A 57,671-nucleotide genomic window follows, 5' to 3' on the forward strand; every position below is an offset into this window, starting at 1 on the left:
CCACACCCTACAACTGCCAACGAACTACCGACTCAGGACACTAGTGACCTGAAGCGGTGGGCGTCGATGCGTTCTGGTGGGACATCAAATCGTAACCCGTCGCGGGCATTCCTCCGGAATTCCCCATGGAGCATCATTGTTCGCCTCAAAGGGAAAAAGGCCGTCGCCGGCGGCTCACGACGCGGTCCTTCCGATCATGGCGGGCGTGGCCGACTGACCTTATCTCGATCGGGGACGCGGGCCCCGACTCCGGTGGCGACTGCGGTCTGCTGCCCAAATCCACCCCGGACCGGTCAGGTCCCTCCGGAAAGTCGTGCGAGGACACCCACCTCCGGTGTTGTCGACACCGGGACGATCCAAAGTCACCGGTCGAACCGTCATAGTCGGTCGTGCGGATCCAGGTGATGGTTCCCGAGTCTCCCATGGTCTGACCTAGTTTCGACAAGCCGAGCCGTGGTGGACGCCGTTCTGCCCGGCGCTGCGGCGACATCATCGAGAGCCGGCGCCTTCGACCTCGTCGGTTAGTGCGGCCTCCGGCGAAAGGGAGCGGTAGTCGACGTCATGGGTCTACGGAGCCAGGTTGACCTGCGCGACGGCCGCCGTCGCTGAGGCCTGTCGGTACGTTACGTCGGGTTACACACCGTGAAGCGCCCGTATGGCGGATTGTCCGGCCTTCCCAGGGTGGACGAGTGTCATGGGTGGATCTTGTCCGGGTGGCGTGGTGTCGGGGGACGCGCGCTGACCGTTCGGGGGTTGTTCGTCAATGCGTCGCGTCTCGGCGCGTGGGCTTCGCTCACGCGTCTGGTCTGTCCTGCCCAGATTCACGACTGCTGTGGTCCTGCTGGCGTTGTTGGGGTCGATGGTGGTGGCCGGGGCGCCCTGGCGCGCGCCGGCTCCACCTCGGGTGACGACTGAGGCGCCGGACGAGGCGTCCGCGTCGCTTGCCGCGCGGGCGCAGGGCCGTCGGGTGGAGGTGGTGAGCCTACGGTCCGAGATGTCCACCACCTACGCGAATCCGGACGGCTCGTGGACGGTGGATAAGTCGTTCGGTCCCGTTCGGGTTCGTCGGGGCGCGAGGTGGGTCGCGGTCGATGCCGACCTGGCCAGGACTCCGTCCGGAACATATGCGACCAGGGCGACTACCGCGACCGTCGAGGTGTCCAGCGGTGGCCGTGTGCCGTTGGTGCAGGTCTACGACGGTAGGCGGAGGTTGACGCTGTCCTGGCCGACGCCGTTACCTGCACCGACGGTCGACGGTTCGGTGGCAACGTACGCCGAGGTCCTGCCCGGTGTCGATCTGAAGGTCCGGGCCACCGATGCCGGTTTCGGTCACGACGTGGTGGTGAAGACCGAGGAGGCTGCGGCGAATCCGGCGTTGGCGCGGATCCGCCTGGCCCTGTCGGCAACCGGGTTGAAGGTGTCCACGGACTCGGCAGGCAACCTGTCCGCCGTGGATTCCGCCGGCACGGAGGTCTTCCACGCTCCCGCCCCGCTGATGTGGGACGACGCCAAACCGCGGGTTGAGCGCTCGGTGGGCGTCGAGGTCTCCGAGGACGCGATGACCCTCGTGCCGGACGTCGCGATGCTGCGGGACCCGAAGACTCGCTTCCCGGTGACGATCGACCCGACCTACAGCCACTACACGCCGGGCGCGCAGAACAAGTGGACCCTGGTGCGTCGCTCGCACCCGACGGCGTCGCACTGGAACCTGCAACCCCGTGACCAGGACGAACGCAACCTCGGCGTGGCCCGCGTGGGCCACGCCCCGGGCTGGCCGGCGGAGTACCTGGACCGTTCCCTCTTCGCGTTCGACACCCAACGCCTGGCGGGATCGACGATCCAGAGCGCGACGTTCCGGATCTGGCAGGTGTGGAAGTACTCGAACTCCTGTGATCCCGCCGCCGTCGACGCTCTGCAGTTATGGCACACCAGCGGGATCGCCTCGAACACCACCTGGAACAACCAACCGCCCTGGTACACCCACCTCTCCTCGGCGAACTCCGTTCCGAAGGCCGGTTCCTGCGATCCGAACTGGGTGGGTCTGGACGCTAAGTCGGCCGTGCAGACGGCCGCAACCAACGGCTCCCCCAATCTCGTGCTGGGCCTGCGAGCCGCCTCCGAAGGCAACGACACCGGCTGGAAACGGTTCTACGTCCAGAGCGGCACCTACCCGATGCTCTCGATCACCTACAACCGCAAGCCCGCCGCCCCCACCGCAGTGGACACCGAACCCAAACTCGCCGCCTGCACCTGGTGCGGGGGTACGCCCTATGTCGGGGCGACCAGGCTGAACCTGAAGGGCGCCATCACCGACCCCGACGGCGGCCAGGTCACCGGACGGTGGAACATCCGCAAGCCCGGCCTGGAAACACGCTCGCAGACCCTCGCCTCGGGTTCGAAGTTCGCCACTCCCCTCGACACGACCGGGATCGCCAACGGCACCACGGTGACCTGGGACCTCACCGGCACCGACGGCGCACTGACCGGCCCGACGGTCACCGGCCCGAAGTTCGTCATCGACAAGACGGCTCCTGCTACGGAACCGGCCGTGAACGGGGTCATCTACAAGCCGGACAACCAGTGGCACGGCGGTGTGAACGTGGCCGACACGTTCACGTTCGGCCCCGGGGCTGAGACCGACATCGATCACTACCTGTGGGGATGGCAGTCTCCACCCTCGAACAAGGTACCCGCCACGGGTGGCCTGAACGGAACCGCGAAGGTCGCGATCTCCCCCGAAGGGGACGGCCCCCGGACCCTGTACGTGCAGAGCGTCGACCGGGCCGGTAACCGCAGCCTCAGGACCAAGGAGTACCGGATCTACGTGCGGTCCGGGAACGGTCCGTACACGCAGTATTCCTTCGAAGGCAACGCGCAGGACACCGCGTATCTCGGGGACAACCACGGCACGCTCAACGGCACCGCCGCCTTCGGAGCCGGTGCGGTCGGCACCGCGGTGCACTTCGACGGCCACCACGGCTCCGACATGACCGCTCCTCGCGCCGTGGCCACCAACGGGAGTTTCTCCGTGATGGCCTGGGTGAAACTGACCAACGCCGACTACGCACGGGCGGCGGTCAGCCAGGACGGCGCCAACTTTCCCGGCTACGCCCTCTGGTACAGACCGGACACCGGTAAATGGGCGTTCGGCATGGCGAACTCCGACTCGACCTACGCCGGTACCGACCAGGTCCTGTCGACCGAGCCAGCGCAGGTGAACACCTGGACCCACCTCGCCGGTGTGTACGACGTGTCGACGAAGAAGCTCACCTTGTACGTGAACGGGCAGAAGACCGGCCCGACTCAGACCCTGAGAACCGTGACCTCATGGGACGCGACCGGTCCGCTGCGGATCGGGCGTGTCAAGTGGCAGGGTGCCCTGGCCGACCCCTGGGCCGGATCTGTCGACGAGGTCCGGGTTTATGACCGCGCGGTGACGTCCACCGAGGTCAGTGCTGCTGTGAGTGGGACCAATGTGCAGGTGGCACAGTGGCCATTCGATGAGGCGTTGAACTCCACCACTCCTGGACAAACCGCGGCCAACACGGTTACCGGCGGAGACGCGGCCATCCTGTTCGCGGACGGCGCGGAGTTCGGTCGCGACAACGAGGGCGAGCGGGGCTGGGTCGAACTCGACGGCACAACCGGATTCGTGACCACCAACCGCGCGACGCTGCGCACCGACCAGAGCTTCTCGGTGGCCGCGACGGTGAGTGCTCACGACTTCACCCGGGACTTCACCGTGGTCTGCCAGCACGGCAGCAAGGTGAGCGGGTTCTGCCTCGAATACGACCACGACGTCGACCGGTGGGCGTTCACCCTGCCCCACAACGATTCGGCCACCCCTTCTGGTCGTGACTCGGTTTCGTCGGATCAGGCTCCCGCGAAGCCACTGGCGGACGCCGTGTCGCAGGTCCAGCCGACCCACTTGACCGGCACTTTCGACACCACGACCGGCAGGGCACGGCTGTTCGTGAACGGAGTGGAGCAGAAAGCGCCTGCCGGTACCGCGCCTGGCGTCCCGCACACGTCCCTATGGCACGCCACAGGACCGCTGGAGATCGGCCGAGGTCTGGTCGCCGGTACCCCGGCGAACCACCTCGACGGAACCGTGGACGAGGTCAGACTCTACAGCCGCGCCATCTCCCCGGAGGAAATCCAGGGGTTGGTCAGCCAGAGTGACATCACCGCGGGCACCTGGACGTTCGACGGCGACGCCAGGGACTCCTCGGCTCGCGGTCTACACGGCCAGCTGCACGGTGGTCCCAGCTGGACCGCGGGCCAGACCACGGCTCCGGATCCCGGCGATCTGGCCGTGCGACTGGACGGCGTCGACGATCACGTCAGTGCCCGGAAAGCGGTCGCCACGAACCAGAGCTTCTCGGTCACCGGATGGGTCCGGCTCGACCGCGCGGGTCAGCAGGGTGCGGTCGTTTCCCAGGACGCGAGCGCGGTCAACGCCTTCTCGCTGCGTGTGAACGCGACCGGGCGATGGACATTCGCCATGCCGCGCTCGGACAGCGCGACCGCCGTCGTTGACGAGGTGGTCGACTCGGCGGCCCAGGTCGGTGTCTGGACGCACCTCGCCGCCGTGTACAGCAGAGAGCGTGGGCAGATCGAGCTCTACGTCAACGGCGTTCTCGCCGGAACCGTCGCCCACACGAACACATTCGACACCGGAGGCGGATTACGGATCGGGGGCGGGACGAAGAACGGTTCCGTCGTGGATCTGTTCCCCGGTGCCGTGGACGACCTGTCCGTCTACAACAGACCACTCCTTCTCACCGAGATCAGGACCATGTCCGGTCGTGATCTGAGCCTGGCCCACCACTGGACTCTCGACGAGGGTTCCGGCACCAGCGCGGCGGACTCGACCGGTGCGCGTCCGGCTGTGTCGACCGGCGGCGTGACTCGCGAAGCAGGTCGGGTGAGCAACTCGGTTCGCACGAACGGGGTGGATGGCGCGCTGTCGACAACGGGTATCGACGTGCGGAACGATCAGAGCTTCACCGTCGCGGCCTGGGTCAACCTGGACAACTACGCGTGCGACTACCGGTGCACCGTGGACGCGGTCAGCGTCGACGGTCCGCAGTCCAGCAAGTTCAGGCTTGGACACCGGGTTGACATGGACCAGAACCCACTAGGCAGCTGGGTGTTCGAGATGCCGTCATCGGACGGCACGAGCTACGAGGCAGCGGTGTCGTTCGATCCAGCTGACGTGGGCCAGTGGGTTCACCTGGTCGGCGTCTACGATGCGCCCAGCAGGACGCTGTGGCTCTACGTCAACGGGAACCGGATCGACAACGGCACGCTCCTCAGTCCGTGGCAGGCGACCGGCGGTGTGCTGATCGGCAGAGGAAAGGTGAACGGAGCCGCAGCCGAGTTCTGGCCGGGGGGTATCGACGACGTCCGCATGTACTCGGGTGCGTTGGACAGAGCCCGGATAGGCGCGTTGTACAGGTCCTTTCCAGCTGCCGCAGCGCCAGGGGCCTCGCCCGATCCGGACGCGGGCCACTGGGCGTTCGACGAGGGCACTGGGACGACGGCTGTCGACGCCGGTTCGCAAGGACTCGACGCCACGCTCGTGGGAAGCACCAGCTGGTCAGGAGACGGACGGATCAAATCGGCCGCTTCGTTCGACGGCACCACCGGCTATGCGAAAACCGTCGGCAGAGCGCTGGACACCGGCGCCAGTTTCAGTTCGGCCGCCTGGGTCCGGCTGTCCGGTTCCGGTAGCCAGGACAGGGTTGTCCTCGGCCAGGACGGGACACAGCTCAGCGCCTTCCAGCTCAAGTACGAGTCGGCGTCGGGCAAATGGGCCATCCAGGTTCCCTCTGCCGACGCGACGAACTCGACGAAGACAGTGGTACGCTCGACCGAGCCGGCGACGGGAGAGTGGACTCATCTCGCACTCGTCTATGACAAGAACGTCCGCCAGGTCAGGCTCTATGTCAACGGTGTTCCTTCAGCGACGGAGCCAGGTGTGGTGGTTCCGCCGTCGACCGGCTCGTTCGTCATAGGCCGCGGAAAGACCAACGGTGCCGATGCCGACTTCTTCTCCGGCAGCGTGGACGACGTGCGTCTGTTCACCACCGCCTTGGAGGACGGCCAGGTCCGGTCGGTGCACGACGACGCGCCATGGTTCGGACTCGGCATGTGGCGATTCAACGAGAGCAACACCGACGACTACCACTGGCGGCAGGTCGACGCCACTCGCTCCACTTCTGGAACGTCGTTCGGACCGGGGATCAACGGCCTCGGGTTGCAGTTGGACGGCACAGCGGGGGCGGCCACGACCCCGACACGCGCCGTGACGATGTGGGACAGCTTCACCGTGTCCGCATGGACGCGCCTCACGCAGGGCGACAAGATCGCGACGGTATTGAGCCAGGACGGCGCGCGGACGAGCGGGTTCGCGTTGCAGTACCGCCCGGAGTCGGGGAGATGGTTGTTCGGTGCGTCCAGCCAGGATGCCGATGGGGCGCCGCTCGTCGGCGCGCTGTCGTCCCAGCCGGCGGTGCTGAACCAGTGGGTCCACTTGGCCGGTGTATACGACCATTCGGCGCAACAGGTCCGTCTTTACGTGAACGGGCAGCTGGCCGGGACCCGCAACCAGAATCCGATGTGGCCGGCGACAGGCGCGTTCACCATCGGACGCGGCAAGCTGAACGGCGCAGCGGCGCACTTCCTGCCCGGCGCGGTGGACGAGGTCCGGGTGGACCAGGGCATGGTTTCCGATGCCGAGATCGCGGTGCGAGCAGGCTGGCCGGCTCCCGCGCCACAGGCACTCGGCAGCTTCGTCAACGCCGCCGGCGACAGGTACACCGCGATGACCGACTCGACCATACCTCCGGGCTATCACTACGAGAGCGCACTCGGCCTGGCCGTCGCTGACCAGCCCGACACCCATCTGCTGTACGGGTGCATTTCCGGCACCGACCGGTTCACTTCGGCCGATCCCGCCTGTGCCGGCGAGACCGTCACCGGTGAGGTGGCGCGGGTCTACTCGGCGCCGTCGGCGGACAACCCGACGATTCCGATTTACAGCTGTCGTCTTGGGGCGGACCGGCACGAGTCCCGCCACCAGAGTTGTGCCGGTGGGGTGAACGAGGGCGTGTTGGGTTACTCGATCGCGTTCGCTCCGCTGGTCCGATACAACAGCCGCAGCGGGGCCGACCACTGGACATCGATCGACGGCACCGCGCCCTCCTATTACCAGGAAGGCTGGTACGGCTGGGTCGCGATCGCTCCACAGCCAGGTACCCAGCCGGTCATGAGCTGTCGAAACGACATCGACGAGTTCACCTCGCTCGAGCTGTCCTGCGAGGGCGAGCAGGTGATCGACGGCACCGGTTACGTGTACACGACACCGCCTGCCGAGCTGGAGTCGATCCCGTTGTACCGGTGCCTGCACCAAACAGATCGGTTCGTGTCCGCCAGCGCCACCTGCGAGGGTCAGACACTCGACCGGCCACTGGGCCATGCCCTGGACACCCTTCCGATTCACACGCCCGTCGATGACGCGGTAACTGCCCTGACTCCTGACCTTCCTCGGTTTTGAAAGAGGAGACCTCGTGCGTACTCGGTTCGTGCTACGCGGCTGCGGTGTGTTCCTGGCCGCGACTCTGACGGCGACGTTGGTGCAGGCAACTGTGTGGCCGTCGGTTGCGGCGGCGACCGGTGGCCCGTCGGTGCCGTCACCGACCGTGCCGTCGGTTCCGGTGACCCAGCAGGGCCATCAGACCCCTGCGTCGAAGGACGAAACGACGCCGCGCGCGTTGCAGGGTGATCAGACCGCGAGCGGGAACTCGTTGCCCGGTGCCGGTGACTTCACGCAGACGTCGTTGAATCCGTCTGCGTCGTGGCAGGTGTCTGGCCAATCGGGTGATTTCTCGTGGTCCTATCCGATCACGACGTCGCCTGCGCCGGGTGGGTTGCAGCCGAACATCGCGTTGTCGTATTCGTCGGGTGCGGTGGACGGGTTGACCAGCGCGACGAACAACCAGGCGTCGTGGGTCGGGGACGGGTGGAGTTTGTGGCCGGGGTTCGTTGAGCGCAGTTATCGCGGTTGCGCGGATGATCTGGAAGGTGGGGGTGAGGAGCCGGGGGATCTGTGCTGGCATACCGACAACGCCACGCTTTCGCTGAACGGATCGGCCTCGGAGCTGATCCGCGATGATGTGACGGGCGTGTGGAAGCCCAAGGATGACGACGGGTCGCGTGTCGAGCGGATGACCACCGTCGGTAACGGGGATGACACCGGTGAGTCATGGAAGATCACCACGGTCGACGGGACGCAGTACTTCTTCGGGTCGACGCCTGCGGCGAAGTCGACCTGGACGGTGCCGGTGTACGGCGACGACGTCAACGAGCCCTGCCACGGGAACACTTTTGATGCGTCGTGGTGTACGCAAGCGTATCGGTGGAACCTGGACAAGGTCGTGGACCGGTTCGGGAACATGATGCGCTACGTCTACCAGACGGAGACGAACTTCTACGGGCGCAACAAGAACAGCGCCGCCACCGAGTACGTGCGCGGCGGCTGGCTGGACCGCATCGACTACGGCCTCCGAGCGGACAACACCGCGATCACCGCATCCGCCCAGGTCACCTTCGACGTGGCCGATCGGTGCGTGCCGGGGTCGAACTGCGTGTTGACCAAGCCGGACAACTTCCCCGACGTGCCCCTCAACCTCAAGTGCGACGGCGGCACCTGCACGAACAAGTGGTCTCCGACCTTCTGGACCACCAAACGCCTCGCCAAGATCACCAGCAGGATCCGCAACGGCAGCGCGTACGACCCCGTCGACTCCTGGGCCCTGCGCCACGAACTACCTGACCCCGGCGACGGCGACAAGGCGGCACTGTGGTTGAAGGGCATCACCCACACCGGCCACACGGGTACCGCGATCACCCTGCCGGAGGTGACCTTCGACGGCGCCCGAAAGCCGAACCGCGTGTACGGCACCGACGGATACTCGGCGCTGATCCGGTTCCGGATGAACGCGATCACTTCCGAGTCAGGCGGGATCACGTCGATCAACTACGCCGATCCGGAGTGCGTGCACGGCTCCCACATGCCGGCGAACCCGGAGACCAACGTCATGCGCTGTTATCCCCAGCGTTGGGTTCCGCCGATGTCTCCAGAACGTACCGACTACTTCCACAAGTACGTGGTCGCCTCCGTTGCCGCCTATGATGGCCTGGCGGGAACACTGGCGGTGGAGACCAGCTACGAGTACCTCGGTGGCGCGGCCTGGCACTTCGATACCTCCGAGTTCACCCCGGAGGACAAGAAAACCTGGAATGAGTTCCGCGGCTTCGGCCGGGTCCGCATCCGCAACGGCTCGGGTCACGACGCGCCGAAGACGATGACCGAACAACGCTTCTATCGGGGCATGGACGGCGACAAACTGCCCTCCGGCACCCGCCAGGTGACGGTCACCGACAGCAAGAACGGCAAACGCACCGACGCCGACTGGCTACACGGCATCCAGTTCGAGAACGCGACCTTCGAGCGCGAAGGCCCGTCCAACCAGGCTGATCCGCCCCGGCTCTCGCGGACGATCAGCACCCCTGTCGTGCACGGCCCCACCGCCACCCGAGGCACCCGGTCCGCCCGCATCGTCCGCACCGGACAGGAACGCACCTTCACCCTGCTCGAGAACGACACCGAACGCGAAACCATGGTCGAGACGACCTACGACCAGCATTACGGCCTCGCCACCCAGGTCAACGACCTCGGCGACGTCACCACCGCCGCCGACGACCTCTGCACCAGGACCACCCGCGTGCCCAACACCGGCGCCCCGTGGCTGATCGACTTCCCCTCGACGAAGGAAACCGTTTCCGTTCGCTGTGGCCAGACACCCAGCTACCCCGATCACGCGGTCAGCGCCGCCCGCACTTCGTACGACGGCCAGAGCGCAGGCGTCGCACCGGCCATTGGCAACATCACCAGAACCGAAGCCGCCTCGGCACGACCCGCGAGCAACCCGGTATACGTCACCCAGGGCACCTTCACCTATGACAAGCACGGCCGTCCGAGAACATCCACCGACATCCTCGGACACACCACCACAACCACCTACACGCCTGCCGAGGGCGGGCCGCTGACCCAGACGGTGTCCACCACACCGCCAACACCGGGTGTCACGGCCGGTTTGGTGACCACTACAACCATCGACCCGAGACGCGGGCAGCCGACGGTGGTCGTGGACCCGAACAACCGGCGCACCGAAGTCGCCTACGACGCTCTGGGCAGGTCGACCGAGGTGTGGCTGGCCAATCGACGGCGGGTCGACTACGCCAACGGCAGCGTCAAGTTCGCCTATCAGGTGCGCAACAACGCGCCCAACGTGGTGACCACGACGACACTCGGCCCCAACGGCGTGTACACCAGCGTCAACCAGATCTATGACGGCCTGCTTCGGCCGCGGCAGACCCAGTCGTCAGCCGTGGGCACGGGTCGGCTGATCACTGATGTTCGCTACGACTCCCACGGCCGGGCCTACCGCACCACCCAACCGTACTTCAACAGCGCCGCCGTCGACTCGAACCTGTGGCTGACCACCGACCAAAACATCCATTCGCTGACCGAGACGGAATACGACGGCGCCGGTCGCCCCGTCGCTCAGGTCTTCAAGGGTGGCGGTATCGAGAAGTGGCGTACCACCACCGCGTACGGCGGCGACCGCGTCCACGTCACCCCGCCCGAGGGGGGCACCGCCACCACCACGATCACCGACGCTCGTGGCCGCACCACCGAACTGCGCACCTACCAGGCCCCCACGCCGACCGGGGACTACGACACAACCACTTACGCCTACACCCCCGCCGGCCAGCTGAAAACCGTCGAGGACCCGGCCGAAAACACGTGGAGCTACACCTACGACCTGCGCGGTCGGCACACCACATCGGTGGACCCCGACCGGGGCACCACCCGCATGACCTACAACGACGCCAATCAACTGACCACCACCGAGGATGCTCGGGGGGTCAAGCTCGCGTACTCCTACGACTCGCTCGGTCGCATGACCCACACCTACCGCGACCAGGTCGGTGGAACGAAGCTCGCGGAATGGGTCTACGACACGGCGCTGTTGGGAAAGGGATACCTCAAATCGTCGACCAGGTGGGTGGGAAACAGCGCGTACACCACCAGTGTGTACTCATACACCACGTTCTACAAACCGACTCAGACCACCGTCACTATCCCCGCGGCCGAGCAGGAACTGGCCGGCGAGTACACCGCCAACTTCGGCTACGACTGGGACGGCAGCCTGTCCGGCGAGGTCTATCCGGCGGCCGGTGAGCTCCCCCGCGAGTCGGTCAACTACGTCCAGGACGACTGGGGGCGTCCCCTGTCCAGTTCCGGCGCGCACAACGGGACTGTCGAGCTGGTGACGAGCACCGGCTACACCCGCTACGGCGAGCCCGAGCGCATACAGATCGGGGAGGGGACCAAACGCGTCTGGCTGTCCTACTACTACGAAGACCAGACCCGTCGACTCAAGCGCACCGTGGTGGACGCCGAGCTGCCCTCGCCCATGCAGGCGGATACCCACTACGCCTACGACGACGCCGGCAACGTCACCTCGGTCGCGGACAAGACCGCAGGTCAGACGGCAGACACCCAGTGTTTCCGCTACGATCACCTGCGCCGGTTGACCGAGGCTTGGACCCCCGCCGCGGACTGCGCGGGAGATCCTTCCGCGACCGCGCTGGGCGGTCCGGCGCCGTACTGGCGCTCGTACGGCTATGACGTGGTCGGCAACCGCACCGCCGAGACCGAGCACGCCATCGGTGGGGACGTCACGCGCACCTACGACTACACAGGCCACGCCCTCGATTCGGTGGTCACCGAGCACGCCGGTGGGACGAATCTGAAGGAGTTCGAGTACGACCCGGTCGGCAACACCACCACCCGCACGGACTCCGGCGAGGACCAGACTCTCGAGTGGGACGCCGAGGGCCACCTCGCGAAGGTTACGGAGGCCTCAGGCGCTGAAACCTCGTTCCTCTACACCGCCGAAGGATCCCGCCTCATCCGCCGTGACGCCCAAGCGGTCACCCTGTACCTGGGCAACCAGGAGATCCGTCTCGACCGCCAAACCAAGGCCAGAACCGCCACCCGGTACTACCAACACGGCAGCCTGCAGATCGCTGTGCGCACCGGTTCTGGACTGACCTGGCTCGCCACCGACCACCAGGGCACCGGCTCGCTGGCGCTCAAGAGCACCACGCTCGAGGTGTTCCGTCGCCGACAGCTGCCGTTCGGCGAATCCCGCGGCGACAACCCGGTCTTCTGGCCCGACCAGCGGGGCTTCGTGGGAGGCGTGAAGGACGAGCTCACCGGCTTGACCCACCTCGGTGCCAGGGAGTACGACCCCGCGCTGGGCCGCTTCGTCTCGGTGGACCCGATCATGGACCTGGCCAATCCCCAGCAGATGCACGGCTACACCTACAGCAACAACAACCCCGTCACATCCTCGGACCCGTCGGGCCTGTACTGCGATTCGTGTGACTATTACAAACACACGAAGGGTGAAGGCAGCGGAAGCAACAAGGCTGGCTGTCAGGCTTACAGCGACGGCAGATGTGGCGCCGGATCATCCGGACGGAAGAAGAGAAAGAAAAAGTCGACACCGGCCCATTACTGCGACGGCTGCAACTGGCCGACCGCCCGCGGACTTTATCCGAGCAAGGTAGGTGTTTTCGGCCGGCCAGAGATTGATCTGGAAGAACTCCAGCGCCGCGGCGTCCAACTCGACGCAAAATCCTGGGAGCTGTTCAACAACAGTGGCGACGAGTACCGCCTGAGCCAACTCGAACCCCTCGCCGGCTATGAACCGCCCACCCCCGTCAGCTGGGGTGATCTCGTTGACTTCGTCTACCAACTGACCCCCGTCTCGGATATCGCCAACTGCGCCAACGGCACCGAGAGCTGCCTCTGGATCCTCACGAACATCCCAGTCCTCAAGGTCATCAAAGCCCTCGACACAAGTGCCGACGCCCTCAAGACCACCGAGAAGGTCGACGTCTCCACCGGCAAGATCAGCTGCCCGAGCAGCTTCGTACCCGGCACCAAGGTCCTCATGGCCGACGGCACCACCAAACCCATCGAAGCCATCCAGGTCGGCGACCAAGTCCTCTCCACCGACCCGGATACCGGCGAAACCGGCCCACGCACTGTCGTCGCAACCATCACCAGCCAAGGCGTCAAGGACCTCACCACCCTCACCATCGACACAGACGGCGACTACGGCACCGAGACCGGTACCCTCACCGCAACCACCAACCACCCCTTCTGGGACGACAACCGAGGGCAGTGGGTGCTTGCGGGGGATCTACAGCCACGGGATGAGCTGAACGAAAGAACTCCGCGGCCCGCGACTCTCATCGATAGCGATAGCACTCGACAGTACCAAGGAGTTCGCAATCTCACCGTAGCCGGCCTCCACACGTACTATGTGATGGCGGGCGATACTCCGATCCTGGTTCATAACGATGACGAGGACGACTACAATCAGGCAATCAACAAAGCTTTGTCCTGGCTCGATGAACGTGGATTCAAGGCAGAAAAGGCGACGATAGGAAGATTTGGTACTATCGCCGGAAAGCCAATCGGCATGCAAACAGCGGATGGAAAGACTGGATTTAGAATCGAGTTTGATGATCGAAACGGCGCTCACATCAACGTCTGGAGCGGCAAGGAAAAGGGCCCGCATTTCAACTTCAATGCAAGTGAAGCAACTGTGACAAAGATTCAAGGACGATTCGGCTGCAACTGATGAGTGACAACTATTGGGAGAGCGTTACCTATTCCGAAGCACCGTTGGCGGCTTTGGAGCGTCAAGATGCCTCGGTGGTCTTCGAGTGGGTGCAGGAACACTTGCCCATCGCCGGAAGCAAGATCGATTGGACTAGGGTTCAGGGGAAACACGATCACTGGAAGTTCGACAACCACGAACAACTTGACGCTAAGGCCATCGAGGAAATATGCAAACGTGTTCAACAAGATTCGATAGTTGAGCACGTAGGAGATGGATTATCGCCGGTCGGCGTCCTTTTTGGAGAATCGAGTGTTGCTGCGATCGTTGGTGCACTACTGGAGATTCCAGAGCACCACTATTTCTTAGCCAGTGATCGTTCATGGATTGTCGTCGTCACCACTGAAGGAGACCTTGATATATTGGAGCGAGGAGCAGAACGAATAGACTAGGCTCGGTACCACCACCGTCGACACCCGCGACGGTGCAGGTGATCACCGGGACCATCCCGGCGGAGCCATTGTGGAGAGATGAGGTCTGGGTGATCGTGGCCGGCCAGACAGTGGTGATCGCGTCCGGCAGTCCGGTCAGCCCGTCACAGACGACCATGAGCACGTCGGCAACGCCGCGGTTCTTCAGTTCGGTCAGCACGTGCAGCCAGTACTTCGCGCCTTCACCGCCATCACCGGCCCAGACTCCGAGGATGTCCCGGCGGCCTTCGCAGGTGACCGCGAGCGCGACGTAGATCGGTCGGTTGGCGACCTGGTCGTCGCGGATCTTGACGTGGATAGCGTCGATGAAGATCACCGGATAGACCGGGTCCAGGGGCCGGTTCTGCCACTCGGTCATGCCCTCAAGCACCTTGTCGGTGATCGTGGAGATCCTCTGCCGCGAGACCTCGGCGCCATAGACCTCGGCGCCATAGACCTCGGCCAGGTGCGCGGAGATCTCCCCGGTCGTCAGTCCCTTGGCGGCCAGCGAGATGACCATCTCGTCGACCCCGGTCAACCGTTTCTGCCGCTTGACGACGATCTTGGGTTCGAAGCTGCCGTTGCGGTCGCGCGGAACAGTGATCTCAACCGAGCCGACATCGGTCAGCACGGTCTTCGATCGAGTGCCATTGCGGGAGTTGCCGGTGTTCCGGCCGGCCGGGTCGTGCTTGTCATAACCCAGATGGTCAGTGATCTCGCCGTCCAGAGCGGACTCGAGCAGCCGCTTGGTCAACTGCTGGAGCACCCCGCCCTCGCCAGTCAGCTGCAGATCAGCCGCTTCTTGACCTACGCCCAGGCTTGGCAGGGGTCGCTATTTGGCGGAGAAAGTTGGTGGTCGCCTGTCCCCTGCGGGCCTGTTTTTCGGAGTTCAGGGGTGTCACCGCCAGATCGAGCAACTTGGAGACACCGTGACTCATCCAGATCGCGTCCGCCGTGGACACCCTGCCATGCGCCGTCCTCACCGCCGTTCGCTGTCTGCGCGGCACGACCAAGCACTGGAATCCGGCGCGGCCAGCCCTCCCGACAACGCTGCAACCCACGCGGCGAACAGGCCCGGGACCGTGCAGGCCCATGCCGCTGAGGAGCCTCTTCTCTACACCGCCGAGCAGGCGGCGGCGCTGTTGCAGGTGCGTCCGTCGTGGTTGCGGCGCAAAGCCGCAGCACGAGCGGTACCCTGCCGGTTCGTCGGCAAACACCTGCGGTTCTCCCGCGCCGACATCGAGACAATCGCCGAAGGCGAGACACCCTAAGAACATGGCTTTCTCAAAAATGTTCCGCAAGCCGCTCTAAACATTTTTTCGCGTGGGGCAGCCATTCACGCTTCACTTGACATTTGACGAACACGGAGCGTCCATATGTCCGTCAAATTTCACACATCACCAGGGGGTGTTTCAGTCATGGCCTTCGTTGAGAAGAGCGGCAAGAATCTGTGGCGGGTGCGTTACCCGAAAGACGACGGTGGATTCGGCACCATCTCCGGATTCACCTCGAAAACCGCGGCGGAGAACAAAGCGCACGAGATCGAAGCCGACCAGCGGCGCGGTCAGTTCCTCGACCCCGACGGCGGGAAACTGACGCTGGCGGAGTGGTCGATCGCCTGGTTCGACGCGCTCGACGTCGCCGCGACCACCGAAGCCCAGTACCGCAGCCTGGTCCGCAACCACATCCTCCCCCGCTGGGGCACCACCCGCCTGGACGCGATCTCCGGGCTGGCCGTGCACACCTGGGGCAAGAAACTCCGCGCCGAGGGCTACGCCCAAGCCACCGTGATCACAATCGTCAAAGTGATGTCGATGCTGCTGGCCGACGCCGCCGACGAACGCCTCATCGCCGTTAACCCCATCCAGCCCCGCCGCCGCGGCAAGCGCCGGCACGAGGTCCGCACCGAACGGGTCTGGGCCACGCCCGAACAGGCCCTCGGCGTCGCCGCGCAGGCCGCAGCGCTGGTCGGAGACTGGGCCGCCGTGCTGATGATCACCGCCGCGTGGACCGGGGCGCGGTGGGGTGAACTCGCCGGACTGCGCAGGCATAACCTTCACCTCGACGACGCCACCCTCGTCATCGACCGCCATGCCGGAGCGCTGCACGAGGTGAACGGGCGGCTCGAGCTCGGGCCACCCAAGACCGCGGAATCCGCCCGCACCATCACCCTTCCCCCTTTTCTCGTGCACCTCCTGCGAACGCACCTCAACGGGCACGACCATCCGCACGTGTTCGTCACTTCCGAGGGGGAGCTACTCCGCAGGTCGAACTTCGCCCGCCGCGCGATGCGGCCCGCCGCCGACGGCAACCACCACCGCACCCGGCCCCGCACCCGCGTCCACCCCGTCCTGCCCGGACTGGTCTTCCATGGGTTCCGGCATAGCCACAAGACCTGGCTCATCGCTGATGGCATCCCTGATGTCGCGCAAGCCCGGCGCCTTGGACACCGCATACCGGACAAGATCCAGCACATCTACTCCCACGTCGCCCCCGAAGTCGAAACACGACTCATCAACGCCCTCCAACACCGGTGGACCATCGCACTCCACACCCTCACCGGCAACACCACCACGCCAAGCACCGAACACAGCGCCGAGCGGCTCACCCGACTCGCACTACCCGTCGCGACCATCCCCGCGGTCGACCTGACCGCCTGACACCACCCAACACACGGCCGCCACCTCCCCTTGGGAGGTCGCGGCCGTTCCTCACTCCGGCATCCCCACCGACACGCCGTCTTTCGCAGCCAATCCGCCGCCATGAACCGGCCAGACCACACCCCAGCCGTCCACACCCGTCATCGACCCGCTCACGCCGCCGTCAACCGGGCGCAACCACCACCAACCGGCCGCAACCGGACCCATCCCAGCCGCGATCGACCCCGGATGACGTCCGTTAAGCCCGGATGACGGAGGAGAGTCTGCAAGGCGACCCCACATGGCCGTTGGTCAAAGCCAGACCATGATCGTCTCCTTATTTTCTCCTTCTTACCCTTGTTGATCTCCATTCAGACCTAAATAGACAGTCCTACAAGATCGACAGCAGGACAGCAAAAAGGCCCGCTGACCTGGACTTTCATCCAAAACCAGCGGGCCTATCGCGACCGTCGGGCTGACAGGATTTGAACCTGCGACCCCTTGACCCCCAGCACAAGCAAGTCAAGCGCTGTGCTCGAGGCCGTTCATCCAGCTCACGAACGAGCGTACCGCGCCCAGTTTCCGGGTCTGGCCACTCCCCCAGACCACCCTCCGCAGACCCGGTTTAGTCAAGCACAGTTTCCGCAGGTCAGAACCAGTATATACCGCTTCCTCGCACTCCCCGGCCCAGACGCCGCTGGCGAACTCGGACACCGGGGCGTCCTCAAACGGGACCCGCGGCAAGTCAGCGCGCCCCGGCCGCCGACCAGGTCGCGTTCGTATTCCGGCCAGACTCGCAGCGGAAGGGCATCCTCCAGTATCGGGGCGAACGAGATCGTCGCCGTCGACTGGGCCGCCCGCCCTGCCGGTGAGCACAGGACCCCACGGAGGTAGGCGCAGAGCACGTTGATCACAATTTCGCGGTGGACGGGGTTGTCCTGGGCGACGCGTTCCAGCGCGTAGAGACCACCTTGGCGGACCACGGCCTTGTCCGACCCCAACTGCTCAACCGCCGCGGTGTACAGCTCGGTTACCCGGCGTTCGGTCGCGTCGAGCTCGGTCGCGGTCGTGGCCACTTCCTGGTGCCATTGGCGGCGTACGGCGAGCAGCAACGCGAACACGCCTCCAGTTCCGGCGCCGATGCTCAAGCCGGTCTTGATCGCTTCGACTCGAGCTGCCGGTGGATCCTTGGCCTCGGCTGCCTCGTTCAGCAACCAGGCGGTGGCCAGCCATGCCACACCGGCCACTAGGACGGCGGCGGCCACGGTCCACCAGCTCAGTGGGGAGACCACCGCGTCCTGCACGGCCGGTGGCCGCCGGGGAGACCGTGGGCCCCGGACGTGGAGGAACGCGCTGGTGGTGAGCACACCGAGGGCCACCGCGCACAACAAGAGCCACCCCAGCTCGGGCCATCTCTCCCGAGAACCCACCCAGCGTGCCACCGCGGCCCAGTCCATCCACCCGGTCACTCCGATCGAACCCGCCAACAGCAGCACCAGGCCCACCGCGGCCCGAACCACCACATCACGACGCAACACGGAATGGACACAGAGTCGCTGCAGACGATCCGTTCGTGACCATGCCGCTGTCCGCAGGAGGCCGAGCCAGGTCGAGCCCCGAGCGCCGGGGGCCCGGGCTCAAGCACCACCAGCGGACCTGCCCCGAGTAGGCCCCCAGGCAGAGTGGTCGCAGCGATCACCGGCCAAGCCGGACGGGGCCACGCCTGCGCCCCGAGGACATGGGAACGTCAGAAGGGGGTGAAAGCGCGCGAATTTCGAGTAGAGGACGTGGTAGCAGTTCGTGCAGTTCTCCACCTGGAGGCCGCCTGGCTGCAGGCCTCTCCCCGCACGCCAGCGGCTACGCGGACTTCTCTCGACACCTACTCTCCCGAGGCGTCGCCCTGGTCAACGCCACTGACCCGCAGCTCACCCAAGCGAACGCGCCGGCGCCGCGCATGAGCTGGCCGACCCTGACCACGACGGGGGTCTTCGAAACCACAACGTGGGGGGTCCGCCCGGCTGGTCGCCGCGATCCCTCGGACGATCCGGGTCGAGTTCGGCGACCACTCTGGTGAATTCTATGGTGAACCTCGTCGAAAGGCAGGCAAGGCGACGAGTACACGGTCAGTGCGGTGCTGATACGGGCGTGAACACGCCCTGCTCGGTTGAGACCGGGGCGCCGTTCGAACAGAAATGTGCAGTCAGCGAAGCCGCTCCAAGATCGAGCGCGTACCAAGTTTCCGGTCTGCGGCGAGGAGATACGAAACCGGCGTTGTGGGCTTCGCGCGCATCATTGAGGCAAGATGCGGAACAACGGCGAGTGCGACGGCGGCGCCGCCGAGCAGCGCGTTGCCGCCGGCCATAGCAACGCCACCAAGGAGAGTTCCGGCCGCAGCGCCTGGATCGACTTTCGCAGCGAGAGTACCGATGGCTGTATCAATTCCGATCCCGGCCATCTCCCGACGGAGAGAATTAAGCTGCGGCCGGGTGTGTTTATCGTATAGTGCCTGCAGGTGAGCTTGAGCCATCGCGGGATTCTCCACGTTCGCCACTTGTCCGAGTTCGTCAACCAGCTCTGAAACGTGCGAACGGAATGCGACCATTCCGTCCTGATGTTTACGTCGAAATTTGAGCAACTTTGCCATCGGAATTGCGTTAATATTCTTCGGTTCGATCACCGCCTGCAATGCCAGTTGGAAGTAAGCGCTCTCTACGTTCGGATCAACCCGCTTCGGCCGACTTCGCAACAGCAACAGGTCGATGAGTTGTTCCACAACCCCTACAGCGACGCGCATTTTCAAATCATCTGTGACTGGCGAAATCTTATTATGTCGCCCCCATTACATCAGCAAGGGTGGCTACATAGATAGATCCGAGAGTGGAATGGAGGCCAATCCAGGACGGGTCTTCTTCGCTCTTTCTGCCGAGCCCAAGTCGAGTAGAATTACTCTCAGAGAGTCGTCCATGCTGGACTGATCGCTTCCGCAATATACCCACAAGGGCCCGGATGGTTCACCGCCGCCGGAATCTGTGGTCGCGGAAGACGGCGCCATTCCGGCCCCGACATGCCCTTGAGGAGTCTCAAAGCCGCGAGTCCCTCGTGTCGATTGAGAGCCCCGGTCAAGATGATATAGCTCGACGATTTCACTTTGATGAGATCCTATTACTTCGAGAAAACTCAGCACTACCACTTCGGCCCTTGAAAATCGAGATGTACCTGCGGCGCTACCACGACGTGAAGATAGGCCCTTCGACGATTTACCGGCTCCTCGCAGCGATCCTCGCTCGCACGCTGAAAATGCACACCGACGTCGCCGTCACCTGGCGACGCTACTCCGCCGGCGACTGGGCCGCCAACGCCGCCGACGCACCAGCCTCGATCTTTCGTGTGTGTTGTCAGGTGGGTTGTAGTGCGGCGTAGCCGGTGTGGATGAGGTGGTTCCAGGGCCAGTTATGGGGTAGTCGGTGTCGGCGGCCGGTGCGGATGATGCGTCGGCGACGGCGAGGAGGCGTAGTCGTAGTCGTTTGGGTTCCCAGCGGCGGGCGGGTTCGTTTGGGTCGAAGGCGAGGGTTTGGGTCCAGGCGAGGAGGTCGGCGGCCAGGCGACGATCTCCAGCCAGATCCGTTTGTGGCGTAGCCGTAAAAGGGCAGGTTGCGCATCCCGGTGTCTTTCAGCCCACGGATGCGTCTTCTGCTCGGGCCCGTTGGCGGTGGCGGACTTCCAGGGCGGCCAGGGTCCAGCCGGGCCCGCGGGTGTTGGTGGCGAAGCAGGTGATGCGCCAACCGTCGAGGTCGGTCAGCCGCAGCTGCGCTCCCGGGTGCGGGCGTTCCCGGCGGGCGATCACCCGCATATCGGCTGGCCAGTCCTGGGGCCCGGGTCGGGTTGCCCGGACGGGGGCGGGCATCCATGCTGTGAGTTCGGCGATCTGGGCACTGTCGCGTGGGTGACCGTCGCCGTCGATCGCAGCGCGCCATGCTTGGGCTGGGATCGCCTCGATCGCGGTCTTGACCGTCTCATGCGCGGGAAACCCGATCGAGTACTCCCGCCCCAGCTCGGTGACATAGGTCAGGAATGCCTTGGAACACGCACCGGAATCGGCGCGGACCAGCACCTGGCTCCGCTCCCGCTCGGGCAGCTGGGCCAGCGCGAGGTCCAGCGCCTGGATGTGATCGGCCTTGTTCCAGTGTGAGGCACTTCCCGGACACAGCTGTGCGACCAGCGTTTCCCCGGTCCCGTGCTCGCCGTGGTCGACGTAGGCACATCGGAGCGAACCCGAACCCCGCTTGTGGGTAGGCGTGGCGTGTTCCATGTCCGAATGCGCCGTGGTCGGGGTGGCGTCGATGTCCACGATCACCTGACCGCCGTCGCGGTTTCCCGGCCGCCCGCCAAGCGGTCGGCGCCGCGCCCATACCGCCGCCCGTGCCTTCGCTCGAGCGGACCGGATCGCTGGCAACACGGTGTCGATATCGGCGGCCAACGTACTGACCAGCCGCGACACCGTCGGGTCACTGGCCACCACGCCGAAGATCTGCGGCTGCGCCCTGACCACCGCAAGTTCAGCCAAGCAGCTCGGGCTCCTCGATCAAAGGCGAGCACCCAGCCCGCACCAGCAACCGCAAACTCAAACTCGAACGAGCATTCTTCCTCGCCGCGTTCGCAGCCTTGCTCGACCCACCAGCAGGGCCTACTACCAGCGAAAACGCGACGAGGGAAGAAACACAACGCCGCACTGATCTGCCTGGCCCGGCGCCGCTGCGACGTCCTGTTCGCAATGCTCCGCAACAAGACCTACTACCGGCACCCCGAACCCACTCCCATCCCCACTGCGGCTTGACAACCACATAGGGACACCCCCAGGCGGCGACGCCGCACGCCACCAGGCCAACCCCGAGGACCAAGGTCTGGACGAGACCCGGGTGATCGGCGAGTACACTCCGGGCACGGAGATCACCGACGTCGACGACAGCTTCAGCAGCCGGTTCCTCTACGCGTTCTGGCGGCTGTGCGACCAGCGCATCGCCGAGGTCGGCCAGGCCCAGGTCGCCGCCGACCGCGCCGGGGTGTCGCCCGAGGTGCGGGTCATCCTTGCTCTCTACGCTCCCTGGGCACTGGGATTCGCCTCCCCGCGCGGCGGCCCTCCCTCCGAGCAACGGTTCGGCAGGGTTGACTACGCCAAGGGCGGGGGCCTGCGCCTGGCAGTGGACGCCGAGCTGACGGAGCTGTACCCGGAGCGGACTATGCGGTTCCTGGAACTGCTCGACGCCCCCGTGGCCGCTACCACCCCACAGATCCCGGCGGTGAGCACCGCACTGCCCGCCGGGTTCGTCGCGACTCCGCAGGCGCTGGGCCGCCCGTTGTCCCCGGCCTTGCTCGCCGAGGTGACCACCGCGATGGCCAGGGTCACCCAAGCTGGTGGCCGGTCCTCGCGTGGGCTGTCGCAGTACCTAGCCAGCCGGAGCACCCGCCCGCTGGAATCCTCGCTGGGGTAGTCGAGTCCTCCTCACAGATCGGCGCGTCGGCGCGTCGCCCCGTGCCATAGACGCCCGAAGTGCGCCAGAGCCGTTTGTCTGGACAGACCCGAACGTTTTACAGTTCCACCGAAGGGGATGGCCGGCCTCGCAACCAGCTGCTCAATTTGGTGGGTTTGGCTGTCATTTTGGCGAGGATCTGCTGAAGTTCAGTGAGCCGGTGTTTGATGCGGTCGTGGTAGCCGCCGCTGCCGCGGAGCGCGCATGTGAATTCGGCGATGCTGTCGTCGACAGGCCCCGGGACAGCGAATAGGTGCATCTCAGTAATCTCAAGGCGGCGGTTAAAACCGGTCGTTTCGTCCTGCCATCGGTGGAGGAGACTTAGGAGTTCTGCGTCGGCGCGTTCGCTGAAAGCCCCGGAGATCAGCGCTGCGTCGACTGCTGAGAGGGGTAGACGGGGAAATACCCGTCGCCGGTCGAGGTAGGAGGTGAACTCGCGGCTGTTTAGTATGGCGGTTACGCGGTCGAGCTCATCTCGGAGTGTGAACAGAACAGTTTGGCGACGTTCTTGTCTTGTGGCCCTTCGTTCGGCGAGCAGGCCACCGAGTCCTCCGAGCACACCGAGTAGGCCCACGGATGGTTCGAACATGGCCGGTCCTCGTGAGGTGGCGAGCCAGGCGAGGCTTACGAGGCCCGCGAGGGTAACGCTACCGAACGTGGCGAACGCGATGATGGTGGATCGGGACATGGGGAGGTGTCTTTCGGTCAGATGGCCGGGTCGCGCCAGAGGTCGTCGGCAATCGTGGGCTCGGGAACGGTTGCGAGGAGGTCCTGGTTGCTCGCGAGTACGGCGAGCTCCATTCCGAATGCCGGTCCGTCGTTAATAGATGTGAAACGTGCTGGCGTGCTAGCAAGTTGCGTGAGGCCGCTGTCCTTGAGCAGGGCGGCGATGCCTGTGTGGGCGTACTTGCGCGTCACCAGCAGCCGAATCGTGTCGCCGTGCTTAAAGGAGACTGGTTCACCCGTGGAGAGGGTAAACGTGGTGTCCCCGTCCTCCTTCTTTCGGTAGATAACCTTTACGAACAGAGCACGATTTCCTTCGACCGTACCGACGTAGGAGACGTCGTGCTTGCTTACCCGGAGATCGGTGTATCGACGAAGCGCGCTAATCACGAACTCACCGAAGCTGCTACTGCGCTCGTACTCCTTCGCCGCTAGGGCCGCATGGTTGGCATCGAGTAGAGGAGCGGTGCTGACCTCCAGAAGAAGCCGATCCTGCGAGCGCAGGAGATTGGCGGTGATATTTTTCAAGAGTTCACCGTCGTCAGTGAAGTTGGCCAGAGTATTGCCTAGCAGGGAGAACAGGACCGGGGTGCCGCCGAATGCGGTATCCAGTAGTTGGCGAAGCCGGAGCTGGTTGTCGCGACGGGCGAAGTCCCACGGCAGTGCCAGGATACGATCGCTCGACAGTCGCAGCTGCACGATGAGGTCGCGCACAGAGAACCCCAGCATATCCGGGCTAGCGTCGACCGGGAGATAGTACAAGTTGGCGTTGTCGCGACGTAGTTCACGGAGCACGACAGCGTCTTTCTGGCCGTCGCCTGGGCCAAGGCTGACGTAGTTGAATGGACCGGATCCGAGACTGGAGCGGATCTGGCACCAGCGATCCCGAAATGACTCGATGCTGCGTCGCATTACCGGGTAGAGCCGGTCCTGGCAAGCCTTCGACCACGCGTCCGCGGGTCCCTCACCGGCGTACGCGAAGGCTGAGGAGATCCACTTGCCATCTCCCGTGGTGGAGTGGCCGCGACGAAGCCCATCGAGGAGTTCGCCCAGAGAGTCGGCCTGCCCCTCCGTAGCGAGTTGGGCCCACATCGGGATATTCATTTGCCGGAGGATCTTTGCCAGTCCGCACCTCAGCACCGAGGGATGCGCCTCGTCGTGTACCGGCTCGTCACACGGGCGCCCGTAGGCGGAGAAAGGGTCCACTGGTTCCGTCGTCACTCTGCGTCTCCAAATCCTCGTGCAGTTGCACGCAACGCTACCGCTGAGCAAAGACTCTGAGTAGAGCCAGAACGGGTGAATCTGAGTGCTTGCTCAGTCATATGAATTCTAGTGCGGGTTCACCTGCGCTGTAGGAGTTGTTACAGTTGTCTCTGTGGGCCACACCTCGCGGGAAGAGCTGAGAGCACGACGGGAGAACACACGTGCCCGGCTGCTCGAGGCTGGGAAGGATCTTCTGGCCACAGTGCCGCTAGGCGGGATCGCCAGTCATCTGCGCTCCGGCGAGGTCACTCGGCGGGCGAAGCTCTCGGCAGGCTCGCTGTACTACCACTGGATGAGCCAGGACGAGTACATCGTCGACCTCGTTGACTACGTGCTGCGCTGCATGAGCGACGAACGTGCCGCCAAGGCGAAGGAGCACGCCCAGGACATGTTCGCGGCAACGCTTGAGGACGACCAGCCGCTTCCGAAGGCCGTGCGGAGCATCGGCAACGCGGCATTCGCCCAATTGCAGGCCGACGACTCAGTGTTCTTGCAGATGGCGCTGTGGAGCGCTCATCGGGACGATCCCGAGATAGCCCGGCGGCTGAAAGACATGTACTCGCGGGTCCAGTCGTGTTGGCGCGCACACGTGGAGCAGACTGTCCAGGCGCAGGGGCGCAAATGGCGGTCACCCTTCGACGCCTCAGCCATGACAACCGCACTCATCGCCCTATCCGAAGGACTGCTCCTGCGGTCGAAGGTCGACCCCGAAGCAGTGCCGGAGTACAACCACCCCGATGGAAACTGGACCATGATGTCCACTCTCAGTCTGGCGCTCTACCATGCGATGACCACCACTGCCGACGAACTGGATGACGTCAGGGATCAGGACTAGCTACTTCGACCTGAAAACGGGTCGGTTGACTGAGAACGTGTTTGAGATCTTGATCGGCGTGTCTAGTTGACCTTGCTGGTGGGGTCCGTATCTGATTGTTGACCGGTTAAAGGGTTTGGCGTTGGACACCAAATATCGCCATACGCCGGGCCCTGAGCCGATTATGTGGCCGCCGAACGGCGGTGAGGCACAGCTTTGGTGGATCGATCTGGTGTCTAGCTCTCGCGAGTACACCATCACATCGGTCGAGACCGGCCTCCGGTTGGACGCGGGCGAGCGATTTGACTTGTCTCGTCCACCCACGATGTCGCAGCCGCATGGACTGAGTCATCAGCGTTGGGGGTTCATACCTGGCCCTGAGAGGGTCGGCTGCCTGATCGTATTGGTCTGACCCCGGTTTGTGGTCTGGTTCGAGTGAGAGTCTGGATGCTCGAGAACGGGCAGGAAGGCTCGATGATCATGGCGACGAGGAAGCGGCACTCGCCGGAGCAGGTCGTGCGGAAGTTGACGACTGCGGATCGGTTACTGGCTGAGGGCAAGGACGTGGCGGCGGTGTGCCGTGAGCTGGGGGTTTCTGAGCAGACCTATCACCGCTGGCGTAACCAGTTCGGTGGGTTGAAGGCCGACGACGCGAAACGGTTGAAGGATCTCGAGCGGGAGAACTCGATGCTCAAGCGGTTGCTCGCGGACGCGGAGCTGGAGAAGGCGGCGTTGAAGGAGATCACAAAGGGAAACTTCTGAGTCCGGAGCGTCGCCAGGCCGCCGTGCGCCACCTCATGGTTGTTCTGGGTCTGAGTGAGCGGTTCGCGTGCCGGCTGACTGGTCAGCACCGTGCGACGCAGCGACGTGAGCCGGCGAGCATGACACCAGGTGATCCGGATGCGGCGTTGCGGGCCTGGCTCCGCGACTGAGCGAATGCTCATCCTCGGCGCGGGTTCCGCAACGCACACGCCGATGCCTGCGGCGAGGGCTGGCACGTCAACCACAAGAAGGTCCAGCGGTTGTGGCGTGAGGAAGGGCTGCGGGTGCCGCAACGCCGGCGACGCAAACGCATCGGCGCCTCGACCGCGCCGGACCCACCGAAGGCCCGCGCGCCGAACCGGGTCTGGGCTGCGGACTCTCAGTTCGACGCCACCACCGACGGCCGACCGATCAAGATCGTCTCCATCATCGATGAGTACACCGAGACCTCGGCAGCGACGAACCTGAAATCATGCCGCTGGGACGGTCACGGGCGAGGACCAGCAAGCTGCACCGGCCTGCGAACAAAAGGACATCGGCTGTTGTCGCTGCTGGTGATCGCCGGACAGCGGGGTGCCGACGACGCGCGACTGCTCGGCGAGGCCTCAGCGGGAGCGACGCGCATGCTGATCGCTACTGGGACTGCGTTCGCCGTGGTCACGGCCCGTCGCTTGACGACTGACTCGAAGGTTCATGACATAAGAACGCATCGCATAGGCAGGTGGGAGACGCGCCTGTCCGTGCCGCGATTACTGACAGTCCGACTGCCCTGGTAGAGATCATCCAATTGGGTCGCTGTTAGCTGTGTGCTACAGACTTTTTCGTCGGTACCGTGAGCTTCGTGCAGGTTGATGATGCATGGAAGTCACTCAGTCAAGTCAACGACTGGATTCGGTTCGCAGACGCCAAAGCCGTTGCAGTACTCGCTGGCAGCGGCGTTTTGGGCGGGTTCCTGGTCAAGTCGGTTCCGCGCCTCCCCGATTTCGACGCGTATCCACTTCGCGCCGTATTGCTGTCGGTCGCGACCGTGTGCGTAGGCATCAGCGCTCTGATCTCCCTCCGCACGGTCGCGCCTCGCCTGCGAACGGGCGAAGCTCGGTCGCTGGTCTACTTCGACCACATCGCTCGACGGTACCCCACCGGCCGTGGCGCGTTCATCGAGAACTACGTCCGCCTAGCTACCGATGAGGGCCGATTCCTTGAGAACGTTATCGAGCAGGTGTGGGCAAACAGTCTGGTGGCGCGCCGGAAATTTCGGCGTGTCTCTTATGCTGTGACTTTCCTTGGCCTCGCTATGGTCACCTCAGGCTTGGCCGTCATCGTGCATCGCGCCTGGGACCTTTGACCCGCAACGGCTGCACCGTACCAAGGCGCGCGCGGAAACATTGGGATAGCTAGGAGCCCTCTGCGCGATTGAGAGAACGTAAGTCAGACTGATTCGGGGCGAAACTGTGCAATCGTGCTCACCTCGACAAGCTGCACTACTCGCGCGCCAGAACGAATTTGTCGGTTTGCCCTTTGGTTCCGTCCGGGTTCTCGCAGTAGAATAGACCTCGAAACACCAACGGTTCGATATTGGGCGCTCTTCCGTGATAATGCGCTATGCACCTGCCGACGTCCTCGGTTCCGGCCAGATACATATACGGGTCCGGTGGATCCGCTGCCGTGACGGACATGACGGAGTTGTTTGTTTCGACGTGGTCGCCGTGTTGCCAGGGGTGCGCGCCGTCGCCGCCGAAGCACGGTTCGTCGGTTGGGCATTTCCACTGGGCGTGTCGTACCAGCTCGGCGCGGTAGGTGTCCGGCGTAGGGAGGCCGTCTCGATAAATGTCCAGTCGCCACGTTCCGACAAGATTGGGCGAGGCCGTGTCCGGGGGCACCGTAGGCGATGTGGTGGTGGGAGGGCTCGTCACCGACGGCCGGTCGGACGTTGGCGGACGGTCCGACGTCGGCAGCCGGTCCGACATCTCTGGCGGCCGGTCGGACGCTGGTGAGGGGTGTGAAGGCCTAGGTCCGGCGGTCGGAAACGTAGGTACCGGGGATGGGCCGGGCGTGGTGGTGAGCGGGGTTTCGGTGGATGCCGGGGAGGATGTCGACTTCGACGGCCCTCTCGGGGTGTGCGACGTGACCGGCGGGGGGTCGGCGAGTGCCTCGACACGGTTGCGGGTCGGATCGGGAGTGGCGGCGGTAAGCAGCATCGCCGCTCCGGCCGTCACAGCCGCGATGCGCGCCAGTGTTGTCGGGTGCTGCTGGACGTACTGTACGACCGGTTGGACCTCGGGTCGTGCCGCGACGCGGCCGACCGCGGTCTTCACGCGGCCGGCGGCCGCGATCGCCAGCCTCATCACGCCGGGCGCGGCCTCCGCGACGGGTGTGCTTCCGGAGCCGTCGAGGCCGAAGACTTGCTCCCCGGCGACCGTGCTTGTTCTTTCCCGTCGAGGGGCGCGGTCGGTGCGCCAGATGACCAGCGCGACTGCCCCGGGCAGGGGCACGCGGACCACGGCCTCTCGCCAGCGCCGGCAGTACCGGCTGGCGTCTTCGGGCACGCGACCAGCATCGTCGAGGACGGCGTCGAGAGCAGCGCAGAGGGCGAGGGCCTCCCGGAAGCGGCTCTGCGCGGTGTCGGGCTGCTCGCCTTCGACGGCGGTGTACAGGTCGGCCGCCTCGATCACGAGGTCCCGTATCTCGTCCCGGTCAGCTTCGGAGAGGTTGTCACCGGCGGACGGGTGGCCGAGGAGGTGGCGCCCGTTGTCGAGCAGTGCGTCGGCGAGCCAGACGCGGTGCAGTGCCGATGGCTCGGTGGCGAGCAGGTCCCGGAGGCCCGCGACGGCCTCTGTGGTCGCAGCCCGGGCCTCGGCGAAGCGGCCCGCCGCCGCGCGGAGGTAGCCGAGATCGGCGAGCGCAGCCGGGAGGTCCGCACCCGGATCAGGCCGGGCACGCTGCAGGGCGACGGCTCGGTCTGCGGCGGCCAGATCGACGTCGCCGGAACCGGCGCGGTGTAGGACGAGGTTCAGCAGTGCGCCGGCCAAGGCGGGCTGGTGGACCTCGGGCTCGGCGGCGGCCAGGGCCTCGAGCAGCTCCACCGCGCGTCGCAGGTCCGAGGTTCCATCGTCCGTGCAGTTGGCCTCGGCGCGGCGTAGGCCCAGGTTCATGTGCGCTGCTGCCAGGGGGGCGGTGAAGGCCGCGGCCTCGCGCTCGGCCAGCTCGGCGTAGCAGGTTACGGCCTCGACGGCGAGGTCGATTGCCTCGGCGGGGTCTGCCGGAGCTAGCGATCTGGACAGCACGACGAGCGCGGCAGCCAGGGCCGGCAGGTAGGCGTCGGGCCGGTCGTCAGCCAGCTCGCGGAGGATCCGCACGGCTTCACTCCCTGGCGGGATCGCCTTCTGGGGGAACCCGGCCGCGTCGAGCACCTGGGCCAGCCCAACGAGGGCGGCCGCGCGGCGTGGCCGCAGGTGGTGGCCTGCCGCCAACAGCAATTCGGTCGCGGCTCCCGCGTCGGTGACGGCGTCGTCGAAGCGACCGACGTCGGCCAGCCGCAACGCCAGGTTGTGTAGGGCGTAGCCGCGTACGTCCGGGGGCGCCGCACGCCGCAGGTCTGCGGCCTCCTCGGCGGCCGCGAGCGCTGCGGCGGGCTGATCATGCTCGGCGAGGCGGTGGCACAGCGCGGTGAGGGCGGCAGCCCGGTCCGTCTTGTTCTCGGTGCGTTCGACGGCCAGGCGGGCTGCGTCCAACGCGGCGCCCAGCTCGCCGGCCTCCGCGAGCCGGGTGCTCAGGACCGGCAGGTGCTGGGGAGCCACCGGGGCGAGGCGTTGGGAGACCGCCACCGCGATCGGGATTCGGGAGGTCGTGGCGCCTGTGGCGGTGAGCTCGGCGTCCATGTCCGCCACGGTCTCGAGTGGGATCTCGGCGATGCGCGCGATGATGAGGTCGCGGAACCGCACCGGGTCGAGGCGGGCCAGTGCCGGCACGTACGCGGGCTCGGTGTGCGCAAGCGTGACAAGAGATGTGGACAGGCGCCGGATGCCCAGCGGATAGTGGCGATCAGCACAGGGCGTGGTGAGCGCGCGGGTGAGCACCTGCGCCGCGCGGTCGACGACAGCGGGGTCCGACGCGGCGCAGACGGCGTGGACGAACTCGGTCCAGTCCGCTTCGGTCGGGCTGGCCTCTGCGGTCGCCAGGAGGTGCGTGTCGGCAAGCCGGTCGGGTGTCGGCGCCCGCCAGAGCATGCGACCGTCACCGGGGTAGCCCGCGGCGAGCGCTCTGGCCGCGGCGCGCAGGCCGTCTCTGCCGAGGTGTCGCAGTTCCGGAATACCGTGCAGGAGCTCGGCGCCCGCGGTGACGGTGGCGGCCTCGCGGAGGACGGCGGCGGACAGCGCCAGGTCGCGCCACCCACCGTCGGCGAGCGCGGCGCGACGGGTGACCGCATGGAAGGCGGCGCGTTCGTGCCGCAGGACACCGGCCAACGGGTTGATGTCGGTAGCGTCCGGCTCCAGGACACGCAACAGGGCCGACGCGTAGAGATCGAGCGTGGACGCGAAGTGCTCGGGTGGTTTCGCAGTGTCGGCCTCGCGCACGCACCGACGGCCGAACATAGCCACCGCGTCCGTCCACAGGGCGTGAGCATCGGGCAAGGTGTGGAGGTGGAGCGGCTCCGGGACAGCCCATCGGCGTGGACCGCCGTCCACCAGCTCGCGCCACCAGTGGGGCGTGTTTCTGGCCAGCACGAGCACCCGAACCCCGGCGCCAGCCGCCTCCAGCAGGTCTCGAACCAGGCGTTCGTGGCCTTCGGCGTAGTCGACGACGAGCAGCGCGCCGGCCAGCCGGAACCGGTCCAGCGCCTGGACCGCCGGCGACACCCGGTTCCCGCCACGAGGGACGAACCCGGTCAACCACGCTCTACGGCCGGGCGAGTCCCGCAGCGCCGCGCAGACCTGGAGGGCGAGGTGTGTTTTTCCCTGGCCACCGGCGCCGGTGACCAAGCGGGCGGTGGGTGCATCCGGGTCTCTGCACCATGCCAGCAGGTCCGCGACCTCGTCGCGGGGCACGGTGGGTAGTACCCCGGCACGCGGGTCCAGCCAGGCGCTGGGGCGGTCGGGCGGGGGCGGGTCTGGTGGGCCGAAGAGGATCCGCGCGGCGGCTGCGAGTGTTCTCGGCGGTCGCTGACGGCCCGCGTCGAGAATCCCGATCACCCCGCCGTTGAGGTCGACCGGGCCATGGAAAACGGCGTCAACACGTTGTTCGAACCTGCCGAACAACGACAGCCGACGCACGGTGGTCATGAGTTCCGGATCCCGATCACGCCGCCGTTGACGTCCACGGAGTCGAGGAACGTCGCGGTGACCACCTGCCCGTCTGGTCGGACCACCGGCGGCGGCTCGGAGTCGGGCGCCGCGGTGAGCCGCAGATCGACGCCCGGTGCCCGCACCCAAGCCTGGGCGTGAAACTCCTTGTGCCGCAGGCTGATCGTGCGGAACTCCGCAGGCGAGCCGACATGCCCCGCCTCAACGAGGCCGTGGTAGAGGTGGTCGGACAGCACCTGCACGAGCGGTGCGCTGTCGGCCTCGTCAAGCACGGCCCGGAGCGCCTGCGCGTCCACCATCCTCGCCACACTCACCACCGTCGCACCCGCGAACCCGTTCGCATCCACCCGAGCCAGCCCGTGATCGACGGCCATCCGCAACCGCAACCGCTCGGCGCCGAACCGGCCCGCGTTGCGACTGAAAAGGCGCCGAGCCAAAACCAACGTGAAGTCCTGGACGACCAACGACTCCGACTCACTTGGCGGGACCAGCGCCAACTCGCCGTCGCCGGTGCCCTGCCGGTGCCAGCATGTCCGGTTCAATCCGACGGTGGTCGCGGCGTCGTCAAGAAGGGTGACGAGTTCGCGCTGCAGCCCGGCTTGGCCATCGTCGTTCCTGCGGCTGTAGCCCTGGGCGTCCACGGACAGACACAGGTAACGTGAGAACGGCGAAATCATGGTCGGGCATCCTCCTCAGCAGGTCGGGGCGTCCCGTCCAGTTTTCCGCGCGCCCGACCAATCGACCCGTTACCAGTACGGATTTCCGATGTCCCGATCGGATCGCGCAGGCCGTCCAGGTCGTGCACGACGACGTGGCGATACCCGAGGCCGACGAGGCTCCCGCGACTCAGCTCACGCAACGCCTTCTCGGCCGTGTTGAGGCGAACGCCGGCCAACGAGGCGATGTCCTCCTGAGTCAGGCGGACACCGAGGTCCCATCCCCTCGACACGGGTCGGCCGAATGACTCGACCAAGGCAACCAGGACACGACGAACGCGGGCACGGGCGTCCAGAGCAGCGACGTCGACGCGGCGATCGTTGGCCCAGCGCAGGCGCTCCCCCAACATGCCTGCCAGCTCGATCGCAGCGGCGGGATGATTATGCAAATAAGTACGGAAAGCGGTGCCAGACAGCACCCGCGCGGTCGTCTCCACACACGGGACGACCGTGGCGGACCGCGGCCTGCGCAACAACACCGACATCTCACCGACGAGGTCACCAGCCGCGCGAATCGCCAGCAGCGATTCCCGGTCGCCGCCAACCGCCGACACTTTCACCACACCTGCCAGGAGCACATAGACGGCGTCGCCGTCCTCTCCTTCGCGGAGGACCCGTTCTCCGGTACGCAGAGTCACCTGGTTCCCCAGCTCAAGCAGCGCGCGACGGGCCGGTCCGGCGAGCCGGGCCAGCATCGATGTCAGGGGCCACTCCACGTTCATCACAGACTGATCGCCACTACGCCGAGCATCGTGACGCACCCACAGGATAGATTCACCCTATCCGGCGATACCAATCGTCCCGCGTGCAACTGACTAAGATCGCGTCGCACGTGGACTCGATGATCTGGTGATCGTGGAGTGATTTCAGGTTATCCAGATACACCAAGACCAGCAGGACCATTGGCACTCGCCCCGAACGAGTGACATATGTATCGACTCACGGCTCTCCAGCTCCTTAAGTCAGGTAATGGCAGTGAACCAGGAGGAGTTGTGAGTCCTGCGAAGATCGGCGGATCGACGTGTCCGCGCGTAGCGCATACCGACCGGACGCACGGCCGTTCCGCGCGGACGAAGCGGGGGTAGTCACATGAAGGTCAGCCTTCACGAAATCCGTAAACGGATAGTCGGGGACACCGCGATGCGAATGTGGACCGTGATCGCCGGACTGGTTGGGGTCATTGGACTGATTGTGACGATCAGTCCAATCGAAAGGGAACCGACACCTAGTCTGCAGCTCAGAAGGTTCGAGGTACACGACCCGAGATCAACGGACGCCGTCCTAACCGACCCAACTCGGTCACAGCCGGACGAACACATCGAAATAGACTCCAACGCACTCGACATCTCCGTGTTCAACAGCGGCGACCAGGCAGCACTGGTAACAGAGATAGAAGTCCGAGTCCTCTACGCCGCGCCACTCCAAGACTGCGCCCTGATGCAAGGCGGAGGAGGAGATCTGATGGTCGAAGCCCACTATGACCTCAAGATTCCTAACCAGCTACCCGAACTACCTCATCGCCTGACGAAACCGGTGAGCTTCGAGGTGAACCCTCGGGAAAACGGCCGATTTGCGATTACCTTGGGACCCGAACACGATGGACCTATCCCATCGGTCTACGTCCTTGATGTGGCACTTGTGCACGACGGACAGAAATCACCCCTCCCGGTCGGAAAGGCCGCCGTGCTCGACAGTCCGGGCGACGGCGGACTTCTCCAGTTTGACGCCGCTGTCGACCGAGGAGACTACGATTGTTTCGAGGAGAACCTCGACATTCTCGAAGGAGCGGACGAATTCGACGCGAAACCGTCCCGCGACCTACAGCAGTTGCGCAGTCACGTGAAGCGCCTGGTCAACGAGTATCCCTCACAGCGAGGCACACCGGCTTGCACAGGTCCAAGTTCTCCACCTTTGACACAGGCGTGCTTCACCTTTTCCGGTAGAGAAGTCGCCTTCGAGGTAAAACTGTCCGCGCCGGCAACACCGAACAACACCCAGGTGTACATACGCCTCACAGGCAAGGAATTGGACAGCGGAATCGTCTGGGCCGCTTCCTACGGCCAAGGGCGATGGGACGCTGGTGATCCTCAATTCTACAACCCCGAGGACCGGTTTGTCGCCTCGGAATGTGAGTCATGTCTGGTATCCGGTGACGAACGACGGGTCGTCGCATTCTCTCCCCGCACGTCGCTACTGGCGACCCGCGAGGTCGAGGTCGTCGTAGAACTGCGAAGCCTCACCACCTCCGGCTCCTGGAGAACCGTTGCCGCTTCCGCTCCATTCGTCGCTACCCGCGGATGAGTCACCCCGAGGGGGAACCGGAATTCTCGGGGGCCGTGTCCGCCACCGGCGGCATTGTTCCGCCGGAAGCGCTCTACTGGTGGCCGTCGGTCTGAGCTGAGCCCGACGGCCAGGAGGACGTGCGCCCAGTCATCGCGGCGCCTCACCGACGGCGAGCGCCACCGCGGACACCACACGAGCCGAGGTGCACGCGAAGGGTTCCTGTGACCGGGCTGGGACGTGCACCTGGTCGCATATGCCCCCAAGGGTGCCCGGCTCGGGCTCCTACAGCCTTGCTGTCCGCCGAGTTCGGCGTGCCGCTGGACGAACGCCGGGGTTCGTCAAACCCTTCCGCGTCACAGAACGTTCCGCGTTTAGCAGTGTCTCCAGAGCTCCGAATGCTCATTTAACGGTAGCCAGCGTCGTAATCGACGTAGAAGCCTCAGTCTCCACATACAGCGTGATCTGACGGATCGCCATTGACATCATCGCAGCCGGCAAGCAACAAACCAATCTGGCCAGTCACCAGGATGGCCAGCCCTTCCGCACCACCGGGCTGCCGAATGCCATCCCAAAGAAGTCAGGTACGCTTGACTCCTTTCTCGAACAGAGTTCGTAACGCTCTGCGGAAGCCGGCAGCAACCTACGAGGACACCTGATGTCCTTCAGTGCACACCCCTTGATCGCCAACGTCAGCGAACGCGCCCGAGCACTGGTCGCAGCGCGATCTGAAGTCATGCCCGTGAGCGCCCTCGCGCTGGGCATGCCGAGCGGAGAAGGATATGCCGTGTGCACGTTCTCCGCAGAACGTGCACAAGCTCCGGTTGTGGTTCCGGGCGTTGCCCACGCTCGCCTGCTCGATGAGGCCGGCAGCGCATCAGTCCATCTCGCTGGCCCTGTGCTTACCAAGTAGCCAGACGTAGCTGACGAACTTGCCCGGTGAGCTGGAGCATCGCTTCAACCTCGTCGACGCGAGGTTGATTTGCCCACTCGGCTCACGCCGAAGAACACTAATCCGACGAGGAACAGCAAGGTGCCCACCATCACAAAGCGCACGTCTCCACCGAGCGCATGGCCATTTAGATCATACTTGTCAGTGTCACGTATAAGCGTCACCATAAAAAGGCCGTTCGCAAGAAACCCTGCCAACATCAGGACTACACCGATCCAGAGCGTCGTTCTAATCCAATCGGGTGCGTGAGAAAAGTCATCAGTCGACTGATGGAACGTGTTGAAACTGTCCTTTATGGGACCAACGTCACGATATGCCTGAATGAAATTTCCACCGCTTACGCGGTTTACACTGTTATTCCAGAACTGCTGAATTACATCTCGACCCCCCATACGATCGAGATCGTTTTGGATGGCACGAATATCGCGACCGAACTTGGAGTCATGTCGTGCCCGATACTCGACGGCAGCCGCTACCTTATCGTGGATTCGAGTGTCGGTCGGGTCGGATCTCAAATCCGCAACGGGCCTAGGCCCAAACTTCTGGGTCACACGTTTTGCCAGTACACTCAGGAGACTGTCAAACCCTCTATCCACAAGCCTGCCCGCAGCCCCTGATACCTTTAGGGCTAGATATCCCGCAATGGCACCGCCATCGACGATCATGACCCAACTCCCCCGTATCCCGAATTAGGGACTACTCGTTAGATTCTAATAGATCCCCGGCCCAGTGGCGTTAGCGGCCGCCACGAAGTTCACCCATTTGGGCGTACAACTTTACCGGTATCAATCGCGCCAAGTTAGTGACGGGGCCCGTGGATTGAGCCAGGGCTTGGCGGGTGCGTGCGGGGACACCGTGGCGTGATGGACCAGTGAGCCCTCTGACAACACGTGCCAGCGATTGAGACTCTGTCGAGCATGGCCACGTCTGAAGGAGCCACGACGGCACCGCAAACGGCCCAGAACCACCAGTGTTCTCGATCATCCACAGCGGACGATCCACGTTAACCTACTGAACAGTAGGAACTCTTCAGTCAAATCGGAACGCCGAAGCAGTCAAGGTAGCCAAGGTGGTCAAGGCGACTACGAGCGCTGTGCTTGACTGATTGGGGTCTAACCAAGAACACGAGAAGCGGGCCTCCACAGCCTCTGAGCTGCGAAAACCCGCTTCACCGTCGGGCTGACAGGATTTGAACCTGCGACCCCTTGACACCCAGCACAAGCGAGTCAAGCGCTGCGCTCAAGATCGTTCATCCAGCTCGTGAACGAGCGTACCGCGCCCAGTTTCCGGGTCTACCCACTCCCCCAGACCACCCTCCCTCGACCCTGTTTAGTCAAGCACTGCGACGACCTCGTCGGCCGGGCCGATGCTGATCATGGAGACGAACGCGCCCATTCCACCGAGCGACGCTGCTACGACGACCTTGCCCCGGTCGAGGGCGTAGACCACCAGACACGTCATCGCCTCGCTGCGGCTTTCCGGCGTGCACGTGCGAGAGGCGGCCCCGTCCGGGTGAGGCAGGCCGTTCTCGTCCACGGGCGCGTTCGCCACGTCTGTCGGGAGCGCCGGCAACACGGTCTGCACGAAGCTCTTCTACCAGGGCCCCGCACATCCGAGTGCCGACACGCAGATGATCACCAATCTGTGACCGGCAAGCCATACTCGTCAACGCGCCCGCACCAGGCTGGAGATGGCTCCACCCCCTTGAACCCTCTCGAGGGTGCCCTTTTGAGACAGCGGGAAGCCAGATTCAACCCTCGGACGGCCCGTTCCTCACAGCGCCTTGCCCTGAACGGTCTGCAACTGGCGCCGGAGGCGATGAGCGGCCCGATCACCGGGTGTCGACGTAGTGCAGCAGGATGGACGTCGACCTGCATCCGGCCGGTAACGGGTGACGGTAGTGCGGGAGCTGCCTGCCCCGGAAGAAGAGCCCGTCCCCGAGGTGCTGGTCGATCGGGACCGGTCCTTCTTCTGTGACCAGCCACAGTGGCCAACCGGTCGGCCCGGCGGGTGCCGGTTCGAAGTCGACCGCGATGCTGACCGAGTACTCGCACTCCGCCCGATCCACGTGCCTCGGCAGGTCGGCGCCTGCCTCGTACCTGACGGTGTAGGTGTACGCGGGTTCGACCGGGACACCCGCGATCGCCGCCATCAACGGCGTGAACTGGTGTTGCAGCGCGCAAGCGGCGGGTTCGTCACGGGCCACCCAGCGCAAGCTGGACTGCGTGTCGCCGAATGTCATGCCTCCTCGCGCCGCCAGGGCACGGTGGTAACGGCTGAGGGTGTGCAGCTGCGGTGGCACCACGATGTGGTGCAGTGGACAGTAGCCGTCGCGGGCGAACCGTTCCCGGGTGGCGCTGGTCATCGCGTCACCCACCCGTTCAACGTCAGGCGACAGTCCTCGAAGGCGCCGGATGGACACCGGACGACTGCGATCTCATGCAGGATCCCGGTCGGGAAGAAGACGATCCTGTTCGCGGTCGGCGTGATGGTCGACCACCCTCCGTCTGCCTCGGTCGCCGCGATCCTGAGCTCGCCGCCCGAGAACCGTGGTGGCTCGTGGTGCAGGAAGAACGTGAACGCCAGCCACCGCCGCATGGTCTGCGGGTGTCTGTTGTCGGTGTGCGGCCGGAAGAACTCACCGTCATTCGTGGCTGTCGCCTGGAGTTGGATCGTGGCGATCGGCAGGGGCCTGATGCCGAGCCGGGCGACTGCGGTCGGAACGGACGCCCGGACCTTGCTCAGGAAGCCGTCAGCCTCCTCGCCGACGCGGTACAGCACCCTCGAGCGCCGGACATCCGGGGCGACGCGCCCGGGGTCGGAGCGGTCGCCACCGATGCGTGACGCCTCGAAGTGCGATGCGTGCCCGCCGAGGTGACCACGCAGTGCGGTCAGTTCGCCGGACGGCAGGAAGGAGTCCATCACCACATGGTTCGCGGTTTGCACGGCCATGGTGCTTCACGACCCTGGGCTGCAACTCTGCGGGGCGCACAGCTTCGGCCCTGACGGCGGTGAACACCGGGCGCACGTCGAACCGGCCGGGCCCGCACCCCACAGGGCGTCGTCGACCGTGATGCCCCGGGCCTTCATCGCCGCCACCACATCGGCTGTCCCACCCGAGCCGGCGTCCTCGTCGTCAAGCGGCCTGTGATGGATGAACCGATCCGCGACCTGGGTGCAGAAGTCGGCGTACTCCACCGTGTAGAGGATGAACGTGTGCCAGCCGATGTCCACGAGCGGGGAGGGTGAGTACCGCCCTGGATCGGGGTCCTCGCCGCACAGGCGGAGATAGGCCAGCGTCTGGTCGACAATTCGCTCCGCCCACCGCCTCCGGACCTGCTCCTCATGCTCACCGAAATACTGCCAGAATTCGAGATCCGTCAATATTCTGCCAACAAGCCGGTGCCACAACCTGTCGCCGACGAGTTCCTTGTTGCCGAGAACGGTTCGGGAGATCTGTGTGGTCATTGTTGGAAACTCCTCTCAGCGCATCACAGGTAGAAGAACCATCGCTGGGTGAACGCGTTACCGCACGGCTGCATCGAGAGCGGCGCCTGTTCGGGTGCCACGATGCCGTCGAAGGCGAGGCAGAGTCCCAGGTAGTCGTTGCGGATGTTCCCGATGGTCTCGCCGAGCGGGCCGGTCGACTGTTCGGTCGCGCGCCAGATCTGGGCGGTGTCGGTGTCGTTGCACGGGTACATCGCCAAGGACGTCCCGATCCCTGGGCGTGCGGGCGGATCGAGGAGGGCGAACAGTCCGCTGACCGGACGCAGGCATCCGACCGCGGGCTGCGTGACGCGGAAGGCGCCGCGGTCCGAAGCGCGGGTCAGCTGGAGGTTCTGCAATGGCGAACCGGTGAACGCGCGTGGGTCAACGTCGTTGAAGATGGGGACGGTGCCGGACACGGTCAGCAGGACCCGTGAGTTGGAGCTCGCGACGGCGTGGGTGAACTGCCAGTCCTGTGTCCGGTCACCCGCGGCACACGGCCGCTGCACCAACGCGCTGAAGGGAGCGGGAGCCGTGAGGCACATGCCGCTGCCCTTGTTTCGGAGCCTGCTGGTCGCGACACCGAACCGGTCGGGCGTCGTACCCATGCTGTCGAGCGCCCACAACTGAGCATCGCCCTGGTTGCACCCCCATTGCCAGACCGGGGCCTCGTCGTGGCTACCCCACTGGACGTCCAGGCACTTACCGCTGTGCTGGACGACGAGGTACCAGTAGGGCTGGCCGTCCACGGTCTGCGACCGGAACCGCCAGTTCTGGTTCGCCTTCCCGTGGAAGGCGAACGTCTGGACGCCGGCGCCGTCGGTGGTCGAGGAGCCCGCGACGTCCAGCACCTCCCCGCTGACCGAGTTGCTCACCAGCAGCGGAGCGCCGGTGAAGGCCGCGAGATAGTCCGCCGTGGCGGGCGCTGGGGCCAGCCCGATCAGGCTCGCCGTGCACAACCCCGCGATGGCCAGGACGACCGCCAGTCGTCTACGTATTGCATTACCGGTTCCCATCGCATCCTCCCGCACGCCATCTGTGGTCGCTAATTGAATCCATAATCGGCGGGCCAACCCTGACGGGAAAGCGCCTCGGAGTTATCCGTACAGGACCGTACGGTCAGGTGAGTTCGTTCGGGCACCCGTTCGCCGTATTTATCTCGATCTACGCCCGGAGTAGCGTCGCGCAACGCGGAGGTGGGCCATGGCGGATATCAATGCCGAAACCGATCTTCCCGATCCTGACCGAGTTCGTACCCGTCAGGATTTCGCCCGCGAGTTGACGCTCCTGCGTGAGCGCTCCGGCATGTCGGTTCGGCAGGTGGCGAGCGAGATCGGGGCCGTGGGAACGCACAGCACGGTCGGGGACTGGTTCGCTGGCCGGGGACTTCCGTCGATAACCTCACGTGACCTCCTGGTCCGGGTGCTCGAGGTGTGTGATGTCGCCGACGACGGATCGATCGAGTGCTGGCTGCGGGCGTGGCGACGCGTCCGGCGAGCTCCCGGCCCCAGGGCAAAGGGTGTGGAGCCATATCGTGGCCTGTCGAGTTTCCAACCGGAGGACGCCGACTGGTTCTTCGGTCGGGAGACCCTCATCGAGGAGTTGTGCGTTCGGCTCACCGGCTTGCATGCCGCTGGACGCGGCATCCAGCTCGTGGTCGGGGCCTCCGGATCGGGTAAGTCGTCGTTGCTGCGGGCCGGTCTGATCCCCGCATTGCGGGCGGGCCGGCTGCCCGGGTCGGCCTCCTGGCCGACGGTGCTGTGCACGCCCGGGGCTCATCCCACCGGGGAACTGGCGACGGCGGTGGCCGGCATCGGCTCGCCGGAAGGCCGCCAGCTCGTGGTCGTGGTCGACCAGTTCGAGGAGATCTTCACCGCGGGCGCCGACCACGACGAGCGGCGGAGGTTCGTCACGGCACTGGAAGTGGCGGTCGCCGATGGCGCGCTCGTCGTGATCGGCCTGCGCGCCGACTTCTACGCGCAGGCGCTCCGGTATCCGCAGCTGATCACCCCCGCGCAGGCCGGTCAGCTCGCGGTCGGGCCGATGAACGAGGCCGAACTGCGTGCCGCGATCGTGGCACCGGCCAACCAGGCGAAGATCGACATCGAGGAAGGCCTGGTCGAGCTGTTGCTGCGAGACATCTCGCCACGCGGCCACCCGGTCAGCCAGGAGGCGCATGACGCCGGCGTGCTGCCGTTGCTGTCCCACGCGCTGTACGCCACGTGGTCGCACGGTGCGGGACGCGCGCTCACCGTCGCCGCCTACCACGAGGTCGGCGGGATCGACGGTGCGGTGGCTGCCAGCGCGAACAAGGTCTACAACGACCTCAGCGCGCCGGAGCGGGAGCTGGCCCGCGAGCTGTTCCTCAGCCTGGTCCACGTCGCACCCGACACCGCGGACACCCGGCGCCGGATCGCCGTCGCGGAACTACTCACCGGCGATGACGACACCCGGCTGGCGCGCGGTGAACACGTACTCGAGTCGTTCATCGCGCAGCGGCTGATCACCGCCGACCTCGACACCGTGGAGATCAGCCACGAAGCGCTGCTGACCGCCTGGCCACAACTGCGCAGCTGGCTGGACACCGACCGCGCCGGGCTGATCGTAAGCCGGCGGCTGAGCGAGGCCGCGACGACGTGGCACCGCGAACACCGCGACACGGCCGCGCTGTACCGAGGCACCCGCCTCGCCGCCGTGCAGGACTGGCTGGAGACGGCCCCGGTCGTCACTCACCTGACGCCGCTGGCGCGGGAGTTCCTCGAGGCCTCCAGCCAGCGGGAACGTGACGAGCAGCGCGCGGTGCGACGGCGCACCCGCCGCCTGCGTCAACTCACCGTCGGCCTGGTCGTCCTGTTGCTGATCGCGGTCACCACCGGTGTGCTCGCCGTGCGGAGCCAGCAGCGGACGCGCGAACAACGCGACAGCGCCATCTCCGGCAAGGTCGCCAACGAGGCCACGGCGCTGCGTGCAGTCGACCCGGCCCTGGCCGCACAGCTCAGCCTCGCCGCCCATCGCCTGTCGCCGACCCCCGAGTCCCATGGCAGTGTGCTGAGCAGTTTCGCCACCCCCTACGCCTCCCGGCTGACCGACCACATCCGCGGGGTCTACGCGGCGGAGTTCAGCCCCACCAGGCACATCCTCGCCACCGGCGCTCTCGACAACGTCGTGCACCTGTACGACCTGGCGAACCGGCACCGGCCACGCCTGGTCAACACCCTCACCGGCCACACTAAGGGCGTCACGATGGCGGCATTCCGTTCCGACGGGCGGATACTCGCCACCGCAGGAGACGACGGAACCGCCCGGCTGTGGGACGTCACCGACCCACGCCACGCCCGTTCCACCGCCGTGCTGACCGGCCACACGCTGGGCGTCCGACGCGTCGCCTTCAGCCCCGACGGACAGACACTGGCCACTGCGAGCTACGACGCCACGGTCCGGCTGTGGGATGTGTCCAATCCGGACCAACCTCACCCGGTGGCGACGCTGACCGCACCCGAGGACGCCGTGGGCGTGGTGGCGTTCAGCCCGGACGGCCACACCCTGGCCACCAAGGCCACCTCCACCTCGATCCAGCTGTGGGATATCACCGACCAGACCCACCCACAACCGGTCAGGGAGCTCACCGGGCACACCGACCGCCTGCTGTGCGCCGTGTTCAGCCCGGATGGGCGGACCCTGGCCACCGGCAGCTTCGACGATTCGGTGCGACTATGGGACGTCACGGACCCGCGGCACGCAGGCCCACTGACCACCCTCCCCGGCCACAGCAACGGCGTCGTCGCGATCGCGTTCAGTCCGGACCGGCGACTCATGGCCACCGGCAGCTACGACAACACCGTGCGGCTGTGGGACGTCACCACGCCATCCGCCGTCAGCTCCCCGGCCAGCTTCGAAGGGCACGCCGACACCGTCTTCACCGTGGCGTTCAGCCCTGACGGCAGCACACTCGCCAGCGGCAGCAACGACAACACCGTGCGGCTGTGGGAGGTCCACGGACACGTCCTCGCTGGGCACACCGGTCCCGTCAACTCGGTGGCCGTCAGTCCGAACGGGCGTATCCTCGCTGTCGGCGGTGACCGGAAGACCCGGCTGTGGCACCTCGCCGAGGCGAGCCGCCCGACCCCGTTGGGTGCCCTCGACGGCCACACGGACTGGGTGAGCTGGATCGCGTTCGGCCCGGGCGGGAGGATGATCGCGACGGCCAGCCTCGACTCCACCGCACGGCTGTGGGACATCACCGACCCCATGCGACCGATCCTGCTGGCCGTACTCATCGGACACACCCACAACGTGTTCAGCGTGGCGTTCAGTCCCGGCGGGAGGACGCTCGTCACCTCCAGCGCTGACGAGACCGCACGGCTGTGGGACATCACCGACCCACGCCACCCCACTGAGGCGGCAACGGTCACCGGGCACGGCGCCGGCATCGTCTCGGCGGTGTCCAGCCCCGACGGAACCACGCTGGCCACCGCGGGCTTCGACCACACCACTCGTCTCTGGGACGTGCGGCAACCGCGACACCCCGCCCCGCTGGCCACCCTCGCCGGCCACACCCAGACCGTCATCCGCGCAACGTTCAGCCCTGACGGGCACCTACTCGCCACCGCCGCCGCCGATCACACGACGCGTCTCTGGGACGTGCGGCAACCGCGACACCCCGTTCTGCTGGCGACCCTCACGGGTCACAGCAACAACGTCAACGACGTCGTCTTCAGCCCCGACGGGCACCTGCTCGCCACCGCAGGCGACGACCACACCATCCGCATGTGGGACATCCGCGACCCGCGTCAACCCGGGCAGCCAGCCACCCTCACCGGTCATGCCGACGCGGTCAACGCGGTGGCGTTCACCCCGGGCGGGACCACTATCGTCACCGGAGGCGACGACAACACCGTCCGGTTCTGGAGCACCAGCATCGACACCACGGCCAAGCGGATATGCGACGCCGCATACCCGCGCATCACCAGCACCGAATGGGGCCGGTATTTCCCCGATCTACCCGCCCAGCCACCCTGCCGGTAAGGCCAGGAAGTGTCCTGTAAGCGGTCTACGGGGCAACCTGCCGGCCGGGGCACCCTCAGCCGGTCGGACTTCAGGTGTCGAGCAGGAGATGGACGGCACGCCGCACAGGGCCACGTCGCAGGCGTTGATCAAACGCGGGATTACCGGGTTCACCGCCGAACCGACCGCCGCCGGCAGCTCTCAAGCTCCGTCGCGATAGTCCTGCGGACAGTGACCCAGCGGGCCACCGTGCAGGGCCAGACAATCGCCAGCAGACGGTTGGTCTGGCCCGGGTGACGGTCTCCAACGCACCACAAGAGTGCGCGCTATGGCGGCCGTTCGAAGGCCATGTGCTCGCGTTGAGCGGGCCGACCGGGAACCATCACAGTGCCCCACGAGCTGACCGACCAGCCCATCACCACGCACGTCACGTCCACGCTCACCAAGGCGCAGCTGCGCCAACTGTTTCACCCCAACGGCCGCCACAGCGCCAGCGCTTACCTGCCCGGCGTGAACCGGCTCCCGAGCAACCCACCCCAGACCCCGACGGCGACGAGGCCCGGCAGAAGCAGCGGTGAATCGAGCGCAAGATCCGCAGCCACAAGCGCGCCGAGCTCGGCGCGCGCGCGAGCCAGCTACGGGCTGACGTAAAAGACCGACAGCCGCGGCCCGGATCACCAACGCGGCCCTGTCGACGTCCGACGACACGACCCAGTCTGCGCACACACCGGCCGCGACATCGACCACCCTGCCGCGACATCGACGTCACATGACCGAGGTCCACGCGCGACAGAAAGATCATCAATACCCGCCGGTAGACCCCAGTTAGTCACATCCGCCAGCCGAAACGGGCACATCGATCCGCGCGAGTCAAGGCGTCTACGAGCGCTGTGCTCTGCCCGCACCGCTGTGCTAGACCAACCCGAGCCGCAGCAAGATCAACAAAAGCGGGCTCCCGCAGCCTCTGAACTGCGAGAACCCGCTTCACCGTCGGGCTGACAGGATTTGAACCTGCGACCCCTTGACCCCCAGCACAAGCGAGTCAAGCGCTGTGCTCGAGGCCGTTCATCCAGCTCACTGAAGAGCGTACCGTGCCCAGTTTCCGGGTCTAGCCACTCCCCCAACCAACCCGCCCTCGACCCGGTTTAGTCAAGTACTGTTTCCGCAGGTCAAGCCTAGTATACGGCTGTCTAGCACTCCCCGATCCCAGACACCACCGAGGAACTCGGAGACCGGAGCGTGCTCGGACGGAGACGCAGCAAGTCAGCGCTCACCGGCCGCCGACCAGGTCGCGTTCGTATCCTCGGCCAGGCTTGCAGCGCGAGGGCATCCTCAAGTACCAGGGCGATGGAGACGGTCGCCGTCGATTGGGCCGCCCACTCTTGCCCGTGAGTGGGGACCCTTACCGAGCTGGCGTGTCCGCTGGACATGTGGGAGCAGGGAGGTCTAAGGGCACGCGTGTGACGAGGTGCTGACCGACGAGTTGCGGGCACGCCTGAAACCGTTGATCCGGTGGTGCATCCGAGGCGCTTGCGCTATCCCGGGCCTCTTGCGTGCCGACGCCCGGCCGCGCTGAAGCATCCTGTCCATGGCCCGCACGAGTTCGTCGACGAGAGCCTGGCCACTACGAGCGGTTCTTCGACACGCCGATCCCGCACCTGCCGCACCCGAGCCTGTTTCGAGATCGCTGCCGTTACAGTGTGTTCATGCGCATCGTTGGCGTGCACGGCGTCGGTAACTACGACCCCGCGCGGAGCCCTTCGGCGGCTGCGATGCGGTTAGCCACCACCTGGGGGGCGGCGCTGAACGGCGTCAGGCAGATCGATCTAGCGGTCGCCTATTACGCGCACCACCTCCGTCCTGTCGCCGCACAGGGCGTGGAGGATGTCGGGCTCCTCGACGAGGAGGTCGCGCGGCTCGTGCTCGCGTGGGGCTTTGCCGCGGGGGCCCCCAATGAGCTGACGCAGGGGCCAGCAACGGTGCCGCTTCGATATCTCACCGACTGGGTCGCCCGGAGTTTCGGGTTGGACTCGCGACTCGTGCGGTGGTTCGTCGCCGTGTTCTTCCGCGAGCTCGCCACCTATCTGTCGGGCACCGACGAGCAGGCGCGGCTCGATGCCCGGGAGGAGGTAGTCGGCGTGATCAAGCGGCACCGGCCCGATGTCGTCGTCGCACACTCGCTCGGCACCGTCGTGACCTACGAGGCGCTCGCCGCTAACCCGCACTTGTCCGTCGACCTGCTGGTGACCCTCGGGTCACCGCTTGGCATGCCCGATGTCGTGTACGAGCGACTGCGGCCGATGCCGGCCGGCCGGCTGCCCGGAGTTCGGCGCTGGGTAAACATCGCCGACATCGGTGACCTGGTGGCGATCCCCCGGCGCCTCGGCGGCAGGTTCGCGACCGACGCCGACCACGAGGAGACGATCGGCCTATTCGACTTCCACCGCGTCCGCCGGTACCTCGCCGCCGAAAGGACACGTCAAGTGCTCACGAATGCAGGTGGATGACGCCGACATCGTTGCCGAACCCAACCACCACCACCCCCTCGGCCCCGAGGCCCACCGCGCCGACCGGGCCGGGGAACGCCACCTCCGCGAGCAACCCGCCGTTCTCGAGGTCCCAGCCGAGCACTGTTCCATCCTCGCCTCCCGCCAGCAGAACCGGCCGGTCTCGCCACCGGCCGGCCGACAACGTCGTGATCTTCGTAGTGAAGCCGGTGAACGTCTGCACGCATGCACCGTCGCTCAGGCGCCACATCCGGACAATTCGATCCTCGCCACCGGACAGCACCACATCCTCGCCGTCCGCATGTGATAAGGCGATGGCCCAGATCGCGCCCTGGTGGCCAGAAAACGTGTTCGGTTGTTCCGAACGCCAGACGTGCACGAGCCCATTCGTGCTTCCCGCTACCACGTACCGCCCACACGCCACCGACGTGAGGGCGGTCCGCTTGGCGGTGCCGAAAACCCGCACGCAGTGTCCCGTGTCGAGGTTCCACATCCGCGCGGTGCCGTCATGGGCCGCAGTAACGGCGTGCCGCTCGTCGCCCGGCGCGAACGCGGCGGCACGGATCCAACCCTTGTGGCCGGTGAAAACCCGCAGTGTTTCCCCGGAGTCCACGTCCCACAGCCGAGCCTGGCAATCGATGCCCCCACTCAACGCAGCCCGCCGGTCGCCGACGCGCGCCAACGCGACGGTGTGCACCCAGTCGCCATGCCCCTCGAGGACGAGGCCTGAGGTGCCGTCGCGGAGGTCCCACAGCCGGACAGTTCGATCTGTGCTCGCGGTGGCGAGGACGTCGTCGAGCACCGCAACACCGCGTATCGCGCCGTTGTGCTCCCGTCCCACCACCCGCCCGTCCTGACTGAGGGCGGCCGGTCGCGGCGCGGCCACGGTGAAGAGATCGAGCTGCTCGCCGGTATCGATGTCGGAGACGATCGCCGTTCGGTAATTAGCCGCGAGGACCAGCGGGCGCCCCGCTGTCGTAACCGGCAGGAGTGCTTGGGGCAACGCGAGGCCGAGCCCCACGCCGAACCAACGAACACCTGTGTCGAGTTCCACCGCGCTGACAAAGCCCAACCGGTCCGCGACGAACGCTACCGGCACACCGTGTCGTCTGCCGACCGCAAGCGGTCCCGTCATGATGTGCTTGGGCAATGTTTCGTCCAGCTCGCCTTGCACGAGACGGTGGATCCGTGTGAGGTCCTCGGCACTCCTGAGATCCACCGTACCGTCCTGGTGTCCGCACAACACGATCCCGCGGCCATCGAGGTCCGCGACCGCGACGGCCGCGATGCTGGCACCGGTGTCAATGCTGACCCGCTGGGCGGCGCCGGTGATCCGCACAAGTTCCAGCCGGCGCCCGTGTGCCGACACCACCACCGCGCGACTGGCCACAGCACCGACGGTCACAGCGGTGATCGGACGGGTGAACCGCCTTGTGTCGTACTGTAGGCCGTCCGGTAGCCGCCATGCCGTCAGCCCCTCGCTGGCGTCGACGATCGCCAGGAACTGCGTACCGGAGTCCTCACCGAACGCGACGTGGTCGAAACGTCTCGCGCCCGTGCAGGTGAACAAAGCTACCTGGTTGGCGACGTCCCAGACCGTGCACGTGTCCTGGCCAGAGAGAACGCAGGCCACCACTCGATCAGCCCAGTGGCCGACGGCCAGACACCGGGACAACAGCCCACGGTACTCCTCTCCGACCATTGACACGGCACCCGTGCCGACGTTGGTGACGGAAAGCCCGGTCCAGTCGCTGATGGCGACCAACGGCGCATCGGACCGTCCGCCGATGACCAACGAGCCGGACTCGTTAATCCGCGAGTGCCCCCAGGTCTGTGCGTCGCGCTGGTCCATGGTGGCCCAGCGCGGTGTCCAGGTGAGTGGGGAGAGGTCCGCGACCTGGGCGAGCCGTTCGGCCACATCGCGGTGGCCGAGCCGGTGAGCGTCGATGACCAGCATCGCACGCCGCCGACCAGCGTCCAGGTGCCTGTGCTTCCAGACCGACTTCTGGTAGACGAGACCGGTCAGGCTGGGTCGACGACCCTCCATCAGCGAACTTCCCCGCCCGATCGAGTCCGGAGAGCCGAACGCAACGAAGCCGGGATCGTCGAGCACAGAGAGGCGCTGTTCGACCGTCGCGGCATGGTCGATGGCGTGGCGCAACAGGTACGGCTCGGCGTCCCGCCAGCGGGGCGGCGAGCCCAGCGTCGACATCAATGTAATGAACAGTGCCTTCATGCCACCCAGGTCCTGGCGCCTGAGGTGGTCCGCGAGGCCCTGGTGGAACAGCCGGTACAGAACGGTGCCGTCCTCGTCGACGTCACGGCGGAGGTAGAACCGGGCGGCGTCCAGTACCGCGCCGGCGTCGACGGGACCCACCACGGCGTCGACGAGGCTACGAGGAATTCCGGCGCCGAAACTCCACGCGAGCACAGTCAGCACAGGACGCCACGACCGTCCAGCGCTTGCGGCCAGATCCAGCTCGAACACCTCCGGGAGCGTGCGGGGGACTGCACGACCGGCCGCCATGGCCTCCGACGGGTCGGTGATCGCCGGGCGGTTGCGCAACTGGTGGGCGAACAGCCCTGCGACGAGGAACGCACCCCACTGGTCGCCGCGAACCACATCCTCGGGCGACGCCGAGACCCCGTCGTCCCAGGACCCGACCGTCCTCTGCTCGGTCAACGCCGATGCGACGGTCTGCGCAATGACCTGGCGGGACGCCCGCAGCGCGGGCGTGCGGTACGCGGGCCGTAGGAGGTCATCGACATAGGCCGCGAGGTCGGCGCGCAGCTCCGCAGCGGGCACGTCGTCGAGATCGATCACTGTTGTCGCCTTCCAGCGCAACGGGTCGAACTCCCGCCACGGCCGGACGCCGACGACGACTCTCGCCACAGCCGACAGCGGCAGGACAAGATCGGCCATCACTCCGACGGGTTTCATAGACTCGTCGAGCGCGTCGAGCACGACCGTCGGGAAGAGCATGGAGTCACGTAGCGCGGTCAACAACACCGAGGGGTCAGCGGTCGTCACAGGCACGTCGAGTTGGCGGGCCAGGGCTGCGACAATCTCACCGAGGTGCCGTTGCCGGCAGTGCACGGCTGCGAGACCGGGGTGGATCGCGGGCAACTCGTCGCGGCGGTCGCGCCACAGCGGCTCAGTGAGATCTGACAGCTCCGGATGCGCCGCACACACGGTGATTCCGAGCAAAGCCGATTTCCCCACGCCTGGACTGCCGGTGACGAGCACGAGGCACGGGTGCGGCGCTGGCGCGTCGAGGACGGCGGCCACGATTCGCAGCTCACCGCGCCTGCCGCGGAACGCGCCGGGACGAATTCGATCGCCATCGATCTCGAGGCTGCCACCGGCGGCCCGGCCCGCAAAGTGCCGCCAGTCGAGTGCCTCGTCGACACCGTCAAGGAACGGTCGCGTCGTATCGTCGATCCGAACCTGAGGGCCGCCGACGAACGCCGGGTTCCGTATGAACGGGAAGTTCGGGATCGCAGCAGGGTCGCAGCGAACCGACACCACACGTTGCTCGTACCGATCCTCGGACAGCCGGTCCACCTCGCGACGGATCTCCCGCGCGACGCGCTCGACCGGCACAAACTCGAAGGAGGCAGAGATGTCCAGCGCACCGGCCGCGATCCGCGTCAGAACCACTGCGATCGCCCTGCTGAACCGCCCCGCATACGCCAGGTCGCGCTGCCCGGTCGCCGCGATCACCCAGGCACGGCGCTGCTCATCGGGGATGTAGCCCTGCCACTCCAGCCGGGTGATCGTCCCGGAGTAACACAGGTCGACCAGGAACAGCACGCTCGGGCCGGAGCCCCCGGCACGCCCCTCGACGGCCGTCAGCCATCGCTCGATCTCGGTGCGGGCACCCGCCTGTCCGTCGCTGCCAACCACGAGCAGCTTCGCCGTACGCTCGTGCACCACGCCATGACCGATGACGTGCACGATGACCACCTCGTGGACGTCGCACGAGTCCAGGTAGTCCTCGACCCGCCTCCCAAGCTCGGACGCCGGCAGGTCGACCAGCCGCTCGACCGAGGTGTACCCGAGATCTGCGAGACGCTCGGTCAACTCCGCCGCCAACGGCACGGAGAACGGCAACGGTGGATAAGGGATCACATCGTCTTCGGCCAGCGGATCGCCAAACGAGGAGCACACCACGCTCAGCAGGCGACGATGGGAAGAAATCACAGCGAGCCATAATTCCGCACCTCACCACAACCGACAAGGACCGACTCGCCGACTGAGCTTCCCCCGTGGGACTGTAAAACGAGCGGCTCTGGCGCACTTTCGGTGGTGGCGTGGCACGTCCCCGGCGGAGCCCGGGTTCGGGGTTGCCTGATCGTTTGTGGCTGAGGTGGCGAAGCTGGTCAGCGCGGTGTTCTCGGGGCTTTCGGCGCTGTCGATCGAGGATGTCGAGGACGCTGGCGATGTGATCGTGGTGCGCATCGACCAGGGGCGATGAGGTGCCGTGTCCTGCTTGTGGCACTCCCACGGGCCGGGTCCACGCCTTCCACGAGCGGATCCCCGCGGATGTACCGGTCGATGGACGCCGGGTGTTGGTGAGGTTGCGGATCCGTCGGATGCGTTGCCCTGTCGCAGAGTGCGCGCGCCGGACGTTCCGGGAGCAGGTGCCGGGCTTGATCGAGCGATACCAACGACGGACCGTTCGGCTGGGTGAACAGGTCCGGAGCGTCATGCGCGAACTGGCCGGCAGGGCCTCCGCCCGGTTGCTGCCGGCTCTCGGGATCGTGGTCGGTCGAGGCACGGCGGTGCGGGTCCTGCTGGGCATCCCGCTGCCGGAGCGCGCGGTGCCGCGGGTGCTGGGGATCGATGACTTCGCCCTGCGCAGAGGTCATGACTACGCCACCGTGGTGATCGACGCCGACACCGGTGCCCGGATCGATGTGTTGTCTGGGCGCGGCGCCGAGGTGGTGGCTGGCTGGTTGCGGGCGCATCCAGGAGTCGAGGTCGTGTGCCGGGACGGTTCGACCGCGTATGCCCAGGCCGTGCGGGACGCGCTGCCCAACGCGGTCCAGGTCGCCGACCGATGGCATGTCTGGCACGGCTTGTGCGACGCCGTGGCCAAAGAGGTAGCGGCCCACAGCGCGTGCTGGGCGACGGCCACGGGACTGCGCGAGGGAAAGCTCGCCGAGACCACTCTCCAGCGGTGCCAGCAGATCCATACCCTGCTCGAGGCCGGAGTCGGGCTGCTGGACTGCTCACGCCGCCTCGACCTGGCGATGAACACCCTCAAGCGATACGCCCGCGCCGCCAAACCGGAACGTGTCCAACGGGTCCCCAAGTACCGGTCCTGCATGGTCGACCCCTACCGGGACCACCTCCGCGCCCGCCGTGAACAGGAATCGGCGGTAGGGGCCACCGCACTGCTGGCCGAGATCCGCGCAATGGGCTACACCGGCAGCCACAACCTCCTCGTGCGCTACCTCAACCAGGGACGGCACCTCGATGACCATCCACACATCTCGCCACGTCGGGCCGCCGGGATGCTACTGACCCGGCCAGCGAACCTCACCGAACGGCAACGCGAACGACTCGAAACCCTGACCGCTGCCTGCTCCGAGATGACCACGTTGGCCGCCGCCGTGCGATCCTTCGCCGCCCTGCTCGCTCCCCGCGAGGACAACCCGGCCCGACTGGCGGAATGGACCACCGCCACACGCGAGGCCGATCTACCCCACGTCCACTCCTTCACCCGAGGCCTCGACCAGGACATCGACGCCGTCACCGCCGCGATCACCCGCGAACACCACAACGGACGCACCGAAGGCGTCAACACCAAGACCAAGCTGCTCAAGCGGCAGATGTACGGAAGAGCCGGCTTCGCTCTCCTACGCCACCGCATCCTCCTCGGATAACCACCATCGGAAGTACGCCCTGACCTGCGCGGATGTGCTCATTGACCGTTGTTGGTTGCCGTGGTCTGCCGACGTCACTCTGGGAAAATCCTGGGACGCACTGTCCCTAATAGACAGATATCTTCCATGTCAAGCACTGCTTCTCGTCTGTTGTCATCGTTCTGGTCAACGGGATAGGTGTCGCGGAGTGCGACGGGGATATCGCTGCCGGAGTGCCCCGACCGTGCGGACGCGGCAGCCGAGGTGACTGACGAGGTTCCGTAACTGGGAGAAGCCGTAGTTGGCCTCGTCGAAGCCGGGCTCCAGGGCGATCATCTTGGCTTGGACCTGGGAGGCGGTTGGAGTGTCGGTGGGTAGCTGTTCCATGGCGCCGACAAGCAGTGCTTCGGCGTTTACGAGGGCGAAGCCGGGCAGGGATCCGTGCCCCGCTCGGCGAAGCGGTGCCGGGGTCCCGGGTCGTGTCAAGGCATGTGGGGGCGCGCGGACCAGCAGCGTCCCGGCACTCCCGGCATCCACTTCGGCTACGCTCGACAGCTGTCCAGCGAACGGGGTTCTACTCGTCCAGTTGCTGCAGTCGCACCGAGGCTCGATCACCTGCGGCGGCCAAGCCGTCGATGATGCGGTGGTAGCGGCTCTTGGCCTCGCCCATGGTTACCCCCGTGCTGCGAAGTCCGATAACCCACTCCTCCAGCAGCCACAGGTGATTGGCGATGAGGTCGTAACGACCGTCGATGATCGACTCGATCCAGGTCAGCGCCGTGGTCATCTGCCACCGCACGGGTGCACTCCTGGCGAACTTGATCACGGCGTCAACGGCTTTGGGTTCGCGGCGACTGAGCTGTAGCCACCGGTCGGCGAGTGTATCGAGCGCGTCGGGCTGGATCCAGTTCTGGCGGCAGCGGCTGAGGGTGGTGTCGATGTCGGGATCCCAGGACCTCGGGTTCGGGGTGGGCAGCAGGGCTGCGGTCATGTACTCGAATCCGCGGTGCTGGGAGCGCGCAGCGGCTCCGTCAGCGACGGTGTCGAGGGCGATTTCCATTGCCCAGGGCCAGAACTCCGCCAGGGATTGTCGGAGGTTGTCGTGGTAGGTGAAGACGGTCGCGAAGCCGTCAAAGAGTTTGTGTAGAGCGTCGCTGTCGGTTGCGTAGCTCGTGATGTGGGCTGCGACCGGCCCGCGGTCACCGTCGAGGGCGATCGTGATCATTCGCTGGGCGATCGGTTCGTGCGCGGTGTGCGCGTGGTGGTCGTAGTCGTTGCGCCACCAGTGGGCGAGGCTTCTGCGGTGGGCGTCCCAGAGCGGGCCCCACAGCTCGGTGACCGCACTGTCCAGACATGGCACGTGCCGGGCGTCGACCACGCACGTCAACGGCATGCGCAGCCGGTTGAGCAGAAGCTCGTCGTCGGCGACGGTCGTCAGCGACTCGTGCACCGGTGCAGCCAGCGGATCGGGTCGCCGCTGATGGGTCCGGGGGTCCGGAGGTCCGAGCCTGCTGTCGATCAGGCCCGCGGTGGCGGCGACCCACACTGGTGCGTGCCGGCGGCAGGGGTCAAGGCCGACCACAGCGGCACCGCCGGGGCCGCCGTCGAACTCAACGCCGAATTCGGTGCCGGTGTCGTTGTGGGCCTCGCACGGCGCGGTCCACACCGGCTCGCAGCCCAGGGCGAAGATCGCGCGCACCTCGTCGAACTCGCTGGTGGCCAGGGCGTGCAGGCACGCCTGCACGCGCGAGGGATCCAGGCCCAGATCGTCGAAGGGCGCGAGCACGAGCAGCGGCGCGGACGCCGCCGCGGCACGATCGGCGCCTATCGAGAACAGCGATCCGCTGTAGCTGAAGTCGTCGCCGTGCGGGTTGTCGGCGGCCCACATCACCGTGTCAACGGCCCACTTGACATCAGGGGGCGTCACCGTCGCCAGCCCCAGGGCGTGGGCGCGCACGGCGGCCGCGGCGACAGCGACGAGGGGGTTCTCCGGCCAGGGCATGCCGGTGGGCGGCTGCTCGGTCTCGGCGATCGCGCGTGCGGTGGCGAGGTCCTCGGCGAGGGTGTCGACGGGCCAGTGTGCGGGGTTGTCGTTGTGGCGGCTGTAGCGGTTCTGCAGTCCGTACAGGGTGTTGGTCGTGTTTAGTTCCGCGTCGCGGGGTGCGAGGACGTGCTCGAGCCGTTCGGGTCGCTCGAACTCGATGCGCAGATGCTCGCCGTCGCGGCTCATTCGATAGTTGTCGATGCGGAACTGTTCGGCCCAGGTCTCGATGACCGCGAGGTGCTCGTTGTTGTCACTGTCGGCGGAACTGGCAAGTTGGGCGCGGGCGGTGCTGGTGAGGGTGTGGCCGACGGCCTGCAGCTGGGCTAGGCGGTCGTCGTCGCCGGCGAGCCGGGCGTTGATGACCATCGTGCCCACGGTCTGCTGGAAGGTCTGTGTGCGCCGCTCGGATCCGGTCAGCTTGTCGGCGTCGGCGGCGCGGACACGCAATCCGTAGTCGCTGCTGACGCGGGCGTGCTCGAGATGCCAGATGGCCGGAGACGCCAGGAACGGATCGAGCAGTGCGCCGGTGAGGTTCGGGTGCCGGGTCAGCACGCCGACGAGCAGCGCGGGTATCGCGAGGTTGTGGCAGTCGCGCAGCAGCACCTCGACGAGCCGTGATGCCGGGAACTCCAACTGCTCCAGCAGGTGGTCGATGTACCGTTCCAGCGCCAGCAACGCGCTCATGCACGCGTACGGGCCAACGCTGGTGGCGCGGTACCACGCCCAGACGTGGCTGTCGCCGACGTAGAGCCGGTCACCGATTCCCGGCACGTCCAGACGCACGCCGTCCAGGTCGTCGGTGTCACTGTCACGGGCATGGCCGTGCAGATTGGCCAGCTTCTGCACGCGGACCGTGGCGGCGTGGTCGAGCATGCGGTTGAGGAAGCCGATGGTGTCCATCGGGATGGTGTGCAGCAGCCGGAAGAACGGCCCGTAGAACCACGCGGCCCGGGGCACGCCGAATCCGGGGGTGAGGCCGTGCTTGAAGTCGCGGATGCCGTCGTCGAGGTCGTGACCGCCCCAGCGCTCGTGCTCGGACGGTTTTTTGATGTAGTAGGCCTCGGCGAGATCGAGCAGCAGCGCGGGCCGGGCCGCTGACATGCTGACGGCGACGTGGACCGACTCCACCGCGGCGTTGAGATGTCCTGGGCTATCGTCGGCGGCCTGACGCAGGCGAGCCTCTGCGCGGTCGTCGATGTCGGGGCCCAGACACGCGAGTGCTTCGATCGCGAAGTCGTCGTAGAGGGCCGGGTCACCGTCGAGAATGGTGTCGCGGACCTCGCGGCGCAACGGATGCGGCAGCGCGTGGGTGTCAGCCATGCCCCGCAACCACGCCAGGACCAGGTTCTGGATGACCTGACGCACGGTGCGATGACCCGAGCTCGGCCGGCCTTCGATCACCGGCCGTTCGCAGAAGATGACCTTCACCAGCGGTGCGAGCGCGAACGCGTCGCCGACCGTGCCGCTGATGTAGCGGGTCTCGGCCAGGCGCAGCAGTGTCATCAACGCGGCGCTGTCGTCGCCGGTGAACGTGTCCCACAGCTGCCGGATGGCCGCGTCCGCGTCGCCCAGCGTGAGAAGCGCTTCGTAGGGCACTTCGCGCCACCGCTCGCCGTGGGCGGCGGCGATCTCGGTGAAACTGGCCGACAGGCGGGCCCAGCAGTGCGTGTCGCTGCGGTCGAGCAGGGCGGCCTGGCAGCCCAGGCGGGCCGCGCGGATCGCCCAGCGGGGGGCTTCGGTTACCGTGAGCGGCTGCCATCCCTGTGTGATGAACAGCCGGCACAGCGCGAAGTCACGAAACAGATCCGTCGCGAACTCCTCCCCCGCTGAGAAAGCGGGATTATGGGGCACCCGTAGCACACCATCCGAGCGCAGCTCCGCCGAGCCGGTGCCCGCGGGTGCCGCCGTGTCGATGCCGAGGCTGCGGCGGGCCACGCTCAGGGCGGCCTCTTCCCGGTCGTGCGGCGAGGCAGCGCCGGGAGTGTGGATCTCGTTCCGGCGGATGAGGCCGCACCACACCGCGGAGAACACATCGGCCTCGCACAGCAGGTCGGCGGGATCGAGCACGACGCCGGTGCGCAGCAGTACGTCGACCAGGCCGGGCCGGCCCAGCAGCCAGCGAGCGCGCGGATCACTGCCCAGCCGGGCCAGCGCAGGAAACGTGGACACGAGAGCGTCGCGCTCGTCGTCGGTCAACGACCCAACCACGTATTCGGCCGCAGCGCCATCCGAATCGGCCAAGTCGAGGGCGTGCGTCAGCTCGTCACGGACCTGACGCGAGCCGTCGGTGCGCGTCACCGCCACGACACCGAAGCCAGCCCGCACTGCGGCCGCGGACATGGTCCGGAACACCTCGCCTTTGCCTTCCAGCACCGACTCCGCGCCGTCGATGAGCACGAGCCGGACAGGCCCCACGGGACCCGCCGCCAGGACGGCGTCCACGGCGTGCCCGCCCCACTGACTCTCCACGTCCGCCACGGTGCGCCGCAGATCGCGCAGGCTCAGGCTGCACACCGCCGCGCCCTGCTCGCGCAGCTCCTCCGCCGCCCGCAACGACAACGCGGACTTACCGACGTCGGGGTCACCGGTGACCACCACCGCGCCGGCCGAGGAGCCCACCGACCGCATGAGTTCCACCAGACGAGCCCGTTCGCCGCAGCGCTGCAACTCCAGCGACTGCGCGGCCGAGCGCAGCGCCGGGCGGATCGACTCGCGCAGCCGCGAACCGAGCCGGTCGATCATCTCCCAGGCGCGGGCGAACCGGGCGGAGTGCGTCAGCGGGAAGTCGGCCACCGCGCGGCGGATCACCGACTGGGTCAGCACGGCCGCCTGCGGCGCCCACACCCCCACGAGATCCTCCAGACGCGAGAACAGCGCGTCTGCGGTGGCGGGCGTGCCGTCGCGGAGCATGCGCTGCAGCGCGGTGACCGCCGCGGCGCGGTCGGCCCGGTCCGTGCGCTCCAGGCGCAGGCTGCGGGTGCTCAAGCCGGACAACAGCCGCCAGGTCAGCTCCTGGGCGCTCAGCCCACTAGCCGAGTCCAGTTTCACCGCCGCCTGCCCGACCAGCGCTGTGAGGTGGTCGAGCCGGCTGCGCAACCCGGCGTTGGTCCGCCCAGGCTCGCTCACGCGACTGGCCAGCGCCTGCGCGCCCAGAAGACCGCTGGCCAGTTCGGCCAGTTCAGCCAGCTGCGTGATCGCGTTGGCGTTCGTGGACACCGCGAGCACGATCCGCCACCGCCCCGCCATCACCTCGGACCAGTGCTCGGTGACGATCACCAGAAAGTCCCGGATCAGCGGAACGGACGTGCTGTCACTGGAGGTCAGGGCGGGATTGCGTCGTACAGCGATCGACGAGCGACATGGTGTGCCCTGGCTGTCACGGCCCTCCAGGACGATGTCATCGACCGTGCTCACATCGCTCGCCTGCAAGCGGATCGTGTCGACCGACACAGCCTGCCCCAGCTCCTGCAACGCCTCGCCAGCCAGGAATGCGGCAATCAGGCACGCCGCATAGGAATGTTCCAGACGCACCCCTCCGCC

Annotated in this window: 28 protein-coding genes and 5 pseudogenes (1 of these 33 running past the window's edge); 16 read left to right on the top strand and 17 right to left on the bottom strand. The window is 66.2% G+C overall.

Going from position 1 to position 57,671, the window contains the following annotated elements:
* Window positions 1–994 precede the first annotated feature (994 nt).
* The 3 genes from BU204_RS27005 to BU204_RS39405 are packed head-to-tail and all read left to right on the top strand — an operon-like array spanning window position 995 to window position 14,224.
* A complete protein-coding gene (locus BU204_RS27005) occupies window positions 995–7,561 on the top strand; it encodes a LamG-like jellyroll fold domain-containing protein (protein ID WP_158073518.1) in 6,567 nt (2,188 codons plus the stop codon).
* Between the two features lie 13 nt (window positions 7,562–7,574).
* Entirely contained in the window at window positions 7,575–13,793 is a 6,219-nt protein-coding gene (locus BU204_RS27010) for an RHS repeat-associated core domain-containing protein (protein ID WP_143229768.1), read from the top strand.
* Window positions 13,793–14,224, top strand: coding sequence for a hypothetical protein (locus BU204_RS39405; RefSeq protein WP_143229769.1), 432 nt, complete (start codon window positions 13,793–13,795; stop codon window positions 14,222–14,224). The genes BU204_RS27010 and BU204_RS39405 overlap by 1 nt, the downstream gene beginning before the upstream one ends.
* Window positions 14,225–14,294: 70 nt before the next feature.
* Here BU204_RS39405 and BU204_RS27015 read toward each other — a convergent pair.
* Window positions 14,295–15,068: pseudogene (locus BU204_RS27015) on the bottom strand (IS256 family transposase); the annotation flags it as partial.
* 142 nt (window positions 15,069–15,210) lie between these two features.
* Between BU204_RS27015 and BU204_RS38560 the strand changes: the two are divergent.
* Complete coding sequence (locus BU204_RS38560) at window positions 15,211–15,513, top strand: helix-turn-helix domain-containing protein (RefSeq protein WP_083661674.1); 303 nt, start codon at window positions 15,211–15,213, stop codon at window positions 15,511–15,513.
* Between the two features lie 147 nt (window positions 15,514–15,660).
* On the top strand, window positions 15,661–16,902 hold the full coding sequence (locus BU204_RS27025) for a tyrosine-type recombinase/integrase (protein ID WP_075128580.1): 1,242 nt from the start codon (window positions 15,661–15,663) through the stop codon (window positions 16,900–16,902).
* A 608-nt stretch (window positions 16,903–17,510) separates the two neighbouring features.
* Here the strand turns inward: BU204_RS27025 and BU204_RS27030 are convergent.
* Window positions 17,511–18,146 (bottom strand): hypothetical protein, encoded by a 636-nt coding sequence (locus BU204_RS27030; RefSeq protein ID WP_143229770.1) that lies wholly within the window; start codon window positions 18,144–18,146, stop codon window positions 17,511–17,513.
* A gap of 935 nt (window positions 18,147–19,081) precedes the next feature.
* Entirely contained in the window at window positions 19,082–19,675 is a 594-nt protein-coding gene (locus BU204_RS39410) for a DUF6236 family protein (protein ID WP_143229771.1), read from the bottom strand.
* A gap of 404 nt (window positions 19,676–20,079) precedes the next feature.
* Between BU204_RS39410 and BU204_RS39415 the strand changes: the two genes are divergently transcribed.
* Window positions 20,080–20,301: a hypothetical protein gene (locus BU204_RS39415; protein WP_143229772.1), complete on the top strand. Its 222-nt coding sequence runs from the start codon at window positions 20,080–20,082 to the stop codon at window positions 20,299–20,301.
* On the opposite strand, the pseudogene BU204_RS27035 reads toward BU204_RS39415, so the two are convergent.
* Window positions 20,277–21,448, bottom strand: a pseudogene (locus tag BU204_RS27035) (IS1380 family transposase); the annotation flags it as partial. The gene BU204_RS39415 and the pseudogene BU204_RS27035 overlap by 25 nt on opposite strands.
* A 2-nt stretch (window positions 21,449–21,450) precedes the next feature.
* Here BU204_RS27035 and BU204_RS39420 point away from each other — a divergent pair.
* Window positions 21,451–21,715, top strand: a pseudogene (locus BU204_RS39420) (IS110 family transposase); the annotation flags it as partial.
* 82 nt (window positions 21,716–21,797) lie between these two features.
* Window positions 21,798–22,370, top strand: a complete 573-nt coding sequence (locus BU204_RS27045) for a hypothetical protein (RefSeq protein ID WP_075128583.1) — start codon at window positions 21,798–21,800, stop codon at window positions 22,368–22,370.
* A 97-nt stretch (window positions 22,371–22,467) separates the two neighbouring features.
* Here BU204_RS27045 and BU204_RS39425 read toward each other — a convergent pair whose 3' ends face one another.
* Together BU204_RS39425 and BU204_RS27050 are read right to left on the bottom strand one after the other, a co-directional pair.
* Window positions 22,468–22,998, bottom strand: a complete 531-nt coding sequence (locus tag BU204_RS39425; RefSeq protein WP_143229774.1) for a hypothetical protein — start codon at window positions 22,996–22,998, stop codon at window positions 22,468–22,470.
* A gap of 116 nt (window positions 22,999–23,114) precedes the next feature.
* Window positions 23,115–24,236, bottom strand: a complete 1,122-nt coding sequence (locus BU204_RS27050; protein ID WP_143229775.1) for an L-histidine N(alpha)-methyltransferase — start codon at window positions 24,234–24,236, stop codon at window positions 23,115–23,117.
* Between the two features lie 271 nt (window positions 24,237–24,507).
* On the opposite strand from BU204_RS27050, the gene BU204_RS27055 reads away from it, so the two are divergent.
* The 4 genes and pseudogenes from BU204_RS27055 to BU204_RS27075 all read left to right on the top strand — a co-directional run bounded on the left by BU204_RS27055 (window position 24,508) and on the right by BU204_RS27075 (window position 27,316).
* Window positions 24,508–25,230 (top strand): TetR/AcrR family transcriptional regulator, encoded by a 723-nt coding sequence (locus tag BU204_RS27055; protein ID WP_143229776.1) that lies wholly within the window; start codon window positions 24,508–24,510, stop codon window positions 25,228–25,230.
* A 94-nt stretch (window positions 25,231–25,324) separates the two neighbouring features.
* Window positions 25,325–25,621: an RICIN domain-containing protein gene (locus tag BU204_RS42315; RefSeq protein ID WP_408608050.1), complete on the top strand. Its 297-nt coding sequence runs from the start codon at window positions 25,325–25,327 to the stop codon at window positions 25,619–25,621.
* A 68-nt stretch (window positions 25,622–25,689) separates the two neighbouring features.
* Window positions 25,690–26,414: pseudogene (locus BU204_RS38565) on the top strand (transposase); the annotation flags it as partial.
* Between the two features lie 389 nt (window positions 26,415–26,803).
* Window positions 26,804–27,316 (top strand): Pycsar system effector family protein, encoded by a 513-nt coding sequence (locus BU204_RS27075; protein ID WP_143229777.1) that lies wholly within the window; start codon window positions 26,804–26,806, stop codon window positions 27,314–27,316.
* Window positions 27,317–27,452: 136 nt separating this feature from the next.
* Here the strand turns inward: BU204_RS27075 and BU204_RS27080 are convergent, their stop codons facing one another.
* The 3 genes from BU204_RS27080 to BU204_RS27090 are packed head-to-tail and all read right to left on the bottom strand — an operon-like array spanning window position 27,453 to window position 32,709.
* The gene (locus BU204_RS27080) at window positions 27,453–31,250 is read right to left on the bottom strand and encodes a tetratricopeptide repeat protein (RefSeq protein WP_075128588.1); all 3,798 of its coding nucleotides are present in this window, start codon (window positions 31,248–31,250) and stop codon (window positions 27,453–27,455) included.
* On the bottom strand, window positions 31,247–31,948 hold the full coding sequence (locus BU204_RS27085) for a hypothetical protein (RefSeq protein ID WP_075128589.1): 702 nt from the start codon (window positions 31,946–31,948) through the stop codon (window positions 31,247–31,249). The genes BU204_RS27080 and BU204_RS27085 overlap by 4 nt, the downstream gene beginning before the upstream one ends.
* Complete coding sequence (locus BU204_RS27090; RefSeq protein ID WP_233160655.1) at window positions 31,945–32,709, bottom strand: Crp/Fnr family transcriptional regulator; 765 nt, start codon at window positions 32,707–32,709, stop codon at window positions 31,945–31,947. The genes BU204_RS27085 and BU204_RS27090 overlap by 4 nt, the downstream gene beginning before the upstream one ends.
* A gap of 367 nt (window positions 32,710–33,076) precedes the next feature.
* On the opposite strand from BU204_RS27090, the gene BU204_RS39435 reads away from it, so the two are divergent.
* A complete protein-coding gene (locus BU204_RS39435; protein ID WP_143229778.1) occupies window positions 33,077–34,288 on the top strand; it encodes a hypothetical protein in 1,212 nt (403 codons plus the stop codon).
* 936 nt (window positions 34,289–35,224) lie between these two features.
* On the opposite strand, the gene BU204_RS39440 is transcribed toward BU204_RS39435, so the two are convergent.
* The 6 genes from BU204_RS39440 to BU204_RS27115 all read right to left on the bottom strand — a co-directional run bounded on the left by BU204_RS39440 (window position 35,225) and on the right by BU204_RS27115 (window position 39,721).
* Complete coding sequence (locus BU204_RS39440; protein WP_143229779.1) at window positions 35,225–35,884, bottom strand: hypothetical protein; 660 nt, start codon at window positions 35,882–35,884, stop codon at window positions 35,225–35,227.
* 664 nt (window positions 35,885–36,548) lie between these two features.
* The gene (locus BU204_RS27095) at window positions 36,549–36,803 is read right to left on the bottom strand and encodes a hypothetical protein (protein ID WP_075128591.1); all 255 of its coding nucleotides are present in this window, start codon (window positions 36,801–36,803) and stop codon (window positions 36,549–36,551) included.
* A gap of 247 nt (window positions 36,804–37,050) precedes the next feature.
* Complete coding sequence (locus BU204_RS27100; protein ID WP_143229780.1) at window positions 37,051–37,584, bottom strand: hypothetical protein; 534 nt, start codon at window positions 37,582–37,584, stop codon at window positions 37,051–37,053.
* Entirely contained in the window at window positions 37,581–38,141 is a 561-nt protein-coding gene (locus BU204_RS27105) for a 2OG-Fe(II) oxygenase (protein WP_158073520.1), read from the bottom strand. Before BU204_RS27105 ends, BU204_RS27100 begins: the two co-directional genes overlap by 4 nt.
* Window positions 38,142–38,177: 36 nt before the next feature.
* Window positions 38,178–38,687: a glycine-rich domain-containing protein gene (locus tag BU204_RS27110; RefSeq protein WP_075128594.1), complete on the bottom strand. Its 510-nt coding sequence runs from the start codon at window positions 38,685–38,687 to the stop codon at window positions 38,178–38,180.
* Between the two features lie 23 nt (window positions 38,688–38,710).
* Window positions 38,711–39,721, bottom strand: coding sequence for an RICIN domain-containing protein (locus tag BU204_RS27115; RefSeq protein ID WP_083661675.1), 1,011 nt, complete (start codon window positions 39,719–39,721; stop codon window positions 38,711–38,713).
* Between the two features lie 187 nt (window positions 39,722–39,908).
* On the opposite strand from BU204_RS27115, the gene BU204_RS27120 reads away from it, so the two are divergent.
* Together BU204_RS27120 and BU204_RS27125 are read left to right on the top strand one after the other, a co-directional pair.
* On the top strand, window positions 39,909–43,730 hold the full coding sequence (locus BU204_RS27120; RefSeq protein ID WP_143229781.1) for an nSTAND1 domain-containing NTPase: 3,822 nt from the start codon (window positions 39,909–39,911) through the stop codon (window positions 43,728–43,730).
* Window positions 43,731–45,415: 1,685 nt separating this feature from the next.
* On the top strand, window positions 45,416–46,216 hold the full coding sequence (locus BU204_RS27125; RefSeq protein WP_075128622.1) for a hypothetical protein: 801 nt from the start codon (window positions 45,416–45,418) through the stop codon (window positions 46,214–46,216).
* On the opposite strand, the gene BU204_RS27130 is transcribed toward BU204_RS27125, so the two are convergent.
* A complete protein-coding gene (locus tag BU204_RS27130) occupies window positions 46,197–50,420 on the bottom strand; it encodes a WD40 repeat domain-containing protein (protein ID WP_143229782.1) in 4,224 nt (1,407 codons plus the stop codon). The genes BU204_RS27125 and BU204_RS27130 overlap by 20 nt on opposite strands.
* 157 nt (window positions 50,421–50,577) lie before the next feature.
* Here BU204_RS27130 and BU204_RS27135 point away from each other — a divergent pair.
* Window positions 50,578–52,108 (top strand): annotated as a pseudogene (locus BU204_RS27135) (ISL3 family transposase).
* Between the two features lie 553 nt (window positions 52,109–52,661).
* On the opposite strand, the gene BU204_RS27140 reads toward BU204_RS27135, so the two are convergent.
* A protein-coding gene (locus tag BU204_RS27140) for a helix-turn-helix domain-containing protein (protein ID WP_143229783.1) crosses the window boundary here: on the bottom strand, window positions 52,662–57,671 show its 3' portion. Its footprint extends 309 nt past the window's final position; 5,010 of the gene's 5,319 nt are visible here — the last part of the coding sequence; its start codon lies beyond the right edge, outside the window — the gene reads right to left on this strand; it ends in the stop codon at window positions 52,662–52,664.

Source organism: Actinophytocola xanthii, from assembly GCF_001921205.1.
Classification (GTDB): Bacteria; Actinomycetota; Actinomycetes; order Mycobacteriales; family Pseudonocardiaceae; genus Actinophytocola; species Actinophytocola xanthii.

Bases quoted from the DNA above. Each gene is read 5' to 3' on its own strand.
- BU204_RS39425 (WP_143229774.1), bottom strand. From the start codon at position 22,998: ATGTTCGAACCATCCGTGGGCCTACTCGGTGTGCTCGGAGGACTCGGT.
- BU204_RS27120 (WP_143229781.1), top strand. From the start codon at position 39,909: ATGGCGGATATCAATGCCGAAACCGATCTTCCCGATCCTGACCGAGTT.
- BU204_RS27050 (WP_143229775.1), bottom strand. From the start codon at position 24,236: ATGAATATCCCGATGTGGGCCCAACTCGCTACGGAGGGGCAGGCCGAC.
- BU204_RS27110 (WP_075128594.1), bottom strand. From the start codon at position 38,687: ATGACCACACAGATCTCCCGAACCGTTCTCGGCAACAAGGAACTCGTC.
- BU204_RS39410 (WP_143229771.1), bottom strand. From the start codon at position 19,675: ATGCGCGTCGCTGTAGGGGTTGTGGAACAACTCATCGACCTGTTGCTG.
- BU204_RS38560 (WP_083661674.1), top strand. From the start codon at position 15,211: ATGCGCCGTCCTCACCGCCGTTCGCTGTCTGCGCGGCACGACCAAGCA.
- BU204_RS27125 (WP_075128622.1), top strand. From the start codon at position 45,416: ATGCGCATCGTTGGCGTGCACGGCGTCGGTAACTACGACCCCGCGCGG.
- BU204_RS27090 (WP_233160655.1), bottom strand. From the start codon at position 32,709: ATGAACGTGGAGTGGCCCCTGACATCGATGCTGGCCCGGCTCGCCGGA.
- BU204_RS27080 (WP_075128588.1), bottom strand. From the start codon at position 31,250: ATGACCACCGTGCGTCGGCTGTCGTTGTTCGGCAGGTTCGAACAACGT.
- BU204_RS27115 (WP_083661675.1), bottom strand. From the start codon at position 39,721: ATGGGAACCGGTAATGCAATACGTAGACGACTGGCGGTCGTCCTGGCC.
- BU204_RS27105 (WP_158073520.1), bottom strand. From the start codon at position 38,141: ATGGACTCCTTCCTGCCGTCCGGCGAACTGACCGCACTGCGTGGTCAC.
- BU204_RS27005 (WP_158073518.1), top strand. From the start codon at position 995: ATGTCCACCACCTACGCGAATCCGGACGGCTCGTGGACGGTGGATAAG.
- BU204_RS39405 (WP_143229769.1), top strand. From the start codon at position 13,793: ATGAGTGACAACTATTGGGAGAGCGTTACCTATTCCGAAGCACCGTTG.
- BU204_RS39435 (WP_143229778.1), top strand. From the start codon at position 33,077: ATGAAGGTCAGCCTTCACGAAATCCGTAAACGGATAGTCGGGGACACC.
- BU204_RS27085 (WP_075128589.1), bottom strand. From the start codon at position 31,948: ATGATTTCGCCGTTCTCACGTTACCTGTGTCTGTCCGTGGACGCCCAG.
- BU204_RS27100 (WP_143229780.1), bottom strand. From the start codon at position 37,584: ATGACCAGCGCCACCCGGGAACGGTTCGCCCGCGACGGCTACTGTCCA.
- BU204_RS27025 (WP_075128580.1), top strand. From the start codon at position 15,661: ATGGCCTTCGTTGAGAAGAGCGGCAAGAATCTGTGGCGGGTGCGTTAC.
- BU204_RS39440 (WP_143229779.1), bottom strand. From the start codon at position 35,884: ATGATCGTCGATGGCGGTGCCATTGCGGGATATCTAGCCCTAAAGGTA.